Annotated in this window: 52 protein-coding genes and 1 tRNA gene; 25 read left to right on the plus strand and 28 right to left on the minus strand. The window is 67.8% G+C overall.

All coding sequences use genetic code 11. The features are described 5' to 3' along the window. Nucleotides 1-117: 117 nt before the first annotated feature. The 3 genes from ACZ6DT_RS28760 to ACZ6DT_RS28770 all read right to left on the minus strand — a co-directional run bounded on the left by ACZ6DT_RS28760 (nucleotide 118) and on the right by ACZ6DT_RS28770 (nucleotide 3812). Nucleotides 118-852, minus strand: coding sequence for a hypothetical protein (locus ACZ6DT_RS28760; protein ID WP_465600960.1), 735 nt, complete (start codon nucleotides 850-852; stop codon nucleotides 118-120). 300 nt (nucleotides 853-1152) lie between these two features. Next, nucleotides 1153-2574 (minus strand): amino acid permease, encoded by a 1422-nt coding sequence (locus ACZ6DT_RS28765; RefSeq protein WP_465600962.1) that lies wholly within the window; start codon nucleotides 2572-2574, stop codon nucleotides 1153-1155. Between the two features lie 110 nt (nucleotides 2575-2684). Further along, entirely contained in the window at nucleotides 2685-3812 is a 1128-nt protein-coding gene (locus ACZ6DT_RS28770; RefSeq protein ID WP_465600964.1) for a BTAD domain-containing putative transcriptional regulator, read from the minus strand. A 59-nt stretch (nucleotides 3813-3871) separates the two neighbouring features. Between ACZ6DT_RS28770 and ACZ6DT_RS28775 the strand changes: the two genes are divergently transcribed. Together ACZ6DT_RS28775 and ACZ6DT_RS28780 are read left to right on the plus strand one after the other, a co-directional pair. Then, the gene (locus ACZ6DT_RS28775) at nucleotides 3872-4903 is read left to right on the plus strand and encodes a hypothetical protein (protein WP_465600967.1); all 1032 of its coding nucleotides are present in this window, start codon (nucleotides 3872-3874) and stop codon (nucleotides 4901-4903) included. After that, on the plus strand, nucleotides 4903-6129 hold the full coding sequence (locus tag ACZ6DT_RS28780) for a hypothetical protein (protein WP_465600970.1): 1227 nt from the start codon (nucleotides 4903-4905) through the stop codon (nucleotides 6127-6129). Before ACZ6DT_RS28775 ends, ACZ6DT_RS28780 begins: the two co-directional genes overlap by 1 nt. Nucleotide 6130: 1 nt before the next feature. Here ACZ6DT_RS28780 and ACZ6DT_RS28785 read toward each other — a convergent pair whose 3' ends face one another. The 4 genes from ACZ6DT_RS28785 to ACZ6DT_RS28800 all read right to left on the minus strand — a co-directional run bounded on the left by ACZ6DT_RS28785 (nucleotide 6131) and on the right by ACZ6DT_RS28800 (nucleotide 9357). Next, a complete protein-coding gene (locus tag ACZ6DT_RS28785; protein WP_465600973.1) occupies nucleotides 6131-7513 on the minus strand; it encodes a serine/threonine-protein kinase in 1383 nt (460 codons plus the stop codon). 27 nt (nucleotides 7514-7540) lie between these two features. Further along, nucleotides 7541-8164 (minus strand): DUF2238 domain-containing protein, encoded by a 624-nt coding sequence (locus ACZ6DT_RS28790; RefSeq protein WP_465600975.1) that lies wholly within the window; start codon nucleotides 8162-8164, stop codon nucleotides 7541-7543. Nucleotides 8165-8399: 235 nt separating this feature from the next. Further along, the gene (locus ACZ6DT_RS28795; RefSeq protein ID WP_465600978.1) at nucleotides 8400-9179 is read right to left on the minus strand and encodes an isocitrate lyase/PEP mutase family protein; all 780 of its coding nucleotides are present in this window, start codon (nucleotides 9177-9179) and stop codon (nucleotides 8400-8402) included. Nucleotides 9180-9216: 37 nt separating this feature from the next. Further along, nucleotides 9217-9357 (minus strand): hypothetical protein, encoded by a 141-nt coding sequence (locus ACZ6DT_RS28800; protein WP_465600980.1) that lies wholly within the window; start codon nucleotides 9355-9357, stop codon nucleotides 9217-9219. A 342-nt stretch (nucleotides 9358-9699) separates the two neighbouring features. Here ACZ6DT_RS28800 and ACZ6DT_RS28805 point away from each other — a divergent pair, with 342 nt between their 5' ends. Continuing rightward, nucleotides 9700-10023 (plus strand): effector-associated constant component EACC1, encoded by a 324-nt coding sequence (locus ACZ6DT_RS28805; RefSeq protein WP_465600983.1) that lies wholly within the window; start codon nucleotides 9700-9702, stop codon nucleotides 10021-10023. A gap of 14 nt (nucleotides 10024-10037) precedes the next feature. Here ACZ6DT_RS28805 and ACZ6DT_RS28810 read toward each other — a convergent pair whose 3' ends face one another. Continuing rightward, on the minus strand, nucleotides 10038-11279 hold the full coding sequence (locus ACZ6DT_RS28810; RefSeq protein WP_465600986.1) for a PucR family transcriptional regulator: 1242 nt from the start codon (nucleotides 11277-11279) through the stop codon (nucleotides 10038-10040). 89 nt (nucleotides 11280-11368) lie between these two features. On the opposite strand from ACZ6DT_RS28810, the gene ACZ6DT_RS28815 reads away from it, so the two are divergent. Genes ACZ6DT_RS28815 through ACZ6DT_RS28825 form a run of 3 tightly spaced genes read left to right on the plus strand, consistent with a single transcriptional unit; the run spans nucleotide 11369 to nucleotide 14603 of the window. After that, nucleotides 11369-12862 (plus strand): flavin-containing monooxygenase, encoded by a 1494-nt coding sequence (locus tag ACZ6DT_RS28815; protein ID WP_465600989.1) that lies wholly within the window; start codon nucleotides 11369-11371, stop codon nucleotides 12860-12862. Further along, nucleotides 12859-13758, plus strand: a complete 900-nt coding sequence (locus ACZ6DT_RS28820) for an alpha/beta fold hydrolase (protein ID WP_465600992.1) — start codon at nucleotides 12859-12861, stop codon at nucleotides 13756-13758. The genes ACZ6DT_RS28815 and ACZ6DT_RS28820 overlap by 4 nt, the downstream gene beginning before the upstream one ends. Continuing rightward, on the plus strand, nucleotides 13755-14603 hold the full coding sequence (locus ACZ6DT_RS28825) for an SDR family NAD(P)-dependent oxidoreductase (protein ID WP_465600994.1): 849 nt from the start codon (nucleotides 13755-13757) through the stop codon (nucleotides 14601-14603). The genes ACZ6DT_RS28820 and ACZ6DT_RS28825 overlap by 4 nt, the downstream gene beginning before the upstream one ends. Here ACZ6DT_RS28825 and ACZ6DT_RS28830 read toward each other — a convergent pair. From ACZ6DT_RS28830 to ACZ6DT_RS28840, 3 genes are all read right to left on the minus strand, one after another. Then, nucleotides 14600-15244, minus strand: coding sequence for a TetR/AcrR family transcriptional regulator (locus tag ACZ6DT_RS28830; RefSeq protein ID WP_465600997.1), 645 nt, complete (start codon nucleotides 15242-15244; stop codon nucleotides 14600-14602). The genes ACZ6DT_RS28825 and ACZ6DT_RS28830 overlap by 4 nt on opposite strands. A gap of 133 nt (nucleotides 15245-15377) precedes the next feature. Further along, the gene (locus ACZ6DT_RS28835; RefSeq protein WP_465600999.1) at nucleotides 15378-16688 is read right to left on the minus strand and encodes a lipase family protein; all 1311 of its coding nucleotides are present in this window, start codon (nucleotides 16686-16688) and stop codon (nucleotides 15378-15380) included. Nucleotides 16689-17002: 314 nt separating this feature from the next. After that, nucleotides 17003-18163, minus strand: a complete 1161-nt coding sequence (locus ACZ6DT_RS28840) for a thioester domain-containing protein (protein ID WP_465601002.1) — start codon at nucleotides 18161-18163, stop codon at nucleotides 17003-17005. 326 nt (nucleotides 18164-18489) lie between these two features. On the opposite strand from ACZ6DT_RS28840, the gene ACZ6DT_RS28845 reads away from it, so the two are divergent. Then, nucleotides 18490-19674 carry a PQQ-dependent sugar dehydrogenase gene (locus ACZ6DT_RS28845; protein WP_465601004.1) on the plus strand — a complete coding sequence of 395 codons (1185 nt, stop codon included), beginning with the start codon at nucleotides 18490-18492 and terminating at the stop codon, nucleotides 19672-19674. Nucleotides 19675-19794: 120 nt separating this feature from the next. Beyond that, nucleotides 19795-21087 carry an SON protein gene (locus tag ACZ6DT_RS28850; protein ID WP_465601006.1) on the plus strand — a complete coding sequence of 431 codons (1293 nt, stop codon included), beginning with the start codon at nucleotides 19795-19797 and terminating at the stop codon, nucleotides 21085-21087. Nucleotides 21088-21172: 85 nt separating this feature from the next. Here ACZ6DT_RS28850 and argG read toward each other — a convergent pair whose 3' ends face one another. Beyond that, nucleotides 21173-22621, minus strand: coding sequence for an argininosuccinate synthase (gene argG / locus ACZ6DT_RS28855; protein ID WP_465601009.1), 1449 nt, complete (start codon nucleotides 22619-22621; stop codon nucleotides 21173-21175). A gap of 318 nt (nucleotides 22622-22939) precedes the next feature. Between argG and ACZ6DT_RS28860 the strand changes: the two genes are divergently transcribed. Continuing rightward, entirely contained in the window at nucleotides 22940-24502 is a 1563-nt protein-coding gene (locus ACZ6DT_RS28860) for a molybdopterin-dependent oxidoreductase (RefSeq protein WP_465601011.1), read from the plus strand. 89 nt (nucleotides 24503-24591) lie between these two features. Beyond that, complete coding sequence (locus ACZ6DT_RS28865; protein WP_465601014.1) at nucleotides 24592-25269, plus strand: fasciclin domain-containing protein; 678 nt, start codon at nucleotides 24592-24594, stop codon at nucleotides 25267-25269. A 61-nt stretch (nucleotides 25270-25330) separates the two neighbouring features. Here the strand turns inward: ACZ6DT_RS28865 and ACZ6DT_RS28870 are convergent, their stop codons facing one another. The 7 genes from ACZ6DT_RS28870 to ACZ6DT_RS28900 form a co-directional block, all read right to left on the minus strand. Further along, a complete protein-coding gene (locus ACZ6DT_RS28870) occupies nucleotides 25331-25636 on the minus strand; it encodes a hypothetical protein (RefSeq protein WP_465601017.1) in 306 nt (101 codons plus the stop codon). Continuing rightward, the gene (locus ACZ6DT_RS28875; protein WP_465601019.1) at nucleotides 25633-26028 is read right to left on the minus strand and encodes an Asp23/Gls24 family envelope stress response protein; all 396 of its coding nucleotides are present in this window, start codon (nucleotides 26026-26028) and stop codon (nucleotides 25633-25635) included. The genes ACZ6DT_RS28870 and ACZ6DT_RS28875 overlap by 4 nt, the downstream gene beginning before the upstream one ends. Then, entirely contained in the window at nucleotides 26018-26584 is a 567-nt protein-coding gene (locus ACZ6DT_RS28880; RefSeq protein WP_465601022.1) for an anti-sigma factor family protein, read from the minus strand. The genes ACZ6DT_RS28875 and ACZ6DT_RS28880 overlap by 11 nt, the downstream gene beginning before the upstream one ends. Beyond that, a complete protein-coding gene (locus tag ACZ6DT_RS28885) occupies nucleotides 26575-27156 on the minus strand; it encodes an RNA polymerase sigma factor (RefSeq protein ID WP_465601024.1) in 582 nt (193 codons plus the stop codon). The genes ACZ6DT_RS28880 and ACZ6DT_RS28885 overlap by 10 nt, the downstream gene beginning before the upstream one ends. Nucleotides 27157-27300: 144 nt before the next feature. Then, entirely contained in the window at nucleotides 27301-28497 is a 1197-nt protein-coding gene (locus ACZ6DT_RS28890) for an FAD-dependent monooxygenase (protein WP_465601027.1), read from the minus strand. Nucleotides 28498-28555: 58 nt separating this feature from the next. After that, nucleotides 28556-29701, minus strand: a complete 1146-nt coding sequence (locus tag ACZ6DT_RS28895; RefSeq protein WP_465601030.1) for a CaiB/BaiF CoA transferase family protein — start codon at nucleotides 29699-29701, stop codon at nucleotides 28556-28558. Nucleotides 29702-29897: 196 nt separating this feature from the next. Next, nucleotides 29898-30863, minus strand: a complete 966-nt coding sequence (locus ACZ6DT_RS28900; RefSeq protein WP_465601032.1) for a hypothetical protein — start codon at nucleotides 30861-30863, stop codon at nucleotides 29898-29900. Between the two features lie 202 nt (nucleotides 30864-31065). Here ACZ6DT_RS28900 and ACZ6DT_RS28905 point away from each other — a divergent pair, with 202 nt between their 5' ends. From ACZ6DT_RS28905 to ACZ6DT_RS28935, 7 genes are all read left to right on the plus strand, one after another. Further along, a complete protein-coding gene (locus tag ACZ6DT_RS28905) occupies nucleotides 31066-32214 on the plus strand; it encodes a N(5)-(carboxyethyl)ornithine synthase (RefSeq protein WP_465601034.1) in 1149 nt (382 codons plus the stop codon). A gap of 71 nt (nucleotides 32215-32285) precedes the next feature. Continuing rightward, complete coding sequence (locus ACZ6DT_RS28910) at nucleotides 32286-32573, plus strand: hypothetical protein (RefSeq protein ID WP_465601037.1); 288 nt, start codon at nucleotides 32286-32288, stop codon at nucleotides 32571-32573. Nucleotides 32574-32582: 9 nt separating this feature from the next. After that, entirely contained in the window at nucleotides 32583-33974 is a 1392-nt protein-coding gene (locus tag ACZ6DT_RS28915) for a sensor histidine kinase (RefSeq protein WP_465601040.1), read from the plus strand. Next, nucleotides 33971-34636: a response regulator transcription factor gene (locus ACZ6DT_RS28920; RefSeq protein WP_465601042.1), complete on the plus strand. Its 666-nt coding sequence runs from the start codon at nucleotides 33971-33973 to the stop codon at nucleotides 34634-34636. The genes ACZ6DT_RS28915 and ACZ6DT_RS28920 overlap by 4 nt, the downstream gene beginning before the upstream one ends. A gap of 57 nt (nucleotides 34637-34693) precedes the next feature. After that, complete coding sequence (locus tag ACZ6DT_RS28925) at nucleotides 34694-35278, plus strand: DUF4956 domain-containing protein (RefSeq protein ID WP_465601044.1); 585 nt, start codon at nucleotides 34694-34696, stop codon at nucleotides 35276-35278. Further along, nucleotides 35275-36045 carry a VTC domain-containing protein gene (locus ACZ6DT_RS28930; RefSeq protein ID WP_465601047.1) on the plus strand — a complete coding sequence of 257 codons (771 nt, stop codon included), beginning with the start codon at nucleotides 35275-35277 and terminating at the stop codon, nucleotides 36043-36045. The genes ACZ6DT_RS28925 and ACZ6DT_RS28930 overlap by 4 nt, the downstream gene beginning before the upstream one ends. A gap of 558 nt (nucleotides 36046-36603) precedes the next feature. Further along, nucleotides 36604-36677: transfer RNA gene (locus ACZ6DT_RS28935), tRNA-Ile, on the plus strand. A gap of 797 nt (nucleotides 36678-37474) precedes the next feature. Here ACZ6DT_RS28935 and ACZ6DT_RS28940 read toward each other — a convergent pair. Then, a complete protein-coding gene (locus ACZ6DT_RS28940) occupies nucleotides 37475-37981 on the minus strand; it encodes a VOC family protein (RefSeq protein ID WP_465601050.1) in 507 nt (168 codons plus the stop codon). An 80-nt stretch (nucleotides 37982-38061) separates the two neighbouring features. On the opposite strand from ACZ6DT_RS28940, the gene ACZ6DT_RS28945 reads away from it, so the two are divergent. After that, complete coding sequence (locus ACZ6DT_RS28945; protein ID WP_465601053.1) at nucleotides 38062-38502, plus strand: hypothetical protein; 441 nt, start codon at nucleotides 38062-38064, stop codon at nucleotides 38500-38502. Between the two features lie 500 nt (nucleotides 38503-39002). Then, on the plus strand, nucleotides 39003-40319 hold the full coding sequence (locus ACZ6DT_RS28950) for an MFS transporter (protein WP_465601152.1): 1317 nt from the start codon (nucleotides 39003-39005) through the stop codon (nucleotides 40317-40319). Between the two features lie 103 nt (nucleotides 40320-40422). Here ACZ6DT_RS28950 and ACZ6DT_RS28955 read toward each other — a convergent pair whose 3' ends face one another. Continuing rightward, nucleotides 40423-41679, minus strand: a complete 1257-nt coding sequence (locus tag ACZ6DT_RS28955; RefSeq protein WP_465601056.1) for a tyrosine-type recombinase/integrase — start codon at nucleotides 41677-41679, stop codon at nucleotides 40423-40425. Nucleotides 41680-41966: 287 nt separating this feature from the next. Continuing rightward, nucleotides 41967-42959 carry a phosphotransferase family protein gene (locus ACZ6DT_RS28960; protein ID WP_465601058.1) on the minus strand — a complete coding sequence of 331 codons (993 nt, stop codon included), beginning with the start codon at nucleotides 42957-42959 and terminating at the stop codon, nucleotides 41967-41969. 473 nt (nucleotides 42960-43432) lie between these two features. On the opposite strand from ACZ6DT_RS28960, the gene ACZ6DT_RS28965 reads away from it, so the two are divergent. Next, the gene (locus tag ACZ6DT_RS28965; RefSeq protein WP_465601061.1) at nucleotides 43433-43966 is read left to right on the plus strand and encodes a helix-turn-helix domain-containing protein; all 534 of its coding nucleotides are present in this window, start codon (nucleotides 43433-43435) and stop codon (nucleotides 43964-43966) included. A 49-nt stretch (nucleotides 43967-44015) separates the two neighbouring features. Here ACZ6DT_RS28965 and ACZ6DT_RS28970 read toward each other — a convergent pair whose 3' ends face one another. Beyond that, nucleotides 44016-44492 (minus strand): hypothetical protein, encoded by a 477-nt coding sequence (locus ACZ6DT_RS28970; RefSeq protein ID WP_465601064.1) that lies wholly within the window; start codon nucleotides 44490-44492, stop codon nucleotides 44016-44018. A gap of 149 nt (nucleotides 44493-44641) precedes the next feature. On the opposite strand from ACZ6DT_RS28970, the gene ACZ6DT_RS28975 reads away from it, so the two are divergent. Then, nucleotides 44642-45901: a serine hydrolase domain-containing protein gene (locus ACZ6DT_RS28975; protein WP_465601066.1), complete on the plus strand. Its 1260-nt coding sequence runs from the start codon at nucleotides 44642-44644 to the stop codon at nucleotides 45899-45901. A gap of 81 nt (nucleotides 45902-45982) precedes the next feature. Further along, nucleotides 45983-46783, plus strand: coding sequence for a MerR family transcriptional regulator (locus ACZ6DT_RS28980; protein ID WP_465601069.1), 801 nt, complete (start codon nucleotides 45983-45985; stop codon nucleotides 46781-46783). Nucleotides 46784-46968: 185 nt separating this feature from the next. Here the strand turns inward: ACZ6DT_RS28980 and ACZ6DT_RS28985 are convergent, their stop codons facing one another. From ACZ6DT_RS28985 to ACZ6DT_RS29000, 4 genes are all read right to left on the minus strand, one after another. Next, nucleotides 46969-47181: a hypothetical protein gene (locus ACZ6DT_RS28985; protein ID WP_465601072.1), complete on the minus strand. Its 213-nt coding sequence runs from the start codon at nucleotides 47179-47181 to the stop codon at nucleotides 46969-46971. Nucleotides 47182-47806: 625 nt separating this feature from the next. Beyond that, entirely contained in the window at nucleotides 47807-48301 is a 495-nt protein-coding gene (locus tag ACZ6DT_RS28990; protein ID WP_465601075.1) for a hypothetical protein, read from the minus strand. A gap of 1282 nt (nucleotides 48302-49583) precedes the next feature. Then, a complete protein-coding gene (locus ACZ6DT_RS28995; protein WP_465601078.1) occupies nucleotides 49584-50462 on the minus strand; it encodes a hypothetical protein in 879 nt (292 codons plus the stop codon). A gap of 227 nt (nucleotides 50463-50689) precedes the next feature. Then, nucleotides 50690-51355: a peptide deformylase gene (locus tag ACZ6DT_RS29000; protein WP_465601081.1), complete on the minus strand. Its 666-nt coding sequence runs from the start codon at nucleotides 51353-51355 to the stop codon at nucleotides 50690-50692. 279 nt (nucleotides 51356-51634) lie between these two features. Here ACZ6DT_RS29000 and ACZ6DT_RS29005 point away from each other — a divergent pair, with 279 nt between their 5' ends. After that, complete coding sequence (locus tag ACZ6DT_RS29005) at nucleotides 51635-52039, plus strand: hypothetical protein (RefSeq protein WP_465601084.1); 405 nt, start codon at nucleotides 51635-51637, stop codon at nucleotides 52037-52039. 34 nt (nucleotides 52040-52073) lie between these two features. Here the strand turns inward: ACZ6DT_RS29005 and ACZ6DT_RS29010 are convergent, their stop codons facing one another. Further along, a complete protein-coding gene (locus ACZ6DT_RS29010; RefSeq protein ID WP_465601087.1) occupies nucleotides 52074-53450 on the minus strand; it encodes an MFS transporter in 1377 nt (458 codons plus the stop codon). Nucleotides 53451-54081: 631 nt separating this feature from the next. On the opposite strand from ACZ6DT_RS29010, the gene ACZ6DT_RS29015 reads away from it, so the two are divergent. Together ACZ6DT_RS29015 and ACZ6DT_RS29020 are read left to right on the plus strand one after the other, a co-directional pair. Beyond that, nucleotides 54082-54861: an SDR family NAD(P)-dependent oxidoreductase gene (locus ACZ6DT_RS29015; RefSeq protein WP_465601090.1), complete on the plus strand. Its 780-nt coding sequence runs from the start codon at nucleotides 54082-54084 to the stop codon at nucleotides 54859-54861. 680 nt (nucleotides 54862-55541) lie between these two features. Further along, nucleotides 55542-56093, plus strand: coding sequence for an LmbU family transcriptional regulator (locus ACZ6DT_RS29020; RefSeq protein WP_465601092.1), 552 nt, complete (start codon nucleotides 55542-55544; stop codon nucleotides 56091-56093). Nucleotides 56094-56391: the final 298 nt, after the last annotated feature.

The raw sequence follows: 56391 nt of genomic DNA on the forward strand, positions 1-56391 counted from the left end.
ATGGTTCCCCCCCCACCAAAAACACCCCAAAAAAAAGACGACGGCCGCCCCCACTCTTCGCACTATGGAAACCCCCCTTCCCCCCACCGACCCCCCCCCCCCCCGAGCCGTGCGGCGTCAGACCGTGCAGTTCCTGGACGAACCCGTGTTCACCTTGGCGCCGGTGAACTCCTCGATGATCGCGACGTTCTCCGGGGCGTAGTTCTTGGCGACGATCTTGGCCACGTCCGCACTGCCGAGTTTCGCGGCGTGGGGCGCGGACTGATCCAGCCAGTAGGCCGTCCGGAGGAACTCGATCAGCACGAAGTCGCGCAGTTCGGGCTGGGCCTTGATCTTGGCCCAGTAATCGGGATGTTTCGTCTTGGCGACGCGCAGGTAGAGCTGAAGGTAGCGCATGTTCGTGGCCGCGATGTCCCGGGAATTGCTCGCGCCCACTCCCTGGATGTACTCGGCGACGACGGTCGCGGCGGGCAATCCCATGAGCCCGGCGTTGAGTTCCGCGATGACCCCCTGCATCCGGTACGACCCTTGCTGCTGGTCCCGCAGGTAGATGTCGTCCATCGAACGCGTGAGACCGTCCGTGATCAGCGGCAGTATTTCGCGGCGCGGGAAGCCGCCGTGGATCGGCACCTTCATCGCCTTGCGGGAAGCGTCGATCCACGCGGAGACGTACACGTCCCAGGAGGTTCTCGAAGGATCCAGATCCCACATGTGGGTCTCTTCGTGGATCGCCACCATCAGGGACTCGGCGAGCGCGTTGAAGCTCGTCTTGTCGACGAACTGGCTGAAGTACTTGTCCTTGGCCTGGGCGATCGCGAGTCCTTCGCCGCTGGGCCAGCGCCGCTTGTACACGGCTTGGATCGTCTGAAGCCACTTCGTGGACTGGAATCCGGCCTTTATGTCACTGACATCGGCTTTCGGTTGTACGGGTTCTTCATAGCAGAAGGGAGCGCGGGCGGGTTCCGTCTCTTGAGCGGTGGCGGAGACGGGGAATGGGGTGAGGGACAGGACGAGGCACGCGGTCAGCACGGTAATGCCATATCGGCGCATAGGGACCTCGTTTCACGGTAGGGTTTTCCGTGGGTCGGACGGAAGTGTCCCCTACCGATCACCGGTAATTCAATGATCCGGCGCGTACTACGGCTGTACAGGCTAGGAATTATGGCGGCGAACGGGCGAATCCGCGGCCAGCCGGGATCGGCGCATGCTGTAGCCGAAGTAGATCAGCAGGCCGAGCGCCATCCAACCGGCGAAGACGATCCAGGTCTCGCCATCGAGACTGAGCATCATGTAACCGCAGCACAGCACCCCGAGGATCGGCGTGACGGGCGAGAACGGCACGCGGAACGTGCGCGGGGCCTCCGGTTGCCGCTTCCGCAGCAGCAGGACGGCGATGTTCACCAGCCCGAAGGCGAACAGCGTGCCGATACTGGTGGCGTCGGCCAGCTTCCCGAGCGGGATGAACGCGGCCAGTGTCGCGACGAAGCCCGAGACCACCAGGGTGTTGATCCGGGGAGTGCCGGTCTTGGCGTCCACTTTGGACAGCGAGGCGGGGACGAGGCCGTCGCGGGACATCGAGTACAGGATACGCGTCTGTCCGTAGAGGACGGTCAACACGACACTGGAGATCGCCACGATGGCGCCGACGGCCAGCAGCCCGGCCCACAGCGGGTTGTCGGACACGGCGCCGAGCACGTGCGAGAGCGCGGCCTCCTTGCCGTCGAACTCCTGCCACGGCAGCGCGCCCACGGCCGCCACGGCGACCAGGCAGTACAGCACGGTGACGATCGCGAGCGAGAGCAGGATCGCCCTCGGCAGATCCCGTTGCGGGTTCTTCGCCTCCTCGCCCGCCGTGGAGGCCGCGTCGAAACCGATGTAGGAGAAGAACAGTTTCGCGGCGCCGGCGCTCAGCCCGGCCAGGCCGAGCGGCAGGAACGGGGCGAAGTTCGCCGCCCGGACCGCGGAGAACGCGATCGCGCAGAACAGCACCAGCGTGCCGACCTTGACCACGACCATGATCGCGTTGGCCCGCGCGCTCTCCTTCGCGCCGGACAGCAATAGGAACATGGCCAGCAGCACGACGACGATGGCCGGGACATTGACGATTCCGCCCGAGCCCGGTGGCTGGCTGAACGCGTCGGGGATGGCGAAACCGAACGCCAGCCGCAGCAACTCGTTGAGGTACTGCCCCCAGCCGACGGCCACCGACGCCACCGAGACGCCGTACTCGAGCACCAGGCACCAGCCGCAGACCCAGGCGACCAGTTCGCCGAGCGTGGCGTAGGCGTAGGAGTAGGACGAACCGGACACCGGGATCATTCCCGCGAGTTCGGCGTAGGAGAGCGCGGAGAACAGCGCGGTGATCCCGGCGAGCACGAACGACAGCACGACCGCGGGGCCGGCCACGGGGACCGCTTCTGCGAGTACGACGAAGATCCCGCTGCCCAGCGTCGCGCCGATGCTGAGCATGGTGAGCTGCCCGAGCCCGAGGGAACGCTTCAGCGTGCCGTGATCACTGTCGGCGATCAGATCGGCGACCGGTTTCCGCCGCATCGTCGCGGCTCGCAAAGTCATGCCGAGGACCGTATCTGCCGTGCCGGACACGCAGAACAGGAGATCGTTGCTTGGTTACCTGGATTACAGGTGATTCGTTGAAACATACCGTCGATCCATGAAGAATCGTTCTAACGGGTGGTCCCGTCCACCGGGCTGACCGCCGCCCCGCCGCTCGTCACCGCCAGTACCGTGTCGCCGCAGCGTACGACGTCGCCGGGAGCGAGCGGGACCGGCCCCGCGACGCGCTCGCCGTTGTGGAAGGTCCCGTTGCGGGAACCGAGATCCACCAGGACGGCGCCGCTCTCGCCGACGGTGATCTCGGCGTGGTCCCGGGAAACGGCGCCGTCGTGGCGGAGCGCGACGTCGGCACTCGCGTCCCGGCCGATGGCCAGCCGCCCCAGCACGGGCAGTTCACGCAGGCGGGCCCGCCCCGTGCCGTCGACCCAGGTCAGCGCCGGTCGCCAGGCCCCGGCGGCACCGGGGGCGGCCACCCGCAGCAGGGTCGCCGTCCCGGCGTGGGCGAGTACCGCGCGTTCCAGTTCCCGCAACGCCGGCCCCGGATCGACGCCCGCCTCCTCGGCCAGCACCCGCCGCGCCTGCCGGAACCGGTCCAGCGCCTCGGCTTGGCGTCCTTCCTGGTAGAGCGCGACCATCAGCTGACCCCAGAACCGTTCCCGCAGCGGATGCTCGGAGACCAGATCCTCGAGTTCCCGCACCAGGCCGGGTACGTCACCCGCGCGCAGATCCGCGGCGATCCGCGCCTCCAGCGCCTCCCAGCGCATCTCCGCGTAGAGGGCGCGCGCGGGGTCGAAGGCGGTGTGATCCGGCAGGTCGGCGCAGAACGGACCCCGCCACACTTCGAGTGCCCGCCGGTATCCCGCCGCGGCGCCGCCGGTGTCGCGTGCCCGTTCGGCGGCCCTGGCCCGGCCGATCCCGTCCTCCGCTTCGCGGATGTCGGCGCGGACGCCGAGAAGCCGGTAACCCGCCGGTCCGTGGAGCAGGGATCCCCCGTGCGCCCCCAGGTTCCGCCGCAGATTGTGCACGTGGACCTGTACGGTGGCGCGGGACGCGGGCTTGCCGGTGTCGGAGTAGATCGCCTCCGCCAGCCTGGTCGCGTTCACCGGCGCCTCTCCGGAAGCGGCAAGCACGGCGAGCACCGCCCGCGGCCGCAGACCACCAGGTGTGGCGGGTACGCCGTCGACGACCAGCTCCACCGGTCCCAGCAACCGCACCTCCACCGTCACGGTGCCGATCATCCCAGGTTCCTCCGGCAGCTTGAAGCGACCTTGAAGCGAAATGGGCTTAACTGACCGCCATGACCACATTGACCGCACTCGAAGACGTGGTGGACCGGCACGGACGCGACGCGCTGTCCGACCCGATCGTCCTCACCGGCGCTCTGCGCAGTCTTCCCGATCCGCCCCCTGACACCGAGATCAACGCGCTCGCCGCGGCGGCGGGGGCGGGCGCGGCCCAGCGGATGCGCGCCGTACTCGAAGACGGGGGCACGCCCGCCGAAGCACGCCAGGCCGCGACAGACGCTTGCGGCGGTGACGCGGGGGCGGAGTGGGCGTGCGGTCAACTCGGCGCGGCACTCGGCTATCTCCCGAGGGACACCGCGGCCGATGAGCCGACCACCGCGTTGACCACCGTGCTGGCCGGTGAAAAGCCGAAGCGAGGCAAGCGGATCGCCGTGATCGCGGGGGCCGTGGTCGTGGTGGCGGCCCTCGCCGCGACCGGTGTGAGCCTCGCGCTCCGCGGTGACGACGAGCCGGGGGCCGCCGGTCCGCCGGTCACGCCGCCGTCGTCGTCCTCCGTGCCCACTTCGGCGCCGTTGGGCTCGGCGCCCCAGGGCGGATCCTCCTCGGCGCCGGTCCCCGAGGAAGCGGCCGCGGCCTTCAAGGATCCGAAACTGCTCGCCGCGGCGAAACCGTACCTTGATCACCCCGACGTCCGCTGCGAGGCGGCGAAATCCATCGTGAGTGTCCGGGAGACCGTCAACTGCGAGCTGGGTTCCGGCATCATCGCCAGTTTCCGCGTGCTGTTCTTCCGCAATCAGCTCACCAATCTGCGTAAGGTGCTGCAGACCGACAACGATGGCGCACGGCCCGGGTCGATCCGGACACTGCGCTGGGAATACGTGCCAGGGCAGCCGGGCATCCGCGCGGGTATTCCCGTCGGCACCCCGCGCGGCGGCGACGGCACCCGGATCCGCTTTCTGGAGCCGGAAAACGGCTACGCCCGGCTCTACTTCGACGAGGACGCGACCGGGGTCGCCGTCTACATGCAGGCGGGCACCGACAATCAGCAGGTGCTCCGCAAGTTCTGGGCGGATCCGGACGCGTGATGGACGACCAGGATCCCCGGCTCGCCGAAGTCGTACGCCGCTTCGGCCGCCACGCGCTGACCGATCCGGTGGCACTCCGGTCCGCGCTGGAGCAATCCGGGAACGCTTTCAGCGCGGCCGAGATCGATTCGCTCGTGGCCGCGCTACGCGGTTCGGGAACGCTGGAAGCGGCCCTCCCGCGCGACCCCGAACCCACCGGGCCTCCGCTGAACCCCACGCGTGCGGAGAACCGGCTCACCTGGGACGGCCGTCCGGGCCGCACGACACGGCTGCTTCCCTCCGGCGCACGCAAGAGATGGCTCCTCGGCGGGGCGGCACTGCTGGTGGCCGCGATCGCGACCGGGGTGGTGGTCTTCGTCCAGGGCCGGGAAAAGCCCGCCGCGCCACCGCCGGACCGCTACGCGCTCGACCAGGTCGCCGGTCGCTACCGCGCGCTCGGCGCCCGCTTGCTCGACGGCGCGGTCCGGTGCGCCCAGCAGCCCGCGAAACCCGGTGAGATGGAACGGGTCGGCTGCGACGCCGGGCTCTACGCGCTCACCCTGGTCACCTACGACGTGCCGGGCAGGCTCACCGAGTCCAGGGCACTCGCGAGCGCCACCGGAGCGGTGCGTTCGGCGGGCAATCTCGGTCAGGGCGCGGCGTTCGCGATGCGAGAACTCCCGTCCGGGGAATCGACGGTCTACTGGGACGTCGACAGTCCCCGGCCGGTCAGCGCGACGCTGACGGCACAGAAGACCGGACTACCCGCTTTGGTGGAGTTCTACGACGCGCGTCAGTTCGGGGTGCTCAAGCGCCCCGAGGTGCCGGGGGTCGCGTTCTCCTCCGGCGCGCTGTGGGATTTCGCGCAGGCACACGTGCTCAACGAGCAGTCCGCGCGGTGTCAGGCGGTCCCCGCCACGACGGGCACGGCCGAGACGGTCAAATGCCCGCTGTCCGACGGCGCGATGCTGGTGTTCAGCTCGGCGTCCGACCACGACGCGCTGATCAAGCTGCGCTCGGAGAACTCGGCGAACGGCGGTGTGGTGCCGGGAAGTGTCGAGGTGCGGACCTGGAACCGCCTCGGCGGCCCGGCCGTCGGCCAGTTCATCCGGTTCGTCACGGCGGACGACCGCAGCCCGGCCATCTATTTCGACGACGACGCGAAACTGGTCTACGGCTGGTTCTTCGGCGCACCGGGCTCATCTCCGGAGGCGCTGCTGGAACGCTGGCAGCGCGGCTCGCGGTGATTCAGCCGAACCGGATCGCCGCGAAGAAGTCCTCGACGGCGCGCAGGTCGGCGGGATAGGGCGTGCCGACCCGGCCGTCGAGCACCGACACGGTCGCGTGCTCGTCGTCGGTCCAGGCGTACCGGGTGGTCGTGCCGAGCACCGTGCACACCAGCGTCCCGTTGTGCCCGTCGCGCGACCAGGACTGCTTGGCTGGCAGGTCGCCGGGGCACTTGCCGGCGGTGAGACCGGCGGGGTCCGTTCCGGCGCCGGTGCGCAGGTAGGCGGCGGCCGCGTCGGCGTCGTCGAGCGCGGCGATCCGGAGTTCGCCGGTCTCGCCGCCGGTCTGGCAGACGACCTGCGCGCGGACGCCCTCGTCGGCCGCCGCCACCGGCGAGCAGGTGAGCCCGGCCGGCGTGCTGCGGCCGATCCGGTCGGCGGCGGGCACTCCCGGCGACATCAGGAAGACCGCTGCGAGTACGACCGCGATCACCAGTGCCGCGCCTGCCACCAGACCCGCCACCAAAGCGGTCCGGCGGCGGCGAGGCTGCTCGGCGACGACACCGGCGGGCAGCGCGTCGGCGCGGATGACCCGGATGCGGTCGCGTACTTCACGCACCGTCGGACGGTCCCGGGAATCCTTGGCCAGCAACGACTTCAGCAGATCGTTGACCGCCGCGGTGCGCGGATCGCCGACCACGAGCTGGGGGATCGGTGCCCGGTCGTGCGCCACGATCACCTCGGGCTGACTGCCGTTGTAAGGCAGCTCGCCGGTCAGGGTGACCCACAGCAGGCAGCCCACCGCGTAGACGTCCGAAGCGGCGGTCGCGGGCTCGCCGCGAAGACGTTCGGGCGCCATGTAGCCGACGGTGCCGATCACGCCGCTGGTCTCCGCGCCGCGGTCGATCTCGGCCGACCGCGCGATGCCGAAGTCGCACAGGTAGGCGAAATCCTCGTCGTGGTGCGCGGCACGGGGCCGCAGCAGGACGTTGGCGGCCTTGACGTCGCGGTGTACGACACCGATGGCGTGCGCGTCGCCGAGCGCGGAGACCACCTGGTCCACCACCGCCAGCGCCCGGTCCGGGTCCATCGGCCCGGTTTCGAGCACCTTGGCCAGATCGGGTCCGTCGACGAGCTGCATCGCCAGGTACAGGCAGCCGTCCACCTCACCGTGGTCGTGAACCGCGACGACATGCGGCGAATCGAGCCTGGCCAGCGCCGCCGCCTCGCGGCCGAAACGCTCGCGGTACACCGGGTCTTCGGCGTAGTGGGGCGGCAGGACCTTCAGCGCCACCGGCCGCCGCATGCGGTGCTGCCACGCGCGATAGACCACGCCCATCCCGCCGCGGCCGAGGATTCCGTCGATCCGGAATCCCCCGAAGTCTTCACCGACGCGCGGCGTCATGCGGTTCCCCCTCTCACGCGAGCCACTCTAACCCGCGCGATCACCCGAAAGTTGCCGATCGTGCACGCGGCGCCAGACCAGCAGGGAGAGCACCGCGCCGCACAAGCAGAGGAACATGTCCCACTGCGTGTCCCAGACATCCCCCTGGGTGCCGAGGAAATCGTCCGCACCCGAACCGGCGACGAGCGCGCTGAACCATTCCACGAACTCGAAACCGGCGGCGATCGTCACGCAGACGCAGACGGTCAGGAACGCGAGCCAGGCACCGGGCCGCAGCGGGGACCGGCGCAGCAGCACTTCGCGTACGGCGATCGCCGGGACGAAACCCTGGACGACGTGGGCGAACCGGTCGTAGTTGTTCCGCTGGGTGCCCATCAGCTCCTGCATCCATTCCCCGGCCGGGGTTTCCGCGTAGGTGTACTGGCCGCCGTAACACAGCACGATCGCGTGCAGCACCAGCAGCCAGCACAGCAAGCGGGTCAAGGGAAAGCGTTTGCGCAGTGCCACCACCAGCGGCAGCCCGATCAGCACCCAGCCGACTTCCAGCAGCCAGGTGCCGGGCGACCTGGCCTGGACCCCGGTCGCCACGAGCACCGCGACGACCACGCCGACCAGCAGAAATCCTTCGGTCCGGCCGACTCCGCGCACCATGCGGAAACCCTACAGCGCCATGGGGATCACCGCCGATGACGAAGCTCGTGACCGGCGGTCTCGTACTTGCGGTCCGGCGGACGACACGCGCGCGGCCGGGCCCCGCCGCGAGTCGTCCGCCCAATCACGCGTGTTCGCCCTCCGATCACGCGTGTTCGCCGTCCAGTCACGTGTGTTCGCCTTCCAATCACGCGAAACCGCCACAGGGCGGAAGCCGGGAGGCGAACACCGGCCCTCAGTTCAGCTTGCGCATGTCGGCGGGCAGGCCGCCGCCGGCGTAGACGTCTTCGGCGAGCTTCGCCAGCGCGGTGAGCGCGACGTTCTGGCTGAACGGCCCGTAGGACACCCGGGAGACGCCGAGTTCCCGCGCGGTGGCCAGCGGGATCGAGCCCGGGACGCCGATCAGGTTCACCTTGCGCTCGCCCAGCGCCTCGACCAGCTTGCCGACCTGGGTCTCGTCGAGCTTGCCGGGCACGAAGACGTTCGACGCGCCCGCGTCCAGGTACGCGCGGCCCCGGGTGATCGCCTCGGCCAGCACTTCCTCGGGGTCACGGTCGCCCGCCCTGAGGAAGGCGTCGGTGCGGGCGTTGAGCACGAAGTCGATACCGGCGGACTGGGCGGCGGCGACCGCGGCCTCGACGGCCTTGATGGACTCGTCCAGCGGTTTCATCTGGTCTTCGAGGTTGCAGCCGACGGCGCCGACCTCGATCGCGCGGGCGACCGTGCCGCCCGGATCGCCGTAGCCGGCTTCCAGGTCGGCGGTGACCGGCAGATCGCCCGCCGACCGGACGATCAGGGCGACCTCGGCGATCATCTCGTCGCGGGGGATCTTCTCGCCGTCGGGGTAGCCGCGGGAGGCGGCGATACCGTGGCTGGGGGTGGCGAGCGCCTGCGTGCCGGGTGTTTCGGCGACGACCTTCGCGGTGATCGCGTCCCAGACGTTGACGACGAGCAGCAGTTCGGGGGCGGCGTGCAATTCCTGCAGCCGGGTGGCCTTCTCAGCGGGGGAAACCATGCCTTCAATCTAGAGGCCCCCGCAAGGAGGGCAGCACTCACGGCGCCGTGGTGAGCACGCTCGCCTGGGTCCGCCAGTCGGTCTGGTCCGGTGTCCCGCCCGTCCAGCGCTGGCCGATCCGGTCCAGCGGGTCGCGAGTGGACGGCCAAAGAGTCGGCCTGCCGTCGGGCGTAGTCACGGTATACCGGGGAATTCGTCGCGGCAGTTCGGTCGGTGAGGAACCGCATGAAAATACCCTTGAACTGCTTTTGGTTGCCGTCACAGGAATTCTGGCCGGTGTCGCAGGATTCGGTGAGGACGCCGTTCCTGGTCAGCGCCGCCCCCGTGAAGGGTCGAGAGGGTCGCACGACAGCACACAGACCACCGCCGTGGCGTTCACCGGTTTCCCCACCGGTACGGGAATTGCCGTCGTCACCGGCCGGTCAACGGGAACCACCGGTCAGATCTCAGGTCAGGATTCTTGTTACGCCTGGGGTCGAAGCCACGACTGGTAGGGATATCGCGTTTCGAGGGAGGCACCGTGGAGCTGACGATCAACGCCGCCGGCGATGAGCAAGCGCTGAAAGAGTTCTACGACTGGCTCCGCGACGACGCCGACGTGGTCCGGTCCGCGACGATCAGCACCGCGGAATCCAGCGACGCGGGCGCTTTCGAGGTCATCCGCGTGTCGACCGGCTCCCTGACCGGGCTGGCGAACCTGGGGATCGCTTGGGGCAACTTTCTCCGCTACCGCAAGGAAACGCCCCCGTTCACCATCACGGTCGAGGGCGAGCCGACCGCCGAACAGCGCGCCATGCTCCGGAACCTCGACCTGCCGCGGGTCGTAAGCGATTTGGGTCGTTAGAACGAATCACCGGCTCATGACACTCCCAGCCACCGCAACGTTTCCAGCGCGACGGCCACGTTCACCGCGTTCTCCGCCAACGGGCGCGGAAGCAGTTCGTCCGCCCGTGCCAGCCGTCGGACGACGGTGTTGCGATGGGTGTAGAGCCGTTCCGCGGTCCGCGTCGTGTTGCCCAGTTCGTGCACGTAGGCCCGGACGGTTTCCCGGGTTTCCGCGTCAGCGTGCCGGAGTTCGCCGAGGGTGTCGGCGATGAATTCGCCCGCCTGCGCCGGGTCGCCGGTGAGCAGGTCGAGCAGCTGGATGTCCTGATACCGCGCGATCTGCCGCGGTGAGGTGAGCCTGGCGAGCATCCGCTGGGCGGCGGCGGCGTCCAGATGGCTGCGGCGGAAGCCGTCGATCCCGCCGCCGGGCCGCCCCAGCGCCACGCGGACGTCGGGATGCGGCGCGAGGTCTTCGGCGAGCCGGTCCGCGCGCGGCGGGGTCCGGCCGGGCAGCCACACCCAGAGGGCGGCGGCGCTGGCGACGACGGTCAGCCGGTGTGAAGTGCCGCTGGCCCGCATGAGGGTTTCGGCGGCGCTTTCGAGCTGCTGGGACGACGGCGTGGCCGAGCCGCTCCAGACGATCGCGGCCGTATGCGGGCCGGCGAGCGGGTAGCCGAGCTGGGCTTCGGCCCGCGAGCGACTGATGGGCGCGCCCTCCAGCAGCAGGGTGACCGTGGCCCGCCGTTCGGCGTGGGCGCCGCGGGTCAGTTCCGAGCGTTCGGCCGCCATCCGTTCGGACACCGCGGCGACGGTGTCCTCGATGAACGTGGTGATCGACAGCGACGAGACGTTCAGCAGCTCGCGGAGCAGGACCGGGTCGGACGTGAGGTCGAAGCAGATCTCGATCCAGCGGCGCCAGGCCACCCCCTGCGCCCGCCGGTAGGCGTCGAGGCCGCCGGAGTCGAAGCCGCGGCGCACCATGTCGCGGGCGCCGTCGAGCACTTCCTGGTTCAGGTTGGCGGACACCCGCATCCCGGGGCGTTGCACGTTGGCGGCCGCCCAGTGCAGCAGATTCGCCAGATTCGCGCGTTTGGTGCCTTCGGTGAGGACGGGGTCCTCGGCGACCGCGCGCATACTGCCCCCGCCGAGCGAGGCCTCGTGCAGTTCTTCGATCCACTCGGCGCGCGGATGCAGCACGATCTCCGCGCCCCGTCGGAAGAGGTCGCGTGCCTCGGCGGACAGGGTCGGCCACGGAGATGCGGCAGTTTGCACCATGAGTGCATCATGATGGTGCAGATAGTGCTAGCGCAATTCCCCGCTTGCCCCGCATCGTGGAGGCAACCGAGACGAGGCTGGAGTACCGCATGACGACGAGCACACCCGTCGAGCACCTCGACGTGGTCATCATCGGTGCCGGGATTTCCGGGATCGGGGCCGCGCGCTATCTGAAGACCGAGAACCCGGGCAAGACGTTCGCCATCCTGGAGGCCCGCGGCACGTCCGGCGGCACCTGGGACCTGTTCCGCTACCCCGGCATCCGGTCGGACTCCGACCTCCACACCTTCGGTTACGAGTTCAAGCCGTGGCGAGACAAGCAGTCCATCGCCGACGCGTCCAGGATCCTGTCGTACCTGCGCGAGACGGTCACCGAGAACGGCCTCGAGCCCAGCATCCGCTACCACCACAAGCTGCTCTCGGCGGCCTGGTCGAGCGACGAGGCCCGCTGGCTGCTCGAGATCGAGCGGACCGACACCGGCGAGCGCACCCGGCTCAGCGCGGCCTGGCTGTTCAACGCGGGCGGCTATTACCGCTACGACGAGGGCTTCACCCCGCGTTTCGAAGGCAGGGACCGGTTCGGCGGCACGATCGTGCACCCGCAGCACTGGCCGGAGGACCTCGACTACGCGGGCAAACGTGTCGTCGTGATCGGCAGCGGCGCCACCGCGGTCACCCTGATCCCGGCGATGGCGGGGACCGCGGCGCACGTGACGATGCTGCAGCGCACCCCGACCTATGTCATGCCGGTGCCGCGCGAGGACAAGATCGCCAACGGCCTGCGCAAGATCCTCGGCGACGAGCGGGCCTACGCGCTCACCCGGCGCAAGAACATCCGCAAGGGACTCGCGGTCTGGCAGTTCTGCCAGAAGTTCCCGAAGACCGCTCGCGGGCTCATCCGGTACGTCAACAAGAAGCAGCTTCCCAAGGACTATCCGGTCGACGAGCACTTCAACCCGCCGTACGGCCCGTGGGACCAGCGGCTGTGCGCCGTACCCGGCGGCGACCTGTTCGCCGCCATCCGCAAGGGGACGGCCGACGTCGTCACCGACAAGATCGCGACCTTCACCGAAAAGGGGATTCTGCTCGAATCCGGGCGTGAGCTGGAAGCGGATATCATCGTCACCGCCACCGGCCTGAACCTCCAGGTGTTCGGCGGGGCGGAGCTCAGCGTCGACGGCAAACCGGTGATCCTGCCGGAAACCGTCGCGTACAAGGGAATGATGCTTTCGGACGTGCCGAACGCCGCGTTCGCGATCGGTTATACGAACTCGTCGTGGACGCTCAAGATCGGCCTGCTGTGCGAGCACTTCTGCCGCCTGCTGGCGCATATGGACGCCCACGGCTACGACGTCTGCCGTCCTGTCGTCGCCGACCCGGACATGCCGACGAAGCCGTTCCTGGACTTCGCCGCCGGATACGTCCAGCGCGCGCTCGACCAGCTCCCGCGCCAAGGTGACCGCATGCCGTGGTTGACGTCGATGAGCTATCACTCGGACATCAAGCTGCTGCGCGGGGACGACATCACCGATCCCGAGCTGCACTTCTCCCACGCCAACGTCCGGGAAGCGGTGAGCTCGTGACCGACAGCTTCGCCGACCTGCCCGGCGGCCCGAGGATCTGTTACCGCGAAGACGGCCCGGCCGACGGTGTGCCGCTGGTGCTGATCGCCGGACTGGGTCTCGATCTCACGTCGTGGCCGCGGGAAATGATCGATGGTTTCACCCGCCGCGGTTTCCGGGTCGTCCGGTTCGACAACCGCGACGCGGGCTGCTCGGATCGCGTCAAGGCGCCGAATCCCGGCAAGCTCCGGCAACTGCTGGCCCGGCCCCTGCCGGGCGCGTACGACCTGGGGGACATGGCGGCGGACACCGTCGGCCTGCTGGACCACCTGGGTATCGAGCGGGCGCATCTGGTCGGCATGTCGATGGGCGGCATGATCGCCCAGACCGTCGCGGCCCGGAATCCCGGCCGTGTCCTGTCTCTGACGTCGATCTTCTCCACCACCGGGCACCGCCGCGTCGGGCAGCCGGCGCGGTCGACGTTGCTGCGCATGGCGAGGCGGCCCGCGCAGACGGTCGAGGAGTCGGTGACCGGGCATCTGGCGATGATGGGCCACCTCGGTTCGGCCTCGTTTCCACTGGACAAGGACGTCGAAACGGCCTGGGCCACCGGTCTCTGGGAACGGGCGGGCGGGCGGCGGGCCCGCAGCGGTATCGCCCGCCAGATCGGCGCGATCCAGGCCAGTGGCGACCGCACCGCCGAACTCGGCCGCATCACCTGCCCGACGGTCGTGGTCCACGGGGACACCGACCGTATGGTCCACCACAGCGGCGGACGGTCGACGGCCAAGGCCATCGACGGTGCCCGCTACGTCGAAATCCCCGGTATGGGCCACCACATCGCCCCGGACCTCGTCGAGAGGCTCGTCGAGCTCACCGCCGAACTGGCCCGCGACCCGGCAGGAGAAACCCGATGAACAGCGTTCGCGGCAAGGTCACCGTCGTCACCGGTGCCGGTTCGGGCATCGGCCGTCAGCTGGCCCTCGAACTCGCCCGGCGCGGTGCCCGGCTCGCACTGTCCGATGTGGACGAAACCGGGCTGGCCGCGACCGTCGCCGAGGTCAAGGCCCTCGGCGCGGAGGTGCAGGGCGCCGCGCTGGACGTCAGCGACCGGGCGGCGGTCCAGGAGTACGCGGCCACCGTCGCCGGGCAGTTCGGTGTGGTGCACCAGATCTACAACAACGCGGGGATCGCCGGCGGCGGGCAGACCGTCCTCGACGCCGAGTGGGAGCTGTACGACCGCACGATCGCGGTCAACCTCTTCGGCGTCATCAACGGCACCAAGGCCTTCTTGCCGCATCTGATCGATTCCGGCGACGGGCAGGTCGTCAACGTCTCCAGTCTCAACGGTTTCATGGCCCAGCCGACGCTCAGTGCCTACTGCGCCAGCAAGTTCGGCGTCCGCGGGTTCACCGAGGCATTGCGCACCGAGATGATCGCGGGCAGGCATCCGGTGCGGGTGACGGTCGTCCACCCGGGCGGGGTCAAGACCGGCATCGCCTCGGCGGCGTTGAAGGAAGCCCAGGCCCGAGGTGTCGAGCCCACCGCCGAACAGCGGGAACGTGTCCGCCTGTACAACGAAAAGCTGCTGAAGATGCCGGCCGACCAGGCCGCCCGCATCATCATCGACGGGGTCGAGGCCGGGAAACCGCGCGTGCTCGTCGGAAACGACGCGAAACTGGTCGACAGGCTCGTCCGGCTGCTCCCGCGCCGGTACCCGAAGCTGATCGTCGAGTTCGAACGGCGGCGCCTCACCCGCTAAGCGCCGACGCTCCGGTGCCCGAACAAGCCGAGCAGCCAAGTGTAGCGGACGGCTTCGCGTGCCTGGCCGTAGGCGTCTTCGGTGCCGATCCAGATGGCCTGCGTGATCAGTTCGATGGTGGCGGCGACCACCGTCCGCGCGGTGAACGGCGGCGGTGACGGCAGCGTGGGATCGGTGGCGCGCAGCCATCTCGCCGTCCGGTCGAAGACGGCTTCCCCGGCGCGCAAGGTGTTCTCCCGTGCTTCGAGTCCCGCGTCGCCGAGCGCGTAGATCTCCAGCAGAACGGCGCGGACGGCGATGGGCCGCCGGTGCACGTAGTCGACGAGGAAGTCGCAGCAGGCGGTGACGGCGTCCAGCGGAGTGGCGGCCTGGGCGCCCGCGGCGACACCTTGGGTGATGAACTCGCCGGTGATCTCCCGATAGGCGGCGAGGAACGCGTCCTGCTTGCCGGTGAACTGTTCGTAGAACGAGGTCCGCGACACCCGCGCGGTGGCGGTGATATGGCCGACGGTGGTGGCGACGTAGCCGCGTTCGCCGGTGTTCTCGAGCACCGCGTCGATCAGCCGGGCCCGCTGGGTTCCGGCGACCTCGTCACGGCTGAGATTGTGCGGCCCCTTCGGCAGCTTGCGGTGCTCGCTCACGTGCCGCACGGTACCGGTCCCGAAGTCTGTGAAGGCCTCCTTCCCTACTTGAGTCCAGTCCGCGCGCAGCGCGCCCATTGAGGGCGGGGGCATGGATGGAGTAGGGAAGGAGGCCTTCACGGACTTCCGCGCCTCAGCTGACCGGCACCTCCGGGGCGAGGGAGTTGCCGGGCGCGATCTTCCCGCAGGTGGACGGCGCGGGCTTGCCCGCGAACCGGTCGTTGAGCCAGCCGATGGCCTGCGGCGCCCAGGCGACGGCCGCCCCGACGTGGCTCAACGTGTTGTACTGGTCGTACTTGATCGACTTGTTGCCGGTGGCGCAGTACTGGCGCGCGAGCGACCGCACGTCACCGGCGACCATCACCCCGTCACCGGTCCCGATCCCCGGCGGGTTGCCGAAGGTGCCTTCCACGACACCGTTGTTGCCCTGCGCGATGTAGCCGGGCACGGTGGGTGTCGGCGCGGAGCCGAGGTTGATCTTGTTCACGGCCTCGACGTACGGCAGCACCGTGTTCGGGTTGACGTACTCGGGTTTGACGAACTTCTCCCACGTCAGCCCGGGATAACGGCCGAGCGCGTCGGCGATCGACGCCTTTTCCAGGTCCTTGAGCACCTGGAGGCCGTAGGAATTCGCGTACGGTTTGAGATCGATACCGAAGGACCGCGATACCCCGATGAGCGCCATCGGAATGACGCCGGTCCACGCGATGCTTCCGTTGACGTACTTGAGGTTGTGCGACGGTTTGACGAGCACGCCGCCTTCGGTGAAACCGACGAGATTCTTGTTGACCTCGGGGGCGTAGTCCGGCGCGAGAGCGGCGGCCCAGCCGGTAGCGATGGCACCACCCGAATAGCCGATGAGACCGAACCGGGTCTTGTCGTTCATTCCGGTTTCCGGCGCCCGCGTCGCGGCGCGGACCGAGTCGAGCGTGTTGGTCCCGTATTCCGGCCCGGCGGCGAAGTTCGCCTTCTGGCCTTCGGTGTCGGGGATGACGACGTTGTAGCCCAGCAGCAACGCCGGCGCGATGAAGAGCGACTCCGCGTTGGCGATCAGGCCGCCGAACGAGACATCACCCGCGATCGCCCTCGACGGGCCGTGCTCGGGATTGAGTGAATCGTAGAAGGATTGGTACGAAACGGCTTTCGTGCTGTCGCCGGTGAGGCTGCGCAGCACCGAGGTGACGTTGGCGGACGGCCTTCCCCGCGCGTCGGTGGTCCGGTAGAGCAGTTGGGTCACCTTGAGCGGCGTGGAAATACCGAGGACGTGGTAATTGAGCGTCCGGGTCTTCAAGACCGTTCCAGGGCTGTACGAAGACAGCGGTTCGCTGCCGTCGTAGCCGTAGAACGGATCGGTCGCGGGGGCGGCGGAGGCGGCGGGCGCGGCGGCGAAACCGACGATGAGGGCGATCGCGACGGCCAGCAGACGAGCGGGCTTACGGGTCATGACTCCCCTTTGAATCATGAAGTGGATCACGTTTAGGATGCCCGGAACCTACCAGTCGGTAACCGATGGTGTACAGGGCCGTACATCATTTATCGACGCGTTCTTGACGTTTCTTCTTCCGTGACTGTTCCGGTTTGGACGGAGCACGGCTCCGGCGGGGTGCGCGTTGTGATCCAGCACAACGGTCCGGTGTCCTCAATGTCGCATTGGGGACACTCAGCTTCTCCCGATCCGCCACACACCCCAGGAGCACCCGAAGCAACGAAAAGCGGGGCCGGTCCACTGTGGACCGGCCCCGCTTGTTCGTTCGCTTCTTACGCCTCGCTACGGCGACGGCGCACCAGCAGCACCATCAGCACACCCGCGCCGAGGAGCGCGCCGCCGATCACCAGCGGCATGGTCGCGGAAGCACCGGTGTTGGCCAGCTCGTCGCCGCCACCCGATTCGGCGCCACCGGGGGTGGTGGTGGGGGCCGGGGTGTCGGTGGCGGGCGCGCCACCCTGCTTCCAGGTCACGGTCGCGTTCGCGACGACCGAGGTCTTCTCGGACTCCGCGACGATCAGGGACTGGGCGGGCACCTTGTCGTAGTTCTCGCCCACGAACAGGCGACCGGTGTCGAGGTGGCCGCTGACCTTCAGCGAGAACGAGCCGGAGCCGTCCTTGGCGTCCTTGGGGACGTCGATGTAGACCTTCGTGCCGTCCTTGACGTCGGCGGCTTTGATCGCCTTGCCGTCGGCGTCGGTGACCTTGACGCCCTCGGGCAGCTTGCTCGTCAGCTCGGTGATGTCACCGCTGGTGGCGATGCTGAACGGGCCGATCCGGGTTCCGGTCGCGCCCTCGTTCTTGGCCGGGCCGATGTCGAGGGTCGGCTTCGGCTGCTTGCCGATGCCGGCGTTGTCCTTGCCGACGAGGTAGTCGTAGAGGGCCAGCACGTCGGCGGAATCTTCGGCGGCCCCGCCCGAAATCGGGTTGGCGCGCTTCAGGTCCTTGCCGTCACTGAAGTGCCAGACCGCGGCCTGCGTCGCGGTGATGGCTTCCTTGACCGAAAGGCCACCGTTGAGCTTGACGTCGCTCTTGCCGAGCGTGCCTTCGAGCGCCTTCACCGACGCCGCCGGGTAACCGTGGTGCAGCACCCAGTTGAGCTTCGGGCTGTTCTTGTTGAACGGCGACTTGGTGTCCGGGTACTTGTTCCACGGGCGCTCGATCATGTCCTGGTCGGTCCGCATGCCGACCTCGACCTGCACGCAGTACATCTTGAGCTTGCTGCCGTCGGACAGCTTCAGCGTGAACAGCACCGCGCTGGCGGGCTTCCCGCTCTCGAAGTTGACGCCGAACCCGCCGGCGCCCTCCTTTTCGATGACCCGGCCGCGAGCCGCGCCGTCGTCCGCGAGGGCGGCCGGAGCGGCCATCGTCAGCGCGACGGCCGCGGTGGCCACCGCGATCCCGCCGCGAACCAGAACTGACCTGCCGTGCATGTGTCTCCTATCCGAATACGGACCACGAATGCCAGTGCCGAATGCGACCACAGGCCCCGACCGCAACGGCTCGCCCACATGGGGGATAAGTACTCCCATCGGGCGAGAGCGGAGCATACAGAGGTCGTACAGATGGCTACTCAGGGGTATGGCTCATGTCCGGATTGCCCCGAAAGAAGAGTGAACAGCCGGAAAACGATCTTGGGCGAGTGGGCTACGAGGCGCCGACGGAAAGAAACCGACGAAAAGCTCGCGGATGGAGGTACCGCCGCTCCTCCGGTCGCTGTTGAATTGGACCAGACCATTCAACGGCGATTGGAGTCCACATGACGCGACGGCACCTCCGCCGGGGGTTGTCCCTGCTGGCCGGTTTTGCCTTGGCCGGAGCGCTGGTCCCGGCCGTGAGCAGCGCGGAACCTGGGGAAGCACGGGGTGTTCCGCTCGGCGAGCTGACCGCCACGGCGACCCAGGTCGCGTCCGGGCTGGTGAATCCGACCGCGATCACGGCGTTCAACGACGGGAGCGGCCGCATCCTCATCGTGGAGAAGAGAGGCGTCGTCCGGGCCTACCATCCCAGGACCGGGCTCGCCGCCAAGCCGGTTCTGGACATCAGTGCCAAGGTGAACGGCGCCGACGTCGAACGCGGGCTGCTCGGCCTGGCGATCGCCAAGGACAGGCGCGCGTACGTCGCCTACACCCGCAAGTCCGACAGCGCGGTGACGCTGGCACGGGTCCGGCTGGACACCGGTGAGCTCACCGAACTGCTGACCCAGCCGCATGCCGAATTCCCCAACCACAACGGTGGCCAGCTGGCCTTCGGCCCGGACGGCTACCTGTACTGGGGGATCGGTGACGGCGGCGGAGGCGGCGACCCGCTGGCCAGCGGGCAGCGGCTGGACACGCTGCTGGGCAAGATCCTGCGCGTCGACGTCAACCGCGCGTGCCGTCCGCTGCGTTACTGCGTCCCCGCGGGCAACCCGTTCGTGGGTGTCGCGGGCGCTCGGCCGGAGATCTGGGCGTACGGTCTGCGCAATCCTTGGCGGTTCTCCTTCGATCCGGCCGATGGTTCGCTGTGGATCGGCGACGTCGGCCAGGGCCGGTTCGAGGAGGTCGACCACCTCGCGAAGGGCAAGGGCGGCGCGAACTTCGGCTGGTCCTGCAAGGAAGGGCCGGTCGTCTTCGACGAGACGCGCTGCGAGGAAGGCGTGACCTACACCGATCCGGTCTTCCACTACATCTCCGGCACGGAGGGCTGCGCGGTGATCGGCGGGCACGTCTACCGCGGCAGGAAGTACGCCTCGCTGGCGGGCGGGACCTACCTGGCCACCGACTTCTGCCAGGGAACCGCCTGGGCCGTCCGCAAGAAGGCCGACGGCACCTACGAAAGCGCCCGGATCGGCGAGTTCCCCCTCGACGCCACCACGTTCGGCACCGATCAGAACGGCGAACTGTACCTCGCCGACGAAACGCCGGGCCGGCTGCACCGGATCTCGTTCGCCCGCAAGGGCTGACATCCGCTTCCCGGCCGCGTCCGCCCGGCGCGGCCGGGATCCGGCCCTCGCGTTTCATCAAGTTTTCATCATCCCTCCATAGCGTCATGCCCTCTGGTGATTTCAGTGATGGAGGGCGACGTGGAGCAAACATTCCCACCCGGAGGCGCGCAGTGGCCGCCGCCGCAGGGCTGGGTCCCCCAACCGGCACCGGCGCCGCCTGCGCGGAAACCCCGGTGGCTGCTGCTCGGCGGTATCGCCGGGCTGGTGCTGGTGCTCCTCGCCGGTCTGACGACCTGGCTGCTGTGGCCGTCGAAAGCGGGCCGCGAACCCTTCGAACAGGCGCTGGCCGGGCTTTCCTCGGCGCCGGCCGTCCGCAACAGCACCTCCGCGGTCGGCGGGATGATCGAGACGGACGTGAAGACCACCGCGTACGGCGAGACGTCCGGCACGATGTCCTTCCAGGGCAAGAAGATCGAGATCCTGGTCGTCGGCGGCAAGGTCTTCTTCAAGGCCCCCGACGGCCTGCTGCCCGGGCTGGGAGCCGACTCGGAGGCGGGCACCGAGGACCTCAAGGACCGGTGGATCACCGGTGAGGACGCGCTGTTCGGCCCGGTCCTCCAGCAGTTCGAGTCCCCGGAGAAGCTCGCCGCCCGCCTGCGCGAGGCGCTGGAGCGTGCGGAGGAGATTCCCGGGGACCAGAACGAGACCGTCCGGGATGTCCCGGCGCTCAAGGCGAGCACGCCGGCCGGGGACCTGTACGTCTCGAAGGAGGCGCCGCACCGGCTCCTCCGTTACTCCGTGAAGATGCCCGGCGGGATGCCGTCGGTTCCCAAGGTCCCGACGATGCCCGACGCGGGGTCACAGCCGCAGATGCCGCCCGGCGCGGGGTTCGGTGACTCCGATGTGGACGCTTTGTCGCCGTCGGAGACCGTCGAAGTCTACGAAAACCTGATGGTGAACACCCAGAAGCTGTCCGGCGCCGTCGACACCGGTGTGCGGTTCGACATGGACGGCGCGGCGACAGTGGCATGCAGCGGCTCGGGTTGCACGGTGACCGCGAACGTGTCCAACTCCGCCTCGGCGAACAGCGGCGGGAAGGTCACCGGTCAGGTTAACGCCACGATGACCGCGAACGTGACCATCGGCGGCCGCTCGGCGGGCAGCTGCCGGGAAACGGCGACCCTGCCGCTGAACGGCTCGGCTTCGATCAGCTGCGTCAACGGCGGGGCCGGAAGTGTCTTCGCCTCCGTCGAAGCGGAGAAGAAGACGGAGGCCGAAGCGCAGTCGCAGGCCTCGGGTGGGGTGCCGGTCCAGTACCAGATCGAGAGCATCGCGTCGGTCTCCGTTCTGGCCAAAGCGATCGGTCAGGTCGAGATCAAGCGGCTGATCGACGAACTGGGGCAACGGCGGTCCGAGCTCAGCGGTAAGTGACCCGGCCACCGGCCGAATGAGAACAGCGCCGGGCGAACGGCTTCGATGCCGCGCGCCCGGCGCTTTCGCGTCCCGGTTGGCCGGGTCAGTCCGTGCCGGATTCGATCGCGGCGTGGTCGAGCAGTTCGTCCTCGGCCGAGGCCCTGCCGCGTGAGGCGATCGCCTGCGCGCCGCCCGCGTCCATCGCCCCGATCAGTCCGGTCGACGCGGCCTGCGCGGCGCCGATCAGCGTCGGATGCCCGCCACCGACCATGCCGAGCCCGGCGTACTGCTCGAGCTTGGCGCGCGAGTCCGCGATGTCGAGGTTCCGCATGGTGAGCTGGCCGATCCGGTCCACCGGGCCGAACGCCGAGTCCTCGGTGCGCTCCATCGACAGCTTGTCCGGGTGGTAGCTGAAGAACGGGCCGGTGGTGTCGAGGATCGAGTAGTCCTCGCCGCGCCGCAGCCGCAGGGTGACCTCGCCGGTGACGGCCGCGCCGACCCATCGCTGCAGCGACTCGCGCAGCATCATCGCCTGCGGGTCCAGCCAGCGGCCCTCGTACATCAGCCTGCCGAGGCGGCGGCCTTCGTTGTGGTAGCTGGCGAGGGTGTCCTCGTTGTGGATCGCGTTGACGAGCCGCTCGTACGCCGCGTGCAGCAGCGCCATCCCCGGCGCCTCGTAGATGCCGCGGCTCTTGGCCTCGATGATCCGGTTCTCGATCTGGTCGGACATGCCGAGCCCGTGCCGCCCGCCGATCGCGTTGGCCTCCAGGACCAGGTCGACCGCGGTGGCGAACTCCTTGCCGTTGATCGTCACCGGACGGCCCTGCTCGAAGCCGATCGTGACGTCCTCGGGCGCGATCTCGACCTCGGGGTCCCAGAACCGGACGCCCATGATCGGGTTGACGATCTCGATGCCGGTGTCGAGGTGCTCGAGCGACTTGGCCTCGTGCGTCGCGCCCCAGATGTTCGCGTCCGTGGAGTAGGCCTTCTCGGTGCTGTCCCGGTAGGGCAGGCCATGGGCCTGCAACCACTCGGACATCTCCTTGCGGCCGCCGAGCTCGCTGACGAACGCGGCGTCCAGCCACGGCTTGTAGATCCGCAGGGACGGGTTCGCGAGCAGGCCGTAGCGGTAGAACCGCTCGATGTCGTTGCCCTTGAAGGTGGAGCCGTCACCCCAGATCTGGACGTCGTCCTCGAGCATCGCGCGCACCAGCAGCGTGCCGGTGACCGCGCGGCCGAGCGGGGTCGTGTTGAAGTAGGTGCGACCGCCGTTGCGGATGTGGAAGGCGCCGCAGGCCAGTGCCGCGAGCCCTTCCTCGACCAATGCGGCCTTGCAGTCGACGGCCCGCGCGATCTCGGCGCCGTAGGCCTTCGCCCGACCAGGGACCGACGCGATGTCGGGTTCGTCGTACTGGCCGATGTCAGCGGTGTAGGTGCACGGCACAGCACCCTTCTCGCGCATCCACGCGACCGCTACCGAGGTGTCGAGGCCGCCGGAGAAGGCGATCCCGACGCGTTCGCCGACAGGCAGAGAGGTGAGTACCTTGGACATGATGGAAGTATATGCATAGGTGTGTATGACCATGCAAGTCGGGGTGAGCGGGGCAACTCGGGCGGGTGGTGGGGCGGGGGGGGGGGGGGGGGGGGGGGGGGGGGGGGGGGGGGGGGGGGGGGGAGGGGAGGGGGGGGGGGGGGGGGGACAACCCGGCCGAACGCGGTCCGGAACCCTGGCTCGCGCCGTGTCCGTTTCGTGACCTGTCCGTGCGGGCTTCCGCTACGAACACTTGGTGAGGACCTCTGCGAGAAGCGCCGATTTCCCTTGCCGTAAAAGGAAACCAACCCGTGCGCCCGACGGCTGCGAATACCTGGCATGAAGACTTCGCGGGCCGATCGGGAACCACGCCTCCCCTTCTTCGGATCGGCGCTGATCGGTGTCGTGGCCCTCGCCGCGGCACTGGCGGCCGGTCATCTGGTGGCCGGGTTCATCAGCGCCAACGCTTCGCCGTACCTGGCGGTCGGCAACGGTGCGATCGATCTGACCCCGATCGAGCTGAAGGATTTCGCGATCCGCACGTTCGGTATCTACGACAAACTCGTGCTGCTCGGCGGGATGGCCGTGGTGATGGTGCTCGCCGCCGCCGCGGCGGGGGTTGCCTCGCGCCGGTCGCCCGTTCCGGGGATCGTGCTGATCGCCGCCTTCGGCCTGCTGGGCGGGTTCGCCGTGGCGCAGCGGCCCGACCTCGATTCGGTCGCCCTGCTCGCTCCGTTGGCCAGCCTGATCGTGGGAGTCGGCGTCTTCGTCTGGTTGCATCGCCTCGCCACGGCCAGGTCCCGAACCGTCGAGGGGGCTTCCGGTGCCGCTCCGTCGCGCCGGTCGGTGCTGCTGGCCGGGGCGGGTGCCGTTGTCGCCGCAGGTGCGGCGGGGGCCGGAGGACAGCTTCTCGCCGGCACGCGAGACGCGGAGTCTTCCCGGGCGGCCGTCGGACGGCTCGTTCCCGCCGAGCCGGCACCGCCGATCCCGGCCGACGCGGATTTCGCCAAACTGGGCACGCCGACGTTCCTTACCTCAAACCGCGATTTCTACCGCGTCGACACCGCCCTGTCGGTGCCGCAGGTCCGGGCCGAGGACTGGAGCCTCCGCCTGCACGGCATGGTGCGCAACGAAAAACGGTACAGCTACGACGACATCCGCAACCGGCCGCTGATCGAGCGCACGATCACCATGACCTGCGTGTCCAACGAGGTCGGCGGAACCTACGTGTCCACGGCGAACTTCATCGGCGTGGACCTCGGGGATCTGTTGCGGGAGGCCGAAGTCCTGCCCGGTGCCGAGCAGATCCTCTCCACCAGCGTCGACGGCTGGACCGCGGGCAGCCCCGTCGTCGCCGCGCTCGATCCGGAGCGGGGCGCGATGCTGGCGATCGGGATGAACGGGGAACCGCTGCCGGTCGAACACGGTTTTCCCGCCAGGATGGTCATTCCCGGTCTCTACGGCTACGTTTCGGCGACGAAATGGGTCAAGGACCTGGAGATCACCACCTGGAAAGCACGTCGCGCGTATTGGCTCGACCGCGGCTGGGGTGAACAGGCCCCGATCAAAACGCAGTCCAGGATCGACAGTCCGAAAGGATTCGAAACGGTACCCGCGGGCAAGGTCCGGATCTCGGGTGTCGCGTGGGCGCAGCGCACCGGTGTCGAGCGGGTCGAAGTCCGGCTCGGCGCGGGCGGGAACTGGCAGCCCGCGATGCTTTCCCGCGAGGTGGGTCTCGACACGTGGCGGATGTGGTGGACCGAATTCGACGTCCCGGCCGGCAGTCACCAGGTCACCGTCCGCGCGGTCGACAAATCCGGCTACACCCAGACCGACGCCCGCGCCGGAACCGTTCCGGACGGTGCGACCGGCTGGCATGTCCTCAGTTTCACCGCACGGTGATCGGTGTCACTCGAAAGAGTGGCAATCCGATTCCGTCGTGGTTCCGAATACCCGGTAAGAGTCCGAAAAAACAAATGGAGTGATTTTCCGTGAGCAAGCTTCGTTTCGCAGGAATCGGTTTCACCGCGGTCGCCGCACTGGCCCTGTCCGCGTGCAGTGGTGGCGACAATGCCTCGTCCGGTAACGCCAGCAGTGCCCCCGCGCCCGCCCCGTCCTCGTCGATGTCGGCTCCGATGTCCAGTGCCGCCTCGGGTGACGGCGTGACCACCAACGCCGATGTGTTCGGCCCGGCGTGTTCGAAGCTGCCGCAGGGCGGTGAGCCCGGTTCGCTGGACTCGATGGGCCCGCAGCCCGTCGCCAGCGCCGCCTCGACCAACCCGCTGCTGACCAAGCTGGTCGCCGCGGTCAAGGCCACCAACCTCGTCGACACGCTCAACAGCCAGCAGGCCATCACCGTGTTCGCCCCCGCCGACCCGGCCTTCGCCGCCCTCGGTGACGCCAAGTTCAACGAACTCGCGGGCAAACCCGACCAGCTCGCCCCGATCCTGCAATACCACGTCGTCGCCAAGCGCTACGACGCCAAGGGCCTCGAGTCCGCCAAGACCCTGGAAAGCCTGAACACCGCCGGTGGCCCGCTCAAGATCGAAGGCACCGGCGACAACATGACCGTCAACGGCGCCAAGATCCTCTGCGGCAACATCCCCACCAAAAACGCCACCGTCTTCGTCATCGACAAGGTGATGACCCCCGGCACCAACAAGAACTAGGTTCCCACCCCGTGATCGCGGTGGCCACGCCCTCGGGTGCGGCCACCGCGATCTTCGTCTGTCAGGGAACGAGCGCGGCTGCGTCCACATCGGTCACCACGAGACGCAGACTCGCGTTCTCCCAAGGGGTTCCGGTCAGCACCGCACGGAAGGCGGCCCCGGCGACCTCCGTGAGCGGCGGGATCGGCACCTCCAGCGCGACGACGCGGATCTCGACGATGTTCTCGGTGATGTCGACGGCCATCACGTCGAGATCCCACGGCACCGCCGAGGCGGCGGCCGTGGTGGACGGCGTCGCCGCGCGCAGCCCCGGTACGTCGCGGAGCGTGCTCAGCAGCGACGCGGTCAGTTCGGAACGTGCGGTCACAACAGTCCTCCACGGATTTCGATGTCCAAAACAGACACCGAGACGGCCGACAGGGTGAGCCCGGTCGCCTCGGTGACCGCCCGGCTGACAGCGCGCTGCACCGCCTGCGCGGTCGCGGCCGCCTGGTCCAGCCCGGAGAGCGAAAGGTCGATCTCCACCCGCACGTCGTCCTGTTCGACGAACGCGCGGACTCCTTCGGTGGGTGCCGGTTCGAGGCCCTTGACGCGCTGCCGCGCGATCCGGGTCAGCGAGCCGGCCAGCCCGCGCAAACCGGGTTCCAGGCGTACCACGCCGGGAACCTTCGCCGCGGCGTGCGCGGCGACCGCCGCGATCACCGGCGGGGAGATCACCGTCTCGGCCAGTCGGCTGGCAGAGGCATGCTCACGCGTCATAGATGTCCTCCACCACCAGATCGAGCCGGGCCAGGCGAAGGCCGACCCTGGCGCCCGCCGCCGCCGTGACCCGCTCACGGACCACACCCAGCGAGTCACCGTCGAAATCATGGGGGATCGCCAGGCTCAGCTCCACGTCCACGGCCGGCGAGCCGGCGTCTTCGCCCGACCGGCGGACCCGGCAGCGCCGGGCGCGGACGCCGTCCACGGAGTCAGCGGCGAACCGCAGCACCGCCGCGACCGCCTGATCGCTCACCTGCACCTCACCCGGTTCCGGGCTGGCCAGCGGCACCAGGTCGCGGCGCCGGACCTCGGCGCGGATCGCGGACATGATGCGGCCGGTGAGATCCGCCGACGGCTCGGTGTCGTCGTCGGCCAGCTCCCTGGTCAGCCCGCGCAGCACCCGGAGGCTCGCGTGGGTCGCCCGGCAATGCGGGCAATCGAGTTCGTGCGCGTCCGCGCGTCCCGCGTCGACCTCGTCGAGACGTTCCCAAACCAGTTCGACGTCCCGTCCGCACGGGAGCAGGTAGTCCTGAGTCGCGGGGTTCATCGCCATGGCGCCATCACCTCCGCCAACTCCGCTCGTGCTCGTGCGATGCGTCCGCGCACCGCGGTGGTGGTCGCCCCGATCGTTTTCGCGATCTCCTCGTAGGAGCGGCCGTGGACCTCCCGCAGCAGCCAGCAGGCCCGTTGCTCGGCGGTCAGCCGGTCCAGCGCCCCGGTCAAGGCCGCCAGCTGCGCGCTCGTCTCGGCCGCGCGATCCGGCCGCCCCGCCGAACCGGCGGATTCCTGCTGGTCCAGCTCGACGTCGGCCACCGGCTTCCTGGCGCGGATCACGTTCAGGCACCGGTTGGTCGTCGTCCGGTAGAGCCAGCCGACGAACGCCGCGTCCTCCTGTAGCTGGTCGAGCCGCCGCCAGGCGACGAGGAACACCTCTTGCACGACGTCCTCGGCGTCCCCTTTGTTCCCCAGCATCCGCAGCGCCAGCCGGTACATCGCCCCCTGGAACCGCAGGACGAGCTGTTCGTACGCACGGATCTCACCGTCGCGGGCGCGGGCCACGAGCGTCGTGTCGTCCAGCACCGTTTCGCCGGCCGCGGGCGCCTCGCTTCTCGCCGACGTCGTCATCGAGCGCACCTGTGCAGCGCCGTCATGCCGAAGCTCCCTTCACATCACCTACGTCCGGTGACAACTCCTACGACACGGCTTCCCCGGAAACGTCACGCGGGAAACCCAGCCGACCACGGCACGGTGGATCGCGCACGCCGAAACTCAGGTGATCGCCCGCCGCCAGCACCGACGGGCGAGCGCCGGGTACTCCTCGAGGGTGATGTCGGTGGCGAACTTGTCGGTCATCCACAGCATCGAGCGCAGCATGAACCGGCGCCGGAACAGCTCGTTGCGCAGCTTGATCCGCAGCCTCGTCGGCGGCGCGAGGAACGGGCCGGCGTTGGCGCCGCGGGTCACCTTGGCGTAAGCGTGGAGCTTCTCGTCGTACCGGCGGAAGGCAACCTCGTGGTCACCGTTCGCCGCGGCGAGTTCGCCCGCGATGACGTACGCGGCCACGACGGCGAGGCCGGTACCGAAGCCGGCCAAGGTGTTGCCGTACGCAGCGTCGCCGAGGAGCGCGACGCGGCCGCTGGAGTAGCGGTCCATCGTGACCCGGCTGATCGAGTCCAGATAGACGTCGTCCGAGCGTTTCACCGCCTCCATCAGTTCGGGCAGCCGCCAGCCGCCGTCGGCGAACGCGGCGGTCAGGATCTTTTTCTGCTGCCCGGTGTCGTAGCGGTCGTAGGCGATTTCGGGAGAGGCGAACACGAAGAACGCGGCCGCCTTGGGCCCGCCGGTGGCGGCGAGGCGGCCGGGTTCGTTGTACATGACCGAGGTGCCGCCCGGACCGCGGAAGTCGTCGCCCTCCCCGGTCTCGACCAGGGCGTAGTAGTGGCCGAGGTGCTTCACGTAGTCGGCTTCCGGACCGAACGCCAGCCGTCGCACTGTGGAGTGGATACCGTCCGCACCGAAGACGAGGTCGAACCGCCTCGGGGCACCGCGCTCGAAGGTGACGTCGACGCCGTCGGCCGTTTCGGTCAGCGAGGCGATGGAATCGCCGAAGACGTACTCGCAGTCCTGAGCGGTCCGCTCGTAGAGGATCGCGGCGAGGTCGCCGCGCCGGATCTCGACGTCGCCGCCGGTGAACTCGCCGGGCATGACGGCCAGCGGCCGCTCCGTGGCGTCGATGATGGTCTGGTCTTGCCCGCCGGTCCGGCGCCGGTACACCTCCTCGAGGATTCCCATCCGGTCCAGCACGGTGCGATGGGTCGAGCCCTTGAAATCGACCGCCTGGCCGCCGGTGCGGAGTTCCGCCGACCGCTCGACGACGGTGACCGCGTAGCCCTGGCGGGAGAGCCAGAACGCGAGAGCGGGCCCAGCGATGCTGGCGCCGGAGATGAGGACTGTCCTGTTGGTCATGGCAGGAGCTTCGCGGCCGACGTTGACGAAGCACTGACAGTCCGCTGACAGCCCTTCGTCAGCTCCAACCAGGCAAGGGAAGGGTGAGCTGCCCGGGGTCGTCCGGCGGCGCGGTCTCGTACCGCGGCGGTGTCGCCGACAGGCCGATCGGGTTGCGGGTCAGCCGCACGGAGGTGCCGTCGGGCCGGGGGAGCTCGACGGTCGGGCTCAGGCCGAGCCGTTCCGCCAGGGCGAACGCGCCCGCGACGTCGTTGACCTCCCCGGCGGGCACCCCGGCCGCGCTCAACTCCGCCGCCCACTCGGCCGCCGGGCGCCTGCCCAGGTGGTCTTCGAGCAGTGCGCGGAGTTCGGCCCGGTGCTCGACCCGCGCCGGATTGGTCGCGAAGCGGACGTCACCCGCGACCTCCGGCAGGCCGATGACCTCGCACAACGCCGCGAACTGCCGATCGTTGCCGACGGCGAGGGCGAGTTCGTGATCGGCGCAGGGAAGCAGTTCGTAGGGGGCGATGCTGGGGTGCCGGTTACCCATCCGCGCCGGGACCGCCCCGCCGGAGGTGTACGCGCTGCCCTGGTTCACCAGCGCGGCGAGCAGGCTGGACAGCAGGTCGATCTCGACACGCTGCCCCTGCCCGGTCCGGTCGCGGTGGCGCAGGGCGGCGAGGATGCCGACGCTCGCGAACAGCCCGGCCAGGACGTCGACGAGCGCGACGCCCACCTTCTGCGGCTCGCCCGCCGGGTCACCGGTGATGCTCATGAGCCCGCCGACGGCCTGGATGAGCAGGTCGTAGCCGGGCAGCGCGGCGCCGCCGCCGGAACCGAAACCGGTGACGGAGCAGAAGACGAGGCCGGGATTCGCCGCCAGCAGGACCTCCGGGCCGAGACCGAGCCGGTCCATCACGCCGGGCCGGAAGTTCTCGACCACGACGTCGGCCTCCAGCGCCAGCGCGCGAGCATGGGCGCGGTCTTCCGGGTCGCCGAGGTCCAGCGCCACACTCGTCTTGTTCCGGTTGACCGACTGGAAGTACGTCGCCTGGCCGGTCGCGTCGTAGGGCGGCCCCCAGCTGCGGGTGTCGTCGCCGGTGCCCGGTCGCTCCACCTTGATCACCGTCGCGCCGAGATCGGCCAGCAGCATGGTGGCGAACGGGCCGGCGAGCACCCGCGAGAAGTCGAGGACGCGCAGCGGGCCGAGTGCGGTTTCGGGCATGAGCCCGACCCTAAGGGAAGGTAGCTTCGGCCGCGTCCAACCAGACGCGAACCCGGGGAGTGACCATGATCGTGGTGACCGGAGCGACCGGGAACGTAGGACGGCTGCTGGTGGAAACCCTTGTCACCACAGGAGAAGAAGTGAGTCGGGACCGGGCGGCAAGGCGTCGAGTCCCACCGCGGCGGCGTTCGAGTGATTACTTGAGCACCAACGACCGCGCCATCTGCTTGAAGGCCGGAAGCTGGTCGCCGTCCTTGGCCGGATCGAAATCGCCGACGACGAAGATGTACCCGGTTTCGGTGAACGCCATGACGGCGAACACGGTCTTGCCCTTGCCGTCTTGGCCGACGATCTCGAAACCGGGCATCCCCGCGATCGCCACCTCGGTCACCGTGCCGACGGACGGCGTCGATGGCAACTTCCCGAATCTGTCGGCCGCGTAGGCGCGCTTGTCCTCGGGCAGCCGCGGCTCGCCCATCGACGGCGAGGCGATGAGCTTCGGACCACCTTGCGCGCCACGGGTGAAACTGAGGCTCACGGCGGATTCCTTCCGCTGGTAGCCCTCCGCCGGGGTCAGGTCGAAACCGATGTTCCCGGGCGTGGCCTCGGCGCTCCAGCGGGCGCCGGTGATGGTCTTCCTGAAGTCGTCGACGGTCAGCGGGTCTCCCGGTTCGAGGGTGCCGGTGATGATCACCAGCACGTCCTCGGCGGCGAGGATCGCGTTGACCTTGTCGAACGTGCCCATCGAGGCCCGCTGGACGCCGCTGGTCAGGAAGGCCGGGAACCCGGCGATCGTGGTCTCGACCGGCTTTTCCAAATCGAGCCCCTTCTGCCGGGCCTGTTCGGTGGTGAAGCCCGCGGCTGTCTCGGTCATCGCTTCGCGGACCGGTTTGCCGTTCACGGGCTGCTCCACGACCACGATGGAGGTCCGTGAGTTCGCCCGGCCGAGGCCGGGCAGGCTCGGCTCCACCCGCATGCCGTCCGGAACCGGCAGCGAGATCCGGGTGCGCGGGATGGCCTGCTCGGTCCCGGTGGGGGCCGCCGTCGTCGCCGGACTCGACGCCGCGGTGCTCGGCACGGCGACCTGACCGGTCTTCTGCGTGCTTCCGCACCCGGCGACGAACAAGATCAAGCCGGCACAGAACACGGACCGAAGACGCACGGATTCCCCCTTGGATGCAAGGAGACTTTACGCTATAGGGGTGAAGGGGACCGGGCCACGTGTTTCGGATGGTCCACGGTGTTCCTGTGCGCGACCGCCGTCATGGCGGTGCTCCGTACCGGGCCGAACGGCCGGATGGGACCCGAGGACGACACGGGCTCGAACTCTGCGTTTAGACTGAAGGTCTATTTAAGGGGCCCAAGTGGACCAACTCACTCTCGGCGTCATTTCCCGCTCGCGAAAAGAAAACGAGTGGCGGCTTCCGATCCATCCGCGACATCTCGAGCGGATCGACTCCGGTCTCCGTAAGCGCATTTTTCTCGAAAACGGCTACGGAGAACGCTTCGGCATCCCGGACGAGGATCTCGCGCCCCTGGTCGGGGGTATGCGTTCCCGTGCACAACTGATCGCGGACCGCGACGTCGTGCTCCTCGCCAAACCGCTCGCGGAAGACCTGGCCGAACTCCGGCCCGGACAGATCCTTTGGGGCTGGCCGCACTGCGTCCAGGACGACAAGCTCACCCAGCTGGCCATCGACCGGAAACTGACGCTCATCGCCTTCGAAGCGATGAACCACTGGCGCAGCGACGGTTCTTTCGGTTTGCACGTCTTCCACAAGAACAACGAATTGGCGGGCTATTGCTCGGTGCTGCACGCGCTGCAGCTGACCGGCTCGACGGGTGACTACGGCCGCCGTCTCCGCGCCGTCGTGATCGGCTTCGGTGCCACAGCGCGTGGTTCGGTGACGGCGTTGAACGCGCACGGAATCCACGACGTGCACGTCCTCACCCACCGCGGTGTCACCGCGGTCGGTTCGCCGATCCATTCGGCGAACATCGTGCGGCTCGACCACGACCTGAAGAGCCCGGCAGACCTCCGCCGCAGCCACGCGATCACCGAGGACGGCCGCGTGCCGCTGGCGGAGTTCCTCGCCGGGCACGACATCGTCGTCAACTGTGTACTGCAGGACCCGAAGGCGCCGTTGACGTTCCTCGTCGAGGAAGACCTCGCCGCGTTCCGGCGCGGGAGCCTCGTCATCGACGTTTCCTGTGACGAGGCGATGGGCTTCGACTGGGCCAAGCCGACGACGTTCATGGAGCCGACCTTCGAGGTCGGCGGCCTCACCTACTACGCCGTCGACCACAGCCCGTCCTACCTCTGGGATTCGGCGACCTGGGAGATCAGCGGCGCCCTGCTGCCGCATCTGGAGCAGGTGCTGGCGGGCCGATCGGCGTGGGCCGCCGATCCGACCATCGACCGGGCGATCGAGATCAGCGAGGGCACGATCCGCAATCCCGACATCCTTTCCTTCCAGCACCGCTCACCGGAGTATCCCCACGCGCGTCGGTGAGGCGCGCCTCGATGAGAAAGTTCTCATCGAGGCCTCATCGGTGACTCACCGGCGCCGGCCAGCCTGGTGTCATGCGAGTCCGAATCATCGTCCTGGCCGGGGTCGCCGCCGTCGTGGTGGCGGCCACCGGGACGTTCGCCGTGATCGCGGCCACCGCGGCCTCGCCGCCCGACCTCGGCCCGGCGGTCGTCGCCCCCGCGGGGCGGGCCGTCACCGGACCGGGGGAGGCGGGGGCCCCGCCCGCCGTCGTCCCGCCCCGGCCGGCCGGGCACGACGACGACCTCGATGATGGCCATGACCATGACGGCGGCAGTGACCATGACCATGACGGTGACGACCAGTTCGACCTCGACGACTGAGCGGGGCCGATGAGCGCCCGCGCCCGGATCCTCGCGTGGGTCCTGCTGGTCGTGTTGCTCGCGCTCGCCGGGTCGCTGCTGGCGACCCGCACCGTCCTGCACAACCAGCTGGACCAGCGGCTCGACAACGAGATCGCGCACGAGACCGGCAAGCTCCGGGCCTTCCTGGCGTCGCCGGACGCTCGCCCGGCCGGGAGGCCCGCCACCGTCGAGGCGGTTCTCGGCCGTCATCTGGAACGGAATCTGCCCGAGAAGTACGAGACGTTCTTCTCGATCAGCGACGGCGTGGCGTCGAGGCGGAGCGCCGTCGAGCCGCCGGTGCGGCTCGACACCGACCCGAAGTTCGTCGCCGAACTGGCCTGGGCCACGAGCCCGGCGTATGGCACGGTCACCACCGCTGTCGGGTCGGCGCGCTACGGCGTCGTCCCGGTGACCATCGAGGGCTCGCCGGGCCGCGGCGCGCTGGTGATCGTCGAGTTCGTCGACCACGCCGCCGGCGAGATCAACGACGTCGTCGGCGTGATGGCCGCGATGTCGGGGGCCGCGCTGGTGCTGGCCGGGCTGATCGGCTGGCTGGTCGCCGGCCGCATCCTCGCGCCGGTGCGGGAGGTCCGCCTGGCCGCCGAACAGATCGGCGAGACCGACCTTTCCCGCCGTATCGAGGTCCGGGGCTCGGATGACGTCGCCGCGCTCGGCCGCACCTTCAACACGATGCTGGACAGGCTCGAGAGCGCCTTCGCCGGGCAGCGCGACTTCATCGACGACGCCGGGCACGAGCTGCGCACGCCGATCACGATCGTCCGTGGCCATATCGAGCTGATGGGGGAAGACCCGGAGGAGAACGCGGCCACGCGGCGTCTGGTCCTCGACGAACTCGGGCGCATGCAACGAATCGTCGATGATCTGCTGGTCCTCGCGAAATCCGGCAGCCCCGACTTCCTCACGCCCGGCGACACCGACCTCGCCGACCTCACCGTCGAGACCCTCGCCAAAGCCCGTCCACTGGCCGACCGCGTCTGGCGGCTGGACGCGGTCGCCGAGGTGACCGTCCGCGCGGACGGTCAGCGCCTCGCGCAGGCCTTGCTGCAGCTGGTCTCCAACGCCGTCCGGCACACCTCACCGGGCCAGGAGATCGCCCTCGGCTCCGAGGTGACCGCGACGACGGCGCGGCTCTGGGTCCGTGACACCGGAGAGGGCGTCCCGCCCGATTCGAGGAGCCGGATCTTCGAACGGTTCAAACGCGGCAGCAACTCAAGCGGCGACGACGGTGCCGGGCTCGGCCTGGCGATCGTCGCCGCGATCGCCGAGGCGCACGGCGGCCGCGTCCTGCTCGACACCGCGCCCGGCGAAGGCGCGCGGTTCACCATCGAGATGCCCGTCGCGGAAGGGATGGACCGGTGACCAGTGTGCTGGTGGTGGAGGATTCCGCCCGGATCGGCGCGTTCGTCGAGAAAGGACTGCGGGCGCAGGGTTTCGCGACCCGCTGGGTCAAGACCGGCTCCGAAGGGCTGACCGAGGCGTTGACCGGCGCACACGATCTGGTCGTCCTCGACCTCGGACTGCCGGACCTCGACGGTTCGGATCTGCTGCGGGCCCTGCGCGCAGCGGGCCGGACGGTGCCGGTGATCATTCTGACCGCCCGGGACGGCGTCGTCGACCGGGTCGCCGGACTGTCCGGCGGCGCCGACGACTATCTGGCCAAACCCTTCGCGTTCGAGGAACTCCTGGCGCGGATCCGGTTGCGGCTACGAGGAAATCCCGAAGCCGAACCGTCGGTGCTGCGTGCCGGGGAGCTTTCGCTCGACCTGCGCACGCGGAGGGTTTCGGTGGCGGGGGAGGAGAAGGACCTCACCGCCCGCGAGTTCGCGCTGCTGGAAACCTTGCTGCGCAATCGCGGCCAGGTGCTGTCCCGCGAACAGTTGCTCGGCGGGGTCTGGGGTTTCGACTTCGACCCCGGATCGAACGTGGTGGACGTCTACATCCGGTACCTGCGCGGCAAGATCGGCGCCGAGCGGATCGAAACCGTGCGGGGGATGGGCTACCGGCTCGGTGAGTCCCGATGAGACGGTTCTCATCATGCTTTCACGACGGTCTCTTCTTCCGGCGGCACAGTGGTTTCCATGACCACGACACTGCTGCATCTCGCCGTCGACCTCGTCGCCGCCGTGATCCTCGCCTATGGCATCTACGCCCGTCGCCACCACCGCGGTGACCTCGCCTGCGCCTACCTCGCGTTGAACGTCGGTGTCTGCGTTTCGGTCGCCGTACTGCTTTCCGTACCGGCCGCGAGCGCGCTCGGGCTCGGCCTGTTCGGGGTGCTGTCGATCATCCGGCTGCGGTCCGATTCGATCAGCCAGCAGGAGGTCGCGTACTACTTCGTCGCGCTGGTACTGGGTCTGGTGAACGGGCTGCCGTCCGCGGACTGGCGGATCGTGGCCGTTTTCAACGTCCTGCTGCTCGCCGTCATGTACGTCGCCGACCACCCGTCGCGAACCCGCGGCCCCCAGCGGCGGACGGTCGTGCTCGACACCGTGTACCCCGACGAACAGACGATGCTGATGGAACTGCGGGCACGCCTCGGCGGGACGGTCGTGCGGCACAGTGTGTCCGAAGTGGACTACGTCCGCGAGGTCACCGTCGTCGACGTCCGCTTTCGCCCGGACGCCGCCGCGGTCGTCCGCGGCGCTCCGGCGGGGCATCGATGAGCGGGCGTGGAACGGCCACCGTCGCCGCGGTGGCCAAGGGACTCCCGTCGCTGTCGCTGGCGGAAGTCGTCGCCAAGAGCGGGTTGATGAGCCGGACGGACCGCAAATACGTGTTGAAACTCAACGACTTCCTGGCCGTCACCGAGGCGCTCGGGGTGTCACCGCACTGCCTGGAAATCGACGGGCAGCGCGTGTTCGGCTACTCGTCGACCTATTTCGACACACCGGATCTGGCGATCTTCCGGGCGCACCGGCAGGACCGGCGGCGCCGGTTCAAGATCCGCACCCGCACCTACACCGACTCGGCCGAGACCTACTGCGAACTCAAGGTCAGCGGACGGCGCGACGAAACGGTCAAGGTCCGCCGCCCGCATCCGGCCGAGGCGGCGCACGGCCTGACCGTGCCCGCGCTGACGTTCCTCGACGACGCCCTCACCGCCGCCTACGGCCATCCGGCGCCCCGGCCGCTGACTCCCGCGTTGGTCACCGACTACCGTCGAACCACCCTCGTCACCGCCGACGCGCGCATCACCTGCGACACCTCGCTCATCTGGCGTTCGGGTTCGCGGCACCTCGCCGCCGCGGGCGATCTGGTGCTGCTGGAGGTGAAGTCGGCCTCCGAACGCAACAGCGTCACCGAGGCGCTGGTGAAACTGCGGATCCGTGAGCAGTCGGTGAGCAAGTACTGCGCGGGCCTGGTGGCGCTGGGCTTGGCCACCGGCGGCAATCGGTGGCGGCCCGCGCTGCGGCGGCTCGGAGTGGCGTAACGATCGCGACGCGGCTGTCGGGTTCGGCCTGCCCGAACCGAGGAAGGACGAATATGAGGACCAGGGAGAGCCGCGCTCGCCGTCGCCGGGGCACGGTGTTCACCGGGACGTCCGGCGCCGAAGGCGGGCGGCCGACCGTCCAAACAGGACCAGTATTCGACCACCGCGGCGGCCGGTAGGCCAATTCGTCGGACAAGATCGCGTCGATACGGAGATTGGCTCGCCGCGGTACCCGGATGCTCACGCCCAGTGACAACACGACGCCGATGGCGACCACGACACCGAACCCGATGGCGACCGGATCCGCCACGAGCGCCTCCCTGCCCGATGGGCGGGAGAACCCATGCCTCATCCCGATGGTCGGCGTGTCCCCGGCGGCGAGCCGCACGGCGTCGGTCTCCGTGACGTGGACGAGCGGACCCCCGTCCCCTGCCGGAAACCCTGGGCGATCGTGGCAGGTGAGCGCTGTGATAACTTGGAGCGAACTGGGACTTCTGTGCGTTCGCAAACCCGCTGTTCGGGCTGGGCGGCTCCCGCGGAGGTGTCAGGGCACCCTTGGGGCCGGTAGCTCAGTTGGTTAGAGCAGGGGACTCATAATCCCTTGGCCGTCGGTTCGAGCCCGACCCGGCCCACAAGATCAACATCGCTTCCGACCTACAGGAACGCTGGTCCTTCGGCGGCAATTTCGCCGTGGCGTCAATCGTGGCTGGGCTCCGTTATGTCTCCGTTTGCTCCGGTGTGCTCTGCGGGGCCGGTTGGTGGCGTAGCAGCCTTTCTGTTTGCTCGTCACAACCGCTGCGGTGGGGACTTCAGTAGGTTCGGAGTTATTTGCTTCCACAGCTGGACAAGCTGAGTGTGGTCGTAGGTCGGCTAGGGGTGATCCGTGTACTCGAGTACAAGGCCAGTGACGTCAACGATTTCGCCCTCGCACAGCGCATTTTGGAACCGGTGCGGTCATGTCAGGCGGTCCCGGCGTCCGGGGTGGGCGCGACTGGACGCGGGTCTCCGGTGGGGTACGTGAAGCACGGTGAAGATCGTGGCTGTGTCAGCGCTCAGTGTGCTGCTCTCGGACAGCCGGTTTGAGCGGTAGGCGGATGACATTGAACGCGGTGTCGGTTAGATCGAAGCTCTCTGAACTGCGAGAACAGCGTTCATGACCCCCTCACTGCCAGTGAGGATCAAGCAGCGCCCTGACCTGCGGTTATGGAGAACTCCCTGGTCGGCTGGAGCAGTTGCGCTCTGTTCGATGCGGTTCGGCGTCGTTGGGCGCTGTTGTAACTGGCGCCGTGCTCCAGGATTGCTCCAGGAAAATTAGTGTGAGAGTCGGGCTGCCAGTGGCAGCCGTGGGTGATTGCCTTCGCCCGTGGACTCGATACCTGGTCTCCTGTGGGCGCCGCTTTCGGAGTCGGCGGACCACTGCTCCCAATGGTCAGTCTGCCTGTGGATGCCATTGTCGACAGCGTCCTCTTCTGCCGATGTCCGGGCGTTCGGCGTGACCGTCACAGTTCGGTGGTGGGGTCGTCGAGGTCAAGTACCGGCATCGTCGTCCCCTCTGGGGCCCAGGTGGCGAGAAATCCGTCTTGTGCCGCGATGTCGCCAGTTCAACGCGTGCTCCGATGCTGTCGAGGCGGTGGTAGGTGAAGGACCGACCGTGGGGGCAGGAGTTGAACTCGATCGATGCGCCCCGCGCCTCCAGGCGCTGTTTGTCCGTCATGACGTCCCTGGACCAGTAGCCGATGTGGTCGAAGCGAGCCCCGTCGGTCGCGTCCCAGGGACTGCCGGTGGCGCCTTGGATCACTTCGAAGAACGGTGGCCCTTCGACGGAGAAGACGATGCTGTATTCCCAGTTCCCGAGCTTGCCGCCACGGACCGGATTCCAGGTCACACCCAGGGTGCGCGTGAGGTCCTCGGTCGCGCTCTGGATGTCCCGGACCACGAAGCACAGGTGGTGACGCCGCTCCGGTCTGTCGGCCAACATAGTACTGAGCGGTATTGCAGCGTGGAGAGAGGTTTGGGGTGTCCGATATCATCCGTATTCTCATTGTCGCCGTTGTCGGCGGTGGTATCGCCGCTGGTGTTGGCGTGATACTGCAGCGGCGTCGGGTGAGACGTCTGCAGCGCGTCGACCGGCTTGAGTGCAGCGTCCGGGTGGTGACCGGTACGCACGACGGGTTGAGCGAGAAGTGGTGGGCTGGCGAGGCCATGTTGTCGCCCGGCCGGGTCCATTTTGTGCCCTTCGTCGGTGCCGTGCGATTCCTGCGGCGGCAAGCGGTGGAGATCGTTGTCGACAAGATCGATGTGAGTGAGCGTCGTAGCCCCACGGGCCGCGAGGTGCTCTCGGTTGATCCCGGCACGGATGTGGTCCGGCTCGTGACACCCACGGCGACGTTGGAATGGGCCGTGCTCGAGCGTCAGATGAACTGGTCCCTCGATCGATTGTCGTCGTCAACGGACTAGAAATGAGTGCAGGAGTTGCTCCTGAGTGAGATCTGGATCGTCCACGCTACTGTCGCCGGCCGCGGTCTGCGGCGGCAACCTGGGAATAGCGCAGCCCCGGGGCGTCATCAGTGGCAAGAGATTCTGCTCGACCGGGGTGCTAGTGGCCGGCCACTAGCACCCCGTCATGACTGTTATCACCACGAGCTCGGTAAACGCGACGTCCCGGCTGGGTCGGTGAGCCACGGGCGAGGATTGCAGAGCTATGTGAACGACGCTCCTGTCGAAGTTGTGGTCGTGTCGCAGATGCCGACGAAGACAACGACCCCGAACGCCTGACTCTGTCATGATTTCCGTGGCTTACACGGAAATCATGACAGAGTCGTCGATGTAGCCGTCCCGGCGGTGTGGCTCATTGACACTTACACAGCGGAGCAGACACTTCCTAGTGCTCGCGGTCATCTCGCCCTCGCGGCGGGAAGACACGAGCAACGGGACCGCTCCTCCAGACGCTGCCCGCGATCCAACGGGACCTCGGCTTTACCCAGTCCGGGCTCGTGTGGGTCACCAGCGGTTACCTCATCGCTTTCGGCGGTCTGCTGTTGCTGTTCGGACGGCTCGGCGACATCCTCGGCCGCAAGCGTGTGTTCCTTGCCGGGCTGACGGTGTTCACCGCGGCGTCGGCCCTGTGCGGGCTCGCGTGGAGCGCGCAGGTCCTGCTTGTCGCGCGGTTCGTCCAGGGTGCGGGCGCCGCCGCGCTCACCGCGGTGGTGCTCGGCATGATCGTCACGCTGTTCCCGGAACCCGGCGCACGCGCGAAGGCGATCGGTGCCTTTAGCTTCGTGCAGGCATCGGGAGGCATGATCGGCATGCTGTCCGGCGGTCTGATCACGCAGGCGGCGAGCTGGCACTGGATTTTCGCGGTCAACGTGCCGATCGGCGTCGCGGTGCTCGGGTTCGCCGCACGGCTGCTGCCTCGGGAGCCCGGTACACCTACGGCGCGCACGGACGTGCCTGGTGCTGTGCTCGTGACGGCCGCGTTGATGACGCTGGTCTACACGATCACCAATATCGAGCGGTACGGCTGGTTGTCGCCGCACACGGCAGGCTTTGGTGCGGTGGCGCTCGCGTTGTTTGCCGGGTTTGTGGTGCGGCAGGCGAAGGCGGAGAACCCGTTGCTTCCGTTGCGGTTGTTTCGTTCGCGCATGCTGTCCGGCGCGAACGTCGTCCTTTTCCTGCTTGTCGCGTCGATGTTCGGGTTCATGTTCACGACGGTGTTGTACCTGCGGCAGGTGGCCGGGTTGAACGCGCAGTCGACGGGGGCAGCAATGATCCCGCCGGCGGCGACGATCGCCGTTGTGTCGCTCGGGCTCTCAGCGAAGCTGAACACGCGGTTCGGCGAGCGGCGGGTATTGCTGGCAGGTCTCGCGCTGCTCGTGCTGGGGCTCGGACTGCTCGGTCGCGTTCCCGTCGACGCGGTGTACGCGGTCGACGTGCTGCCCGCGCTGGTCGTGCTCGGTGTCGGGTTCGGGATGGCGATGCCGGCGCTCATGGCGCAGGGCATGTCCGACGCGACACCGGCGGACGCGGGACTGGCGTCCGGCCTGTTCAACACGACGCAGCAGGTGGGAGGCGCGCTGGGACTCGCCGTACTCGCGGTCCTGTCGGCAACGCGAATGGAGTCGTTACGTGCCTCTGGCGCTGAGCCCGCGGTGGCGTTGCTGGGCGGCTACCACGCGGCGTATCTGACGGGGATGGGCGTTGTCGCGGTGGCATTGCTCGTGGCCTCGGTAACCCTTCGGCTCCCGGTGCAGTACACCGTCGGCGGGAGACGATGAACAACTCAACCAGGTCGGCGATGGAGTAGTAGTTGGCCTGTCGTTAAGGACGGTGTCACGAGCCGCCAATTCCCGTGATACGGCTGGTCAGGCTGATGTTTGACTACTGCTCGAAGACGGTGTCGACGATGGTGGCTTGCTCGGCTTTCCCGGCTCGGAAGTATCGCGATGAGGTCTCGATGGAGGCGTGGTTGAGCAGTGCCTGGACTTGGGCGACGTCAGCGCCGCCTTGGCGAAGCCGGGTGCCGTAGGTATGGCGTAGCCGATGAGGGCGAAGGCCTGTGGTTCCGGCGGCCACGCCCACGGCAAGGACGACCTGGGTGATGCCGGAAATGGTTAGCCTGCCTCGTTGGCCGGTCCACAGCGGGCCGGGGTGGTTGCCGCGTTCGGCGATCCAGGCGGACAGGCGTTGCCGCGCGACGGCGGGCAGGGGGACGTCGTGGACTTCGTCGCCTTTGCCGTGCAGGCGGATGCTGCCGGTGCGCGCGGTGATCGCGACGTCCTCGAGGTCGAGGCGTTCGCATTCCTCTACCCGGGCGCCGGCGTAGAGCAGCACGGCGATGATTGCCTCGTCCCGGGCACCGCGGTGAGCCGCGGCGCGTTCGACTTTGCCCTGCTCGGCGGGGCTGAGTGCGTCCGGTTCCCCGGGCCGCGGGACGCGGGCGCGTTTGACGCTGATCCGTAGTTGCAGGCCGTGTTCGTAGAGCAGGGTGACCGCGGCGAGTGCCTGGTTGATCGTGGCCGGGCTGGCTTCTTCTTGCGCAGCAAGTGTTTGCGCCACGTGGTAACGGCGGCCTCGGCGCAGCCCGTCCCGCAGCGCCAGCAGCGTGCGCAGCTCCCAGTAGTGCCTGTAGGCGTTGGTGTTGCCCGACTTCGCCGCCATCTCCAGATAGCCGCGCCACCGCGCGGACACGAACCCGTCCGGCGCGTCGGCCGACACCCGGCGAGCGCCGGTGGCGTTGAGGCCGCGCAAGATCTCCACCGCTTCCAGCAGCCCGGCCGCCGCGGTCCCACCGGCGAACCGCACCTCGGCCAGCACCTGCGGGGTGAACTGGCGCAGATACCCATACGAGCCGTCCAATGCCGCAAGGTGCCCGTGATCGCGCGGCAACCGGGGCGTGGCCTGGGAAAGCGCCGAGCGGAGCCGGGGCCAGCCGATCCGCTCACCCCTGATCAGCCCGCCGATCTGCTCGTCGTTGATCTTCGGATCGGTGATGATGGCCAGCAGATCGTCCAGCAGCGCCTGCCGGTCCTCCCCGGCGTTGCCGCGTTCGGCCAGCGTGTCGCGCATCTTGCGTTCGGCCTTGCTCTCCCGCGCCGAGAGTGCCTGGTCGAACAGCTGCACGACCTCGTCGAGCACCTCGGTACCGACTGCGCCAGCAACGTCAGCAGGATCGGGTACCGGCGCTGCGGATCGCGCCGTTCCAACGCTTGCGAGGTCAACCTGCGCCCGATCGTGGCCAGGAAGCGGCGCCGCTCCGCCGGAAGCACCGACAGGTCCAGGGTGTGCGCACCCAGCGAACGTAGGAACGTCAGCTTCGTGACCTCGGCCTTCACCGCGGCGGGCGAGGCCTCCACCGGGCCGGTGGCCAGCCACCGCAACCTACCGCCGCGAACTGGGCCTGGATGACGGCTTGGCTCCCAGGGCTACACCAGTGGCAGGAGCGCCAGTGCCTCGTTCGCGTTGTGTTTCGCGATCTCCTGCATGAACGCTCGATCAGGGAAGTCGCGGTCGAGGACACGCAGTGGACCGGCCACCAGCGACAGACGCATCGCGAGCATGTAAAGGGCGAGCCGTTGCGGGTCGAGATTAGGCCGCGCCAGCGCGGTGTACTGCTCGCCGAAGCGGAGCTGGAGGAAGACGTGCTCCCACTCGACGTCGAAGTACATCAAGCCCTCGATGTCGATCAGGACGGGGTGCCCGTCGGCATCGACCAGGACGTGGTCGGGTCCGAGTTCTCCGTGGATCAACCCGTATTCCGTGCGAGGGCTCACCCGATCGGCCAGTTCCCGCAGACGGTGGCGCAATGCGGCGCCAGCTGCCGCGATGCGCCCGTCGCGCCCCGCCGCCTCCTCAAGGTCCCGCAGGGCGCGGTCGAGAACTCGTCGCTCGCACGAGACCTCGGAAACGGATCCGCCCCGCTCCAGCAGGTCTACCCTGCCGTAGTGCTGGCCCTGGTGTCGATGCATCACCTCAAGCATCTCGGCAAGGTCGCCCAGGGCTTTCGCGGCGCGCGTGGGATCGGTTGCGAAGAGTGCTTCGAGCGTACCGCCGGAGACGTCCTCGACCACGGCGACGTCCGCCGGATAACGGCGCCGGCTGTCATCCGCCAGGTGTATCCGCGGAACCCGTACCCCGAGTCCGTCCAAGCTACGCTGCGCGGCCAAGAACGCGACCAGGCCGGAGGCGGGCGCGAACGGATCAGCCGGGTCGGCCTCTTGCGCGCTTGGCCAGAAGTTCTCGGCTTCGGCCCAGCTGTAGACGATCACGCTGGCTGTGCGGGTTCCATCAAGGCGGACCCGGTACACCCCCTTCTTGCTCCCCCCGCGCAACCGGTCCACCGTGACTACGCGGCATCCCGCTCCCAGCGCGTCACGCACAAGCCCCGACAGGTCTTCGATATCCGCGAATTGCCGCATCCTCAGAACCTACCGAAGACGACACCGCGCGTGCCTTCGAATAACTTCCGCAGCCTCCGCCTACCGACGAACGGCCCACGCCCGGGACGCCCCTCGCAGCAACGACGAGGCAACGTCGTCTGCCCGCAACGCCCACCCTGCACGGACGGTGCCCGAACCCCGGAAGTCCACGCAGACCGTCGGGAATCACGTGACATCGACAAACAATCCTAGGTCGGTAACGATCGGCCCCCGCTGAAAGGCCCTCCGATGCTCTCATCCGCTACGTCACGGACAATTACCGCGACATGAACATACAGGTCAACAGCTTGTCGCGCCGACCAACTCGAGATAATCCAGGAGCAGGTCGGTCACGAGCACGCGTCCACCACCTCGATCTACACCTGTGTCGGCTCGGACTTCCGCAAACGCACCCTGCGCCGCCACCTCGACGGCGTGGTCGCCGCGGCCCTGGCCGGTCCGGAAGTGCTGTCGTGAAGCGAAAAGTCGGCTACGCCTGGCGGCTGCGGGTGGTCATGGCCGGCCGAGGGATCTTCACCGCCACCGAGCTGGTTCCGCTGTTGCAGGAACGGGGCATCGACCTGTCCGCGTCCCAGGTCCACCGCCTGGTCTCGGGCACCCCCGAACGACTCTCGCTGCAGGTGCACCCGTCCAGAGCCTGGACCGCCGGTGGCCTGGTCTCCTCGCTCAGTGACCTCAACCGCTTCTTCAGCCTCCTGTTCGGCGGCCAGCTCCTCCCACCCGCGCAGCAGCGGGAACTGCTGACGACCACATCAACCGAGGGCGCCGGCTGGCTCCCGAACACCCGCTACGGCCTGGGCATCTACACCGAGAGAATACCCAGGGGCACCGACGTGTGGGGCAACGGTGGAGCCATCACCGGTACCTGGACCCTCTCCCTTGGCGCCAAGGACGGCAAGCACCGCCTCACCGCCAACCTCAACGGCGACTGGGGCAACCTGCTCGGCGCCTTCAGACGACTCGTGGAAACAGAATTCGATCGGTGAGCGCGATGCAAGTCTGCCCCGCATACGCGCGCTCCCCGGCAAAGGGGTATCAGAGGCCATGTACGCGAACCGCCGCCGTAGCCGCCGGAAGCGAAACCAGCGCGGGCTCGAGCACCGCAGGACACGGTGCCCGTGCTCCGCATCCGACATCGCAGGACCACGCCAGGTACGCCGACACGGCCAGCCTCAGCACCAGGTCGCCATACTTCCTGCTGCCGGACGGCTGGTCCGTGGTTAGCTGACCAAGAAATCGCCATGATTCGCATAGGTAAAAGAGGGCTTGCCCGAATTCGACACCGGCCATTGGCGAGAACGCAGATGTGGCCTTCGGCGATTCGCTAGGCACGATTGGACGCCGCACAAACTCAGCTGGCGAATGCTCGAGCACGGTGTCGATGACACAGGTGCGGTAGAAGCCAGTGACGACCGACATCCGGTGCGACACCGTGGAGGGCTTGAACCGCCGGACTTCCTGCATCCACCGCACGTACAGCTCGATCTGTGCCCGCCCCGCTGCCAGCGGCACAAGTTCACGCTCCTGACACCAGGCGAAGATCCGCAGGCCCGACTCCGAATGCGTCCGAGAGACACCGCTCGTTTGACAGACCCAAGCAAGGGCCGTCGTGCGACGGAAGGACTTGACCCCGCCCCTGGGTCAGGCTGAAGCCTGGCCACATGAGGAACAACATCACTTCCACGGCTCGGCTGGCTTCGCCGGTCGGAGGGTTTCAGAAGAGGGCGCGAATGCCGCGGGTCTTGCGGCGAGTGGCGGTCACGGCGCTGGCTGTCGCGCTGATGATCGGGGCGGTCGCGCCCGGGATGGCCGCCCCGAAGGGCCTGGAAGCGGCTGCCGAGCGGGGACGCCCGGACTTGCAGAAAGCCATGCAGGCGTTCGTCGATATGGGTTTCGCCGGGATGCAGCTGCGTGTGCATGATCAGCGGGGCGAGTGGTCGGGCAGCGCCGGGGTACGCAAGCTGGGCAAGCCGGCGAAGCCGCGGACGGACGGTCTGTTCCGGATCGGGAGCAACACCAAGACCTTCGTCGCGACCGTGGTGCTGCAACTGGTTGCCGAAGGCAAGATCGAACTGGACGCCCCCGTGGATGGCTACCTGCCGCAGTTCAAGCTGGACCGGGGGATCACGGTGCGGATGCTGCTGCAGCACACCAGCGGGTTGTTCAATTACACCGGCGACTACTACGCCGGAAAGGCCATGCCGGGGCTTCCCTCGACGGGCCAGGAATGGGTGGACAACCGGTTCCGCACCTACCAGCCGGAGGACCTGGTGCGGTTCGCGTTGTCCAAGGGGCCCCTGTTCACGCCGGGGAAGGACTGGAACTACTCCAACACCAACTACACCCTGGCTGCACTGCTGATCGAGAAGTTCGCACCGGACCACTCCTACGCCGAGGAGATGGAGCGGCGGATCGTGGGGCCGCTGGGCCTGTCCGGCACGGTGGTGCCGGGCGCCCGGGCGGAAATTCCCGGCCCGCACGCCCACGGCTACTACCACTTTCAGGATGCCGGCCAGTGGAAGACGGTCGACGTCACTCGCCAGAACCTGTCCCTGATTTTCGGCGCCGGTGACATGATCTCGACCACCCAGGATCTGCACACGTTCTTCTCCGAGCTGATGAGCGGCAAGCTGTTGCCAGCCTCGCTGCTGGCCGAGATGCGCACGCCGCACCCGAAGAGCGGCTACGGCCTCGGGGTGCACGTACAGGACGCAAACCCGACCTGCGGCGGCACCCTTTTCCTTCACAATGGCAACACCATCGGCTACGGGGCGCTGATGTACAGCACTCCCGACGGCAGTAAGACCCTGACCGCTTCGATAACCGGCGGAGACGCCGAAGTCGACCTGGTGACGGCGTTCCCCAAGGCGCTGGACAAGCTCCTCACCGAGGTGTTCTGCGGGGAGCGGGCCGCGCGCTGAGGACCCGTACACCTTCGAGGTGGCCGTGCGGCGGGAGGACGGGGTTGACCTTGACCTCGGGTCAGGCCGCACACTTGTCGCATGGCTCCCTCGACCACCTCGGTCCCGTCGACCGGTGGCGTCACGATCGGTCAGGCGGCGGCATTCGCCGGGATAACGGTGAAGACCGTGCGGCACTACCACCAGCACGGGCTGCTCGACGAACCACGACGCGACAGCTCCGGCTACCGGCGGTACGGATCGGCCGACCTGCTGCGGCTGGTCCAGGTCCGAACCCTGGCCGCCGCCGGCGTACCACTGGCCGAAGTCAGACCCCTGGTCGACGCCGACGCCGAGCAGTTCACCGCCGGACTCGTCGATGTCGAACGGCGCCTCACCGAGCGGATCGCCGACTTGATCGCCCGGCGCGACACACTGCGACAGCTCGCCGACGGCGACCGGCTCCTCCTACCCGACCGAGCCCGTACGATCCTGAACCGGCTCACCGAGCTCGGCTTCGATCCCGACTACGTCGCCAGCCAACGAGAAGCCCTGGTGCTCGCGAGGGTACTGGCGCCGGAACTCTTCGACATCTACTTGACCCAGCTCGAACAGCGGCTCGACGATCGCGAGTTCGTCGACCTGACCAAGTGTGGCTGGGACGCGCGGTCCTGGGATCCGGACGACCCCCGGATCGAGGAGCTGGCGTCCGCGCTGGCGGACCACCTGCTCGCCCACCCCGAGTACCTGGCCCCGCCGACGGACTACCGGCCCCGGCCCGATGACGCCACGCGATACGGGCTGATCAACCACCACCTCGAAGACCAGGCGACCTGGGCACGCCTGAACACGCTCGTCGAAGCCAAACTGCGCGCCGCGGGCATACCCATCCCACACCAATGACCGCGGTCTGACTGAGACGCCTCGCTCTTTCCGGACAGTTGACCCACTTCAGTGCACGACTGTCCAAATCGAACACCGTCACTGCAACGCTGGCCGGAGCGCGCCGTGTGGGACTGCCCAGAGTTTGGTTGTCACCACTACGAAATAAGCGTCTTCTCACAACATGCACTCCTGATAGCTCATGTTCAGGTCTCCCTCCTTGTCGGAACCACCCCTTGGTGAGGGCGGGTGTCGAGTTCATCGGCGAAGATGGTCTCGATCCTGGAGTCCGCTTGGCGCAGAAGCCGACGAACATGACGGATCACCATCATCATCCCGCCGGCGGTCGCGGCCGCCATCGATCCGGTGGCCGGGTCGATCGGCACGAGCACGACCGCGAGCACCAGTATCGTGGTCACGATCGGCCATGGGCGGGATCTGCGCGCGTGCCGGGGGCGGTAGCGGAACGCGTGGACGGTTCGAAGAACCGGGAAATTTGCCACTGCTGCGCAAGCTCGCGGAAATGCCGCAGGTGCGGCGCATCGTGGTCCGGCTAGATGTGGCTGCTCACTGTGGGCGTCACCTCAAGGAATCATTTTCGGGATACGCGGTCCACTACGCACCACGCTGCGTCACTTCAGACGTCCAAATAGGTCGACCTGCGGCTCAATTCGTTTACACATCGTCGTAACGTACACCCGATTGGCCTATCTGGTTCACTCCACGCACAGCTGGGATGTCGCGGGTACCGATTCAGGCACAATCGCGGAGGGTTGCCAGTACCGTGCCACGCCTCGACCTTGGTTCGCTGACCTGCCGTTTTTCCGTCGCGATGGTTATGTGAAGCTCACGAACGCGGCGAGCATGGCAGCGTTGAGACCCACGGCGGTGATGGCAACTACCCGGGGTGGCTCTCCTGGTGTCGGTCATGGACTTTCTCCTTGTCTGGAGCCGGAACCTCCCGGCCGGGTGGCCGGAGGCCAGTGGGTGCAGGTCCGCGCGACAATCACGAGCCCATCGGCTTCGTGATTGTCGCGCTGGGGCTTAGCGGACGGCCTGGAACTGGGTGACCCAGGTGGTGTGGTAGGTCATGGCCTGGCAGCGGATGTCGGTGTCGGGCTTGAGTGTCACCGCGTCGGTGAGCTTGTAGGGGAAGTTGGCTTCGCTCACGGCCAAGGTTGGCTGTAGTGGGTCCGCGCCTGTGGTGGAGAGTTCGAGTTGGCCTTGGCAGTAGGGCTTGTCGGTCTCGTTCGCGACGGTGTCGATCACGACCTGGCCCGCGGTGACCGACACCAGTTTGATCTTCACGTTGGCGTTCGGGTTGGACAGCGTCAAGGTGACGTATCCCTTTTCCCCGGGCAGCAGGACACCGGTTTGCGCGCCGGTCACGGTGGCGGGGGACATCGCCTCGGCCGAGCCGGCCACGCCGCCCGCGGTGCTGTCCTGGACGAACGAGGCGATCGCGAAGCCACTGAGGCCGAGGACCGTGCCGGTGATGGCGAGGACGATGACGGGCTTGGCTTTCTTGGTGATGCGCATGGTGATCTTCCTTCTGGTGGATGGAATTGTGGCCGGTGGCCACGGAATGGGTGGGCAGGGTGTACCGGTCGGTGCAGGTGGCCCGAGGTGTCAGGGCCGGGTCGGTGAGGCTGTTTCGCTTGGGTTGGGCGGCTCGTCGACGGGCGCGGTATCGGACCGCGTAGGTGTGGCAAGCGTCGTCTCAGGTCCGGTCGGAGTGCCCGGCAGACCCGCAGATGGTTCAGGGGATGCGGTCGTGGAACCCGTTGTCGTTGGTGTGGTGATCGAGGCTTGCGCGGGTGTCCAGATCCCGGTGGTGCCGTCGATGGACACCGTCACCGTGATTCGGTCGAACCCGGCGGTCCCCGTCACGCCGTTCGCGGCTGCCGGGGAACCGAGTTCGAGGGCCACGATCAGAGCGAGGACCGCTCCTCGCCGACGACGGCGATCGTTCAGTGTGGGAATTACGGATTGGCGGCCGGGGGCAGGCATGATGGGTCGTTGTTCCTCTCTGCAATTCCGGGCCGAGTCGATTCGGTTGCCGGGGAAGAACGCACCCTCGCCACATCTGGGGTACCGAACCTGGTGTGCGGCGATGTCCCGTAGACGTGCTCGCCGATTGTCGGAGGCAGCGGATACACTTTCTAAATCTCGATCGTTGTCGAGCGAGTGAACTGCTTGCCCTCCCTGATGAACTCGACTATGTCAGGTATCTTGTTACGTAATACCGTTGAGCACTGTTGAAGTGTTATAAATCGTCGAAGTCGCGTGTGCCGACTTCGGGGCGTACGCCATATGCGCTGCTGCCCCAGGCTGGTGCGGTAGCGTCTGGAAGCCCGGCAGCGACACGATCAACGACGGTGGCTACGACACCTTCACCGGCAGCCCGGGCTTCCGACACGTGGTCCCCGGCAAGGCGGCAACGACATCCTCGTGGGCACACCCGGTGCCGGTAACCACGATGGTCTCGATCATGGTGACGGCATCATTATCCGCCAGGGCCCCGTACGCCGATGCTGACATTTACGCCAGCTTCGCGAACACGAGCACGTCGCCTTTAATACGCCCGGGTTCGGGTACGGGAGGCGTTATTGAACGACGCAACGCGATCGGCATCGTGCTGTCCCCGCGGCGCCCCTTCCGTGAATCAGGCCGCGTCGAAATCCATGAGCGACGGCCTGCGCGCGGTCGTACACGCTGAGCTGGCAGCGGCGGGAATCCTCACACTGCTGTGCTGCATACGTGGCCGTGGCCACCGCTGCGTTTGAGCGGTGGCCACGGTTTCGATGCGCTGGTTCGCTGACTAACCGCAGGTTGCTGGTGGTGCGCTAGTTCGGTCACCGAACCGGACGACCAGTGCGGCGGGGTAGTCGTCGAGGACGTAATACCGCTGTGCGCAGGCGATGTACTGGCCACCGTTGACAATGTTCTCCAGGTGCCCGTTGGCGTTGACGAAGAACGCCTGCCCGTTAGACATTCTTAGGATCCAGTTGCGTGCGTTGCTGGGTAGGTTGATTTCTGGGTGTATGTCGTCACAGGTGGCTGGGTAGGCTGATTCTTGCCCCCATGGAATTGTGGTGGCGAAGTCGTGCAGGACGTAGCGGCGGTTGAGGCAGGTGATTACCTGCGGGTCGAGGCTGCTCATGGCTATCTTGTCGGGCAAGACCAGATATGCCTGGCCGCGCTGGTTGCCTTCAGTGCCGCCCCGGAGTCGCCAGAGGACGTCCACGGTTCGCCCTTCACCAACGATGCTGCCGTCCGGACCCGTCCCGCCGTTGCCGGGCGGGGGTGGGGACGGGTAGCGGTAGGTCAGGTAGCCCTCGAAACCGCCTTCCAGGGTTGCCCGCAGGCTGTCGACGAGGTAGATGCCGGTGTCGACCACGAAGTTGAGGGCTTCGACGGCTTTCATGATTCGTGTGCTGACGTGGCCGGCGGCTTCGGCTGCACATCGCAGCTTCGGTAGGTGCTCGACTTCCCGGATCTCGATGTCGGGATGGTCACGGCTCCAGGCGATCGCCTCGCGCCAGAACTGACGTGCCTGAGCCAGGACGGGCGTGGTTCCGTGATGGTGGGTGGCTTCAGCCGCTTCCACGTTGATCCCGATTCGGGCGCAGCCGGTGGTGGCGAAGAAGTCGAAGATGTCACCGGGTTCCCGTTGACGCATGTACACCGTGCCGAGCATCGTTGGCCGAAACCTCTTCGTACCCGGATACTGACCGGGGGTCGGTCAAGCTCGTCGACCCAATTGTCAATCGAGTCCCCTGCTGACCGCAGGGCCCCGTGCACTAGCTGACGGCGAATTCGTCCGCCGACCTTTCGATCGTTGTCAGCCGTCGGTGTGTAAGCCTTCGCCGCAGCTAGGCGCGGGGAACTCGACCCTGTGGCTGTCCAGGTACTGCTCTCGCTCGGTCAGGAACTGCTTGAAATGCGGTTGCTGCTCTTGGGAGGAGTGGCGCGTCCGAGATTGTGCCTGGCGGTGGCTATGCACGGCGTTGTTGATCGATAGCGTCGCCCGTGGTCCTGTCCGGAATTGTCAGGCGGGGCGTCAGTACTTCCAGGTGGCGCCGGTGCCGCGGTATTGCTCGACGGGGATTGGGTCAATCCCGTTTCGCATGTGGTCGGTGTAGAGGGTGCCGTGGAGTGGTCGTTTTCGTGGGCGACCAGGCGGGCGACACCGCGCCCGAACACGGTGACTTTCGTGGTCCCGTCGATGGTGGTGTGCTCGACGTGGATCACGTGCGAGCGTGGGACTTGGCCGCGGACGTCGAAGAAGGACAGGCATCCCTCGTATTGTTCGTCGGTGTCGCCGCCTGTTTCGATGATGGTGGGGTTGAACAGGGTGATCGCTTCGCCGTCCGGGGTGCGGACGATGGCTGCGGCGCGGTCGATGCCGATCTGCGGGGCGGCGATGCCCATGCCTTTGCCGAAGGTGTGGGCTTGGGCGACTCGTTCGCACGCGGAGTTCAGCGCGGTGACCACGCCGCGGGCGTCCTCGGCCTCGGCCGGGAGGTCGAAGCGGCGGGCGGTGCGGCGTAGCGCGGGGTCGGTGTCCTGGACGATGCCGAGGGATGCCATGACTTCGCTCGGTTTGAGCGGCGGGCCGTCGGTGTGCGCGGCCGCGGAAGTCCCATTCGAGCCTGTAGCGGGCGTGCAGGGGCGGGTCTTCGCAGGACCAGGAGAAGATGTGTCGGTCGCCGGTGTCGTCGCGGCCGATCGCGGTGGAGAACGGCATTGCCTGTGCGGTCATCGAGGCGTGGAGGCCCCAGACCGAGGCGGCGAGTTCGGCGGGGAAGTCCAAACACACCGACAGGGTGCGGGTGGGCAGGCGCACCGCGCGTTGGAACCAGTTGCCCAGTGTTCTTCGCTGACGGTGTATTCGTATTCGATCCAGCAGGATTCCCCGGGATACAGGGGAAAGTGTCCGTGCGTGCCAGAGAAAAGGAGCCACACTTCTTTGAAGGCGTCGCGGTCGTGGTGGGCGGTCCAGTCCATCGGGTTGGCGCGGCCGCGGCCATGCCAGGCGTGCAGGTCGATCTCGTCCCAGGTCAGCGGGTTTTCGGAGTAGAGCTGGTTGGAGCGTTCGGGGTCGCCCGGGTAGCGGTCGACGGAGATGCGGATCAGGTAGCGGGTGATCGGCTCGGTGCCGTGGTTGACCAGGTGGCGGCGCTGGGTGAGCCGGTAGACGCCGTCGTCGTAGCGCAGGTCCTACCTGCCGGGATACCGGCGGAACTGGCGCACGCGCTGGCAAACTTCGGCTGACTTCCCGGTCGCCTCAGGAGGTTCCGGCCCGCCGTCAAGATACCGACGCCCGTCGCCGCCGCGTCTCCGGCTCCGGTTCCGAAGTCCGGAACAGCACCGCGACGAGCAGTGCCACGCCAAGGCACAGGGCGCCGAGCACCCACAGCGCGAGGTCCATGGCTGCCGGGTACTCCGCACCGGCAAGGGCTCCGGAGGTCCGAGCGGCCAGCATCGAGCCGACCACGGTGACGGCGAGGGTTTCCCCGGTCAGCTTGGTGGTGTTGAACAGACCCGCGGCCATCCCCGCCTGTTCGGCGGGCACACTGCCGACGGCCAGGCCGTCCAGCAGGCCGAACGCGATGGCGATCCCGACGCCCATCAGCAGCAACGGCCCCACGTACCCGTCGGTGGCGGCGAACCAGGCCGCGCCCGCGCTGATCAGCACCAAGGACACGATCACCTGGGTCAACGGGTTCACCCAGCGGGTGGCCATCCCGCACAGGATCGGCACCACCAGCATCGGCCCGGTCAGCAGGACGACGAGAGCACCTGCCTGGGCCACCGATACGGCTTGCGTCGCCATGAAGTACGAGGGCAGATACACCACCATCGAGGCGAACACCGAGACGATGGCGACGATGGCGGCGCACAGCCCGAGGAATCTGGGGGAGGTCAGCAGCCGCAGATCCAGCATGGGATCGGCGGCTCGCCGTTCGATCCCGGCGAACAGCAGGAACAAGGCCACCGAACCCACCAGCGCGATCAGCACGAGTGGGGACGTCCAGCCCAGCTCCGGCCCCTCCACGAGCACCAGGATCAGCAGCATCAGCGCGAAGGTGAACGCCGCCGGGCCCTTCCAATCCATCCGAGCCGCCGCGGTTTTGCGCGATTCGGGGATGAACCTGAAGAACGCCAACGTGATCAGGCCGATCACGCCGGGAAGCCAGAACGCGCTGCGCCAGCCGAACGACTCGATCAGCAGCCCGGCCAGAGTGAGCCCGAAAGCGAGACCCAGCCCGAGGGTCGCGCCGAACAGGCCGAAGATCTTGGTCCGCTCCGCGCCGGTGAAGGCCTGTCCGAGTACCGCGCTGGCGCCGGTCACCGTGGCCGCCGCGCCGATCCCGGCCACGACACGGGCCAGGTCGAGCACCACGATGTCGGGGGCCACCGCGCTCACTAGCGTGCATACCGAAAACAAAGCGACGCCCGCGAGGAACAACCTGCGGCGGCCGTACCGGTCCGAGAGAGAACCGGTCACCAGCATGAAGCCGGCGAGGGTCGCGCTGTACCCGTTGACGACCCATTGCGTGGTGGCGAAGGTGGTGTGCAGATCCTCGGTGATCCGGGTGAGTGCTACGGACGTCGCGCTGAAGGTGAAGGGAATGAGGAACAACGCGGTCAGCGAGATGCTGACCGTTGCGACACGGTTCATGTCCTGGTAACCCTCCATTGCTGCGAACGGCCGTATTCGTCGCTGCCCGCAGCTCAATGACTGTCGCACTGCTTCGGCGGGTGCGATCCCCTGGCACTCGGCGCAAGAATAATGGGCAGCCGCGAACCTGCCTGAATAGTCATACGGCCGGAAAATTCAGTAGATGACACCGCCCCTTTCTCGAGAATAGCAGCTCTGGAGTGCGCCTGCCATGGGCACCTCACATCTGGTCAGAGTGGGAATTCAGCAGGTTTCAGGTCCCTTGACTGTGAATTCCGCACCGCCTGGGGCCTGCTCGGCGTGGCCCGCGCCCGCTGAGCACGGCCGCCGCGGACACCCGCTGCACGGGGCCGAATTTCTCACTGGGTGGTGTCCGCGGCGACCCGGTGCGAGAGGTGGCGGTGGAGCGCATACCGTGGGCACGGACGCCGGATCCGGGCTCGAAGATTCGGCGTTCACCAACCTCTGCTGTCACAGTTCACGAAACCAGGAGATCAGAGGCGGCGGGAACTTCCGAAGGAGTGCGGCGATCTCCTGTTTTCGTGCACTTGACAGAAAGTAGGAGTCGACACGATCGAAGTTTCAACCATATCGTGTCCGATTACAGGCGTATTCAAGGGAATGGAGCAGGATGGAACTCAAGCTGGACGGCAAGACGGCGCTGGTCACCGGCGCCAGCAGAGGCATTGGCCTCGCGATCGTTCAAGCGTTGGCCGCGGAGGGAGTGCAGGTCGCCGCCTGTGCTCGTACGGCCAGTGAACCCTTGCTCGAAGCGACATCGTTGACCCGGCAGGTGGACCTGACCGTGCCGGCGCAGGCGACGGAACTGGTGGACTGGGCGCTCGCCGAGCTGGGCGGCATCGACATCTTGGTCAACAACGTCGGCGCCTCGCCCGCTCGCACCGACGGATTTCAGGCGATCAGTGACGACGACTGGCAGTACGCGTTCGAACTGAACTTTTTCAGCGCGGTGCGCACCACCCGCGCGGCCCTGCCGAGCCTGCTCGAACGCCGGGGGACCGTCATCAACATCGGTTCGGTCAACTCCCGGCTGCCGCTGCCCCGGCTGATCGACTACTCCGCCGCCAAGGCCGCATTGGCCAGTTTCGGCAAGTCGCTCGCGGACGAGGTGGGCGAGGCAGGTGTCCGGGTGAACACGATTTCGCCCGGGCCGACGCGAACCGCGGTCTGGACGGCGGCCGACGGGATGGCGGCCGGACTGGCCAAGAGCGCGGGGATCGACCACGAGGAGTTCCTCGCGCAGGTACCCGCGATGACCGGGATGAGCACCGGGCAGTTCACCGAACCGGCAGAGATGGCCGTGCTGGTGGCGCTGCTGGCTTCCGGCCGGGTGCCCAATATGAACGGCTCGGACCTGATACTCGACGGCGGAATGCTGAAGCAACTCTGACCTGACCCTCTGGAGCCGAACCAAGCGGGGGTGGCGGGAACACGACCGGCTGTGTTCCCGCCGCCATGCCTCCCTCAGGGCAGGATGGGGCATGGCCGACCTTGTGCTCGGCATGCGGGCCGGGAATTGTCAACGCCGGATCGCCTGTTCCTACTTTCGGCCCGGCCGGCCCGGGAAATTCCGGCAAAGCTGTTCTGCTTTTTTGTGCCGACGTGTCTCTGTCCCAGAATCTGGTCATTCGGCCGATAGGTGAGCCGGAGAGTGGTTAACGGTCCCCGCGATGGCGAATCAGAGGTCTGGCCTCGAGGTGTCGACGGAATAAGCCCGGCAAGCAGCTGTCGAAGCGAGGATTCAGTCGTCGCCAGTTTTCCCCGTCGCGATGTGTGGCCCATTCTCCTCGGCGCCTGTGGTAGAGTCAGCAATATGCGCGTACTGGGGAGGTAATCTGCCATGCGTCAAAGTCAAAGTGGATCTCCTCGTTGTGTGACGGACTTAACTATGACTGTTTTCCTGGCGTGCAGGCCGCTTGATCGACGACCAGGCTTTGGGGTTTCACCACAAGTTCACCGGTTGAACAATTCTGAGCACTTCCGGGGGGAAATGTGCCGCCGCGAGCAGAAAGAAGTATCCTGCGGGCAGCGACATCGCCGAACAGTTCACAGGTCCGCAATGACCGGATATTGATCTCCCGCCTCGGGCTGCATTTTCCGGCGAACCTCACTTATGGCTGTTGGGAACGCGCCGGGACGCAACTGTCGGGCATCGTCAGCTCATCGGCCTGGTGTCTTGGCGACTGGTTGGTCTGCGGTCAGGAGAACTACCCGGACCGCTACGTCCTGGCTGTCGAGACCGCCGGTCTCGACTACCAGACGCTGCGGAACTACGCCTGGGTCGCCCGGCGCTCCGCGTTGGAGCGGCGTCGTGAACTGCTGAGCTTCCAGCATCACGCCGAGGTCGCCGCCCTGGACGGCGCGAACCAGGACAAGTGGCTGGATCTCGCCGAAGCGGGGCGTTGGTCACGCAACGAACTGCGGCGGCAGTTGCGCGGTCAACGGCAGGACAAGCGGGCCGACGCGACCTCGACGTTGTTGATACCTCGCGTCTCCGTGGCGCGGGAACGCGTCGAACGCTGGCGTGCGGCCGCGCAGCGGATGGACAACCATCTCGAGAACTGGATGGTACTCGCCCTGGATCGCGCCGCCGAGGACGTGCTGAGCGCGGAATCGCAGTAAGGCGGGCAGGGGCGCGCGTGACCATGACTGTCCCGCCGGCGGGACAGTCCCGACCTTGAGTGAATCGGGCGGTTGCCTTCCTGGAAAACGTTCCGCGGCCGCTTATCCGGCGCGGGCAGTTCGCGACAATTGATCATCCGGTGACATTTGATCTTGAGTTCTCGCGAGCCGAAAAACAATAGTCGTCGAGCTTCCTGTTCCTTCATTGGTGACCCTGCGACCGTCGAACCGCCACTGCGTCGTCGCCCTGAGTTGTCATCGACTGATGACATAAACTGGTTCCGGTCGTCTCTTATAG

Source organism: Amycolatopsis sp. NPDC041971 (assembly GCF_055588925.1).

Excerpts from the sequence above, each read along its gene's own strand:
- ACZ6DT_RS28845 (WP_465601004.1), top strand. The coding sequence starts at position 18,490 with ATGACGCGACGGCACCTCCGCCGGGGGTTGTCCCTGCTGGCCGGTTTT.
- ACZ6DT_RS28770 (WP_465600964.1), bottom strand. The coding sequence starts at position 3,812 with ATGATCGGCACCGTGACGGTGGAGGTGCGGTTGCTGGGACCGGTGGAG.
- ACZ6DT_RS28925 (WP_465601044.1), top strand. The coding sequence starts at position 34,694 with ATGACCACGACACTGCTGCATCTCGCCGTCGACCTCGTCGCCGCCGTG.
- ACZ6DT_RS28895 (WP_465601030.1), bottom strand. The coding sequence starts at position 29,701 with ATGCCCGAAACCGCACTCGGCCCGCTGCGCGTCCTCGACTTCTCGCGG.
- ACZ6DT_RS28975 (WP_465601066.1), top strand. The coding sequence starts at position 44,642 with ATGAGGAACAACATCACTTCCACGGCTCGGCTGGCTTCGCCGGTCGGA.
- ACZ6DT_RS28980 (WP_465601069.1), top strand. The coding sequence starts at position 45,983 with ATGGCTCCCTCGACCACCTCGGTCCCGTCGACCGGTGGCGTCACGATC.
- argG (WP_465601009.1), bottom strand. The coding sequence starts at position 22,621 with ATGTCCAAGGTACTCACCTCTCTGCCTGTCGGCGAACGCGTCGGGATC.
- ACZ6DT_RS28765 (WP_465600962.1), bottom strand. The coding sequence starts at position 2,574 with ATGACTTTGCGAGCCGCGACGATGCGGCGGAAACCGGTCGCCGATCTG.
- ACZ6DT_RS28990 (WP_465601075.1), bottom strand. The coding sequence starts at position 48,301 with ATGCGCATCACCAAGAAAGCCAAGCCCGTCATCGTCCTCGCCATCACC.
- ACZ6DT_RS28890 (WP_465601027.1), bottom strand. The coding sequence starts at position 28,497 with ATGACCAACAGGACAGTCCTCATCTCCGGCGCCAGCATCGCTGGGCCC.
- ACZ6DT_RS28915 (WP_465601040.1), top strand. The coding sequence starts at position 32,583 with ATGAGCGCCCGCGCCCGGATCCTCGCGTGGGTCCTGCTGGTCGTGTTG.
- ACZ6DT_RS28960 (WP_465601058.1), bottom strand. The coding sequence starts at position 42,959 with ATGCGGCAATTCGCGGATATCGAAGACCTGTCGGGGCTTGTGCGTGAC.
- ACZ6DT_RS28790 (WP_465600975.1), bottom strand. The coding sequence starts at position 8,164 with ATGGTGCGCGGAGTCGGCCGGACCGAAGGATTTCTGCTGGTCGGCGTG.
- ACZ6DT_RS28910 (WP_465601037.1), top strand. The coding sequence starts at position 32,286 with ATGCGAGTCCGAATCATCGTCCTGGCCGGGGTCGCCGCCGTCGTGGTG.
- ACZ6DT_RS28810 (WP_465600986.1), bottom strand. The coding sequence starts at position 11,279 with ATGGTGCAAACTGCCGCATCTCCGTGGCCGACCCTGTCCGCCGAGGCA.
- ACZ6DT_RS28930 (WP_465601047.1), top strand. The coding sequence starts at position 35,275 with ATGAGCGGGCGTGGAACGGCCACCGTCGCCGCGGTGGCCAAGGGACTC.
- ACZ6DT_RS28795 (WP_465600978.1), bottom strand. The coding sequence starts at position 9,179 with ATGGTTTCCCCCGCTGAGAAGGCCACCCGGCTGCAGGAATTGCACGCC.
- ACZ6DT_RS28780 (WP_465600970.1), top strand. The coding sequence starts at position 4,903 with ATGGACGACCAGGATCCCCGGCTCGCCGAAGTCGTACGCCGCTTCGGC.
- ACZ6DT_RS28785 (WP_465600973.1), bottom strand. The coding sequence starts at position 7,513 with ATGACGCCGCGCGTCGGTGAAGACTTCGGGGGATTCCGGATCGACGGA.
- ACZ6DT_RS29015 (WP_465601090.1), top strand. The coding sequence starts at position 54,082 with ATGGAACTCAAGCTGGACGGCAAGACGGCGCTGGTCACCGGCGCCAGC.
- ACZ6DT_RS29000 (WP_465601081.1), bottom strand. The coding sequence starts at position 51,355 with ATGGCATCCCTCGGCATCGTCCAGGACACCGACCCCGCGCTACGCCGC.
- ACZ6DT_RS28860 (WP_465601011.1), top strand. The coding sequence starts at position 22,940 with ATGAAGACTTCGCGGGCCGATCGGGAACCACGCCTCCCCTTCTTCGGA.
- ACZ6DT_RS28775 (WP_465600967.1), top strand. The coding sequence starts at position 3,872 with ATGACCACATTGACCGCACTCGAAGACGTGGTGGACCGGCACGGACGC.
- ACZ6DT_RS28825 (WP_465600994.1), top strand. The coding sequence starts at position 13,755 with ATGAACAGCGTTCGCGGCAAGGTCACCGTCGTCACCGGTGCCGGTTCG.
- ACZ6DT_RS28835 (WP_465600999.1), bottom strand. The coding sequence starts at position 16,688 with ATGACCCGTAAGCCCGCTCGTCTGCTGGCCGTCGCGATCGCCCTCATC.
- ACZ6DT_RS28880 (WP_465601022.1), bottom strand. The coding sequence starts at position 26,584 with ATGGCGATGAACCCCGCGACTCAGGACTACCTGCTCCCGTGCGGACGG.
- ACZ6DT_RS28875 (WP_465601019.1), bottom strand. The coding sequence starts at position 26,028 with ATGACGCGTGAGCATGCCTCTGCCAGCCGACTGGCCGAGACGGTGATC.
- ACZ6DT_RS29010 (WP_465601087.1), bottom strand. The coding sequence starts at position 53,450 with ATGAACCGTGTCGCAACGGTCAGCATCTCGCTGACCGCGTTGTTCCTC.
- ACZ6DT_RS28840 (WP_465601002.1), bottom strand. The coding sequence starts at position 18,163 with ATGCACGGCAGGTCAGTTCTGGTTCGCGGCGGGATCGCGGTGGCCACC.
- ACZ6DT_RS28815 (WP_465600989.1), top strand. The coding sequence starts at position 11,369 with ATGACGACGAGCACACCCGTCGAGCACCTCGACGTGGTCATCATCGGT.
- ACZ6DT_RS28885 (WP_465601024.1), bottom strand. The coding sequence starts at position 27,156 with ATGACGACGTCGGCGAGAAGCGAGGCGCCCGCGGCCGGCGAAACGGTG.
- ACZ6DT_RS28995 (WP_465601078.1), bottom strand. The coding sequence starts at position 50,462 with ATGCTCGGCACGGTGTACATGCGTCAACGGGAACCCGGTGACATCTTC.